This is a genomic window from Streptococcus sp. zg-86 (assembly GCF_017639855.1).
GTDB lineage: Bacteria > Bacillota > Bacilli > Lactobacillales > Streptococcaceae > Streptococcus > Streptococcus zhangguiae.
The window spans coordinates 690,167-747,837 of sequence record NZ_CP072115.1 but is presented as its reverse complement, the minus strand read 5'-3'; the positions used below and the strand labels follow the sequence as shown (position 1 = coordinate 747,837).

Annotated in this window: 56 protein-coding genes, 1 pseudogene, 1 riboswitch and 1 other annotated feature (1 of these 59 cut by a window edge); of the genes and pseudogenes, 12 read left to right on the top strand and 45 right to left on the bottom strand. The window is 40.4% G+C overall.

What is annotated here, in order from left to right:
• Together J5M87_RS03745 and J5M87_RS03740 are read right to left on the bottom strand one after the other, a co-directional pair.
• A protein-coding gene (locus J5M87_RS03745) for a peptidase U32 family protein (RefSeq protein WP_154609043.1) crosses the window boundary here: on the bottom strand, nucleotides 1-791 show its 5' portion. 499 nt of this gene lie to the left of the window's left edge; the window shows 791 of its 1,290 coding nt (coding positions 1-791); it begins with the start codon at nucleotides 789-791; its stop codon lies off the left edge, out of view.
• Nucleotides 792-799: 8 nt separating this feature from the next.
• A complete protein-coding gene (locus J5M87_RS03740; RefSeq protein ID WP_154609044.1) occupies nucleotides 800-1,729 on the bottom strand; it encodes a peptidase U32 family protein in 930 nt (309 codons plus the stop codon).
• 155 nt (nucleotides 1,730-1,884) lie between these two features.
• Here J5M87_RS03740 and J5M87_RS03735 point away from each other — a divergent pair, with 155 nt between their 5' ends.
• Nucleotides 1,885-2,205 (top strand): DUF3270 family protein, encoded by a 321-nt coding sequence (locus tag J5M87_RS03735; protein WP_154609045.1) that lies wholly within the window; start codon nucleotides 1,885-1,887, stop codon nucleotides 2,203-2,205.
• Nucleotides 2,206-2,461: 256 nt separating this feature from the next.
• On the opposite strand, the gene J5M87_RS03730 is transcribed toward J5M87_RS03735, so the two are convergent.
• The 9 genes from J5M87_RS03730 to J5M87_RS03690 form a co-directional block, all read right to left on the bottom strand.
• Entirely contained in the window at nucleotides 2,462-2,947 is a 486-nt protein-coding gene (locus tag J5M87_RS03730; protein ID WP_154609046.1) for a YtxH domain-containing protein, read from the bottom strand.
• A complete protein-coding gene (locus tag J5M87_RS03725) occupies nucleotides 2,940-3,344 on the bottom strand; it encodes a DUF948 domain-containing protein (RefSeq protein ID WP_280113864.1) in 405 nt (134 codons plus the stop codon). The genes J5M87_RS03730 and J5M87_RS03725 overlap by 8 nt, the downstream gene beginning before the upstream one ends.
• Nucleotides 3,345-3,362: 18 nt before the next feature.
• A complete protein-coding gene (gene lgt / locus J5M87_RS03720) occupies nucleotides 3,363-4,139 on the bottom strand; it encodes a prolipoprotein diacylglyceryl transferase (RefSeq protein WP_154609048.1) in 777 nt (258 codons plus the stop codon).
• 3 nt (nucleotides 4,140-4,142) lie between these two features.
• Entirely contained in the window at nucleotides 4,143-5,069 is a 927-nt protein-coding gene (hprK, locus tag J5M87_RS03715) for an HPr(Ser) kinase/phosphatase (RefSeq protein WP_154609060.1), read from the bottom strand.
• Nucleotides 5,070-5,298: 229 nt separating this feature from the next.
• Complete coding sequence (locus J5M87_RS03710) at nucleotides 5,299-5,568, bottom strand: PspC domain-containing protein (RefSeq protein ID WP_154609049.1); 270 nt, start codon at nucleotides 5,566-5,568, stop codon at nucleotides 5,299-5,301.
• Nucleotides 5,549-6,319, bottom strand: coding sequence for a hypothetical protein (locus tag J5M87_RS03705; protein WP_067091335.1), 771 nt, complete (start codon nucleotides 6,317-6,319; stop codon nucleotides 5,549-5,551). Before J5M87_RS03705 ends, J5M87_RS03710 begins: the two co-directional genes overlap by 20 nt.
• A 49-nt stretch (nucleotides 6,320-6,368) precedes the next feature.
• Nucleotides 6,369-6,821: a SprT family protein gene (locus J5M87_RS03700; protein ID WP_154609061.1), complete on the bottom strand. Its 453-nt coding sequence runs from the start codon at nucleotides 6,819-6,821 to the stop codon at nucleotides 6,369-6,371.
• Nucleotides 6,808-8,937, bottom strand: a complete 2,130-nt coding sequence (locus J5M87_RS03695) for a Tex family protein (RefSeq protein WP_154609050.1) — start codon at nucleotides 8,935-8,937, stop codon at nucleotides 6,808-6,810. The genes J5M87_RS03700 and J5M87_RS03695 overlap by 14 nt, the downstream gene beginning before the upstream one ends.
• Nucleotides 8,938-9,112: 175 nt before the next feature.
• Nucleotides 9,113-9,628, bottom strand: coding sequence for a QueT transporter family protein (locus J5M87_RS03690; protein WP_154609051.1), 516 nt, complete (start codon nucleotides 9,626-9,628; stop codon nucleotides 9,113-9,115).
• Nucleotides 9,626-9,740, bottom strand: a riboswitch (PreQ1 riboswitch). Its footprint overlaps the gene before it by 3 nt.
• 299 nt (nucleotides 9,741-10,039) lie before the next feature.
• On the opposite strand from J5M87_RS03690, the gene J5M87_RS03685 reads away from it, so the two are divergent.
• Nucleotides 10,040-10,486 carry a GtrA family protein gene (locus J5M87_RS03685; RefSeq protein WP_154609052.1) on the top strand — a complete coding sequence of 149 codons (447 nt, stop codon included), beginning with the start codon at nucleotides 10,040-10,042 and terminating at the stop codon, nucleotides 10,484-10,486.
• Between the two features lie 298 nt (nucleotides 10,487-10,784).
• Here the strand turns inward: J5M87_RS03685 and J5M87_RS03680 are convergent, their stop codons facing one another.
• The 16 genes and pseudogenes from J5M87_RS03680 to J5M87_RS03605 form a co-directional block, all read right to left on the bottom strand.
• A complete protein-coding gene (locus tag J5M87_RS03680) occupies nucleotides 10,785-11,714 on the bottom strand; it encodes a YihY/virulence factor BrkB family protein (protein ID WP_154609053.1) in 930 nt (309 codons plus the stop codon).
• Between the two features lie 27 nt (nucleotides 11,715-11,741).
• Entirely contained in the window at nucleotides 11,742-12,602 is an 861-nt protein-coding gene (locus J5M87_RS03675; protein WP_154609054.1) for a methionyl aminopeptidase, read from the bottom strand.
• Nucleotides 12,603-12,670: 68 nt separating this feature from the next.
• A complete protein-coding gene (locus tag J5M87_RS03670) occupies nucleotides 12,671-13,219 on the bottom strand; it encodes a GNAT family N-acetyltransferase (RefSeq protein WP_154609055.1) in 549 nt (182 codons plus the stop codon).
• Between the two features lie 106 nt (nucleotides 13,220-13,325).
• Nucleotides 13,326-14,585, bottom strand: a complete 1,260-nt coding sequence (locus tag J5M87_RS03665) for a UDP-N-acetylglucosamine 1-carboxyvinyltransferase (RefSeq protein WP_154632450.1) — start codon at nucleotides 14,583-14,585, stop codon at nucleotides 13,326-13,328.
• Nucleotides 14,586-14,818: 233 nt separating this feature from the next.
• A complete protein-coding gene (gene metK, locus J5M87_RS03660) occupies nucleotides 14,819-16,012 on the bottom strand; it encodes a methionine adenosyltransferase (protein ID WP_154609057.1) in 1,194 nt (397 codons plus the stop codon).
• Between the two features lie 1,181 nt (nucleotides 16,013-17,193).
• The gene (locus tag J5M87_RS03655) at nucleotides 17,194-18,507 is read right to left on the bottom strand and encodes an O-acetylhomoserine aminocarboxypropyltransferase/cysteine synthase family protein (protein WP_154609058.1); all 1,314 of its coding nucleotides are present in this window, start codon (nucleotides 18,505-18,507) and stop codon (nucleotides 17,194-17,196) included.
• Nucleotides 18,508-18,530: 23 nt separating this feature from the next.
• Nucleotides 18,531-19,271, bottom strand: coding sequence for a cyclase family protein (locus J5M87_RS03650; RefSeq protein WP_154609059.1), 741 nt, complete (start codon nucleotides 19,269-19,271; stop codon nucleotides 18,531-18,533).
• Nucleotides 19,272-19,984: 713 nt separating this feature from the next.
• A pseudogene (locus J5M87_RS03645) lies at nucleotides 19,985-21,545 on the bottom strand (IS1182 family transposase); the annotation flags it as partial.
• A 694-nt stretch (nucleotides 21,546-22,239) separates the two neighbouring features.
• Nucleotides 22,240-22,671, bottom strand: a complete 432-nt coding sequence (locus tag J5M87_RS03640; RefSeq protein WP_154609137.1) for a hypothetical protein — start codon at nucleotides 22,669-22,671, stop codon at nucleotides 22,240-22,242.
• 697 nt (nucleotides 22,672-23,368) lie between these two features.
• A complete protein-coding gene (locus J5M87_RS03635; protein WP_154632456.1) occupies nucleotides 23,369-23,683 on the bottom strand; it encodes a MazG-like family protein in 315 nt (104 codons plus the stop codon).
• Between the two features lie 627 nt (nucleotides 23,684-24,310).
• On the bottom strand, nucleotides 24,311-25,681 hold the full coding sequence (gene rlmD / locus J5M87_RS03630) for a 23S rRNA (uracil(1939)-C(5))-methyltransferase RlmD (RefSeq protein ID WP_154609086.1): 1,371 nt from the start codon (nucleotides 25,679-25,681) through the stop codon (nucleotides 24,311-24,313).
• Nucleotides 25,682-26,304: 623 nt separating this feature from the next.
• Nucleotides 26,305-27,630: an LCP family protein gene (locus J5M87_RS03625; protein ID WP_154609087.1), complete on the bottom strand. Its 1,326-nt coding sequence runs from the start codon at nucleotides 27,628-27,630 to the stop codon at nucleotides 26,305-26,307.
• Nucleotides 27,631-27,642: 12 nt separating this feature from the next.
• The gene (pheA, locus tag J5M87_RS03620) at nucleotides 27,643-28,470 is read right to left on the bottom strand and encodes a prephenate dehydratase (RefSeq protein ID WP_154609088.1); all 828 of its coding nucleotides are present in this window, start codon (nucleotides 28,468-28,470) and stop codon (nucleotides 27,643-27,645) included.
• Nucleotides 28,461-28,952 carry a shikimate kinase gene (locus tag J5M87_RS03615; protein ID WP_154609089.1) on the bottom strand — a complete coding sequence of 164 codons (492 nt, stop codon included), beginning with the start codon at nucleotides 28,950-28,952 and terminating at the stop codon, nucleotides 28,461-28,463. Before J5M87_RS03615 ends, pheA begins: the two co-directional genes overlap by 10 nt.
• Nucleotides 28,953-28,956: 4 nt before the next feature.
• Nucleotides 28,957-30,240 (bottom strand): 3-phosphoshikimate 1-carboxyvinyltransferase, encoded by a 1,284-nt coding sequence (aroA, locus tag J5M87_RS03610; protein WP_154609090.1) that lies wholly within the window; start codon nucleotides 30,238-30,240, stop codon nucleotides 28,957-28,959.
• A 402-nt stretch (nucleotides 30,241-30,642) separates the two neighbouring features.
• On the bottom strand, nucleotides 30,643-31,569 hold the full coding sequence (locus J5M87_RS03605; RefSeq protein WP_154609091.1) for an L-lactate dehydrogenase: 927 nt from the start codon (nucleotides 31,567-31,569) through the stop codon (nucleotides 30,643-30,645).
• A 266-nt stretch (nucleotides 31,570-31,835) separates the two neighbouring features.
• Here J5M87_RS03605 and J5M87_RS03600 point away from each other — a divergent pair, with 266 nt between their 5' ends.
• From J5M87_RS03600 to aroB, 4 genes are read left to right on the top strand one after another with little or no spacing between them, the layout of a single operon-like run.
• Nucleotides 31,836-32,885 (top strand): 3-deoxy-7-phosphoheptulonate synthase, encoded by a 1,050-nt coding sequence (locus J5M87_RS03600; protein ID WP_154609092.1) that lies wholly within the window; start codon nucleotides 31,836-31,838, stop codon nucleotides 32,883-32,885.
• 34 nt (nucleotides 32,886-32,919) lie between these two features.
• The gene (locus tag J5M87_RS03595) at nucleotides 32,920-33,957 is read left to right on the top strand and encodes a 3-deoxy-7-phosphoheptulonate synthase (protein ID WP_154609093.1); all 1,038 of its coding nucleotides are present in this window, start codon (nucleotides 32,920-32,922) and stop codon (nucleotides 33,955-33,957) included.
• 45 nt (nucleotides 33,958-34,002) lie between these two features.
• Complete coding sequence (locus J5M87_RS03590) at nucleotides 34,003-34,869, top strand: shikimate dehydrogenase (protein WP_154609094.1); 867 nt, start codon at nucleotides 34,003-34,005, stop codon at nucleotides 34,867-34,869.
• Between the two features lie 15 nt (nucleotides 34,870-34,884).
• Nucleotides 34,885-35,952 carry a 3-dehydroquinate synthase gene (gene aroB / locus J5M87_RS03585; RefSeq protein WP_154609095.1) on the top strand — a complete coding sequence of 356 codons (1,068 nt, stop codon included), beginning with the start codon at nucleotides 34,885-34,887 and terminating at the stop codon, nucleotides 35,950-35,952.
• Nucleotides 35,953-36,484: 532 nt separating this feature from the next.
• Here aroB and J5M87_RS03580 read toward each other — a convergent pair.
• The 9 genes from J5M87_RS03580 to J5M87_RS03540 all read right to left on the bottom strand — a co-directional run bounded on the left by J5M87_RS03580 (nucleotide 36,485) and on the right by J5M87_RS03540 (nucleotide 45,354).
• Nucleotides 36,485-37,285, bottom strand: coding sequence for an ABC transporter ATP-binding protein (locus tag J5M87_RS03580; protein ID WP_154609096.1), 801 nt, complete (start codon nucleotides 37,283-37,285; stop codon nucleotides 36,485-36,487).
• An 11-nt stretch (nucleotides 37,286-37,296) separates the two neighbouring features.
• Complete coding sequence (locus tag J5M87_RS03575) at nucleotides 37,297-38,193, bottom strand: ABC transporter permease (protein WP_067091234.1); 897 nt, start codon at nucleotides 38,191-38,193, stop codon at nucleotides 37,297-37,299.
• A gap of 58 nt (nucleotides 38,194-38,251) precedes the next feature.
• Nucleotides 38,252-39,220, bottom strand: a complete 969-nt coding sequence (locus J5M87_RS03570) for an ABC transporter substrate-binding protein (protein ID WP_154609097.1) — start codon at nucleotides 39,218-39,220, stop codon at nucleotides 38,252-38,254.
• Between the two features lie 20 nt (nucleotides 39,221-39,240).
• A complete protein-coding gene (locus tag J5M87_RS03565; protein WP_154609098.1) occupies nucleotides 39,241-40,212 on the bottom strand; it encodes an ABC transporter substrate-binding protein in 972 nt (323 codons plus the stop codon).
• Nucleotides 40,213-40,893: 681 nt separating this feature from the next.
• Complete coding sequence (locus J5M87_RS03560) at nucleotides 40,894-41,232, bottom strand: YlbF/YmcA family competence regulator (protein ID WP_154609099.1); 339 nt, start codon at nucleotides 41,230-41,232, stop codon at nucleotides 40,894-40,896.
• Between the two features lie 9 nt (nucleotides 41,233-41,241).
• Nucleotides 41,242-42,345, bottom strand: a complete 1,104-nt coding sequence (locus J5M87_RS03555) for a prephenate dehydrogenase (protein WP_154609100.1) — start codon at nucleotides 42,343-42,345, stop codon at nucleotides 41,242-41,244.
• A 7-nt stretch (nucleotides 42,346-42,352) separates the two neighbouring features.
• Entirely contained in the window at nucleotides 42,353-43,519 is a 1,167-nt protein-coding gene (gene aroC / locus J5M87_RS03550; RefSeq protein ID WP_154609101.1) for a chorismate synthase, read from the bottom strand.
• Nucleotides 43,520-44,194 carry a type I 3-dehydroquinate dehydratase gene (gene aroD, locus J5M87_RS03545; protein WP_154609102.1) on the bottom strand — a complete coding sequence of 225 codons (675 nt, stop codon included), beginning with the start codon at nucleotides 44,192-44,194 and terminating at the stop codon, nucleotides 43,520-43,522.
• A complete protein-coding gene (locus J5M87_RS03540; RefSeq protein ID WP_154609103.1) occupies nucleotides 44,191-45,354 on the bottom strand; it encodes a class I SAM-dependent rRNA methyltransferase in 1,164 nt (387 codons plus the stop codon). Before J5M87_RS03540 ends, aroD begins: the two co-directional genes overlap by 4 nt.
• A gap of 125 nt (nucleotides 45,355-45,479) precedes the next feature.
• On the opposite strand from J5M87_RS03540, the gene J5M87_RS03535 reads away from it, so the two are divergent.
• On the top strand, nucleotides 45,480-47,657 hold the full coding sequence (locus J5M87_RS03535; RefSeq protein ID WP_160463313.1) for an LTA synthase family protein: 2,178 nt from the start codon (nucleotides 45,480-45,482) through the stop codon (nucleotides 47,655-47,657).
• Nucleotides 47,658-48,178: 521 nt separating this feature from the next.
• On the opposite strand, the gene J5M87_RS03530 is transcribed toward J5M87_RS03535, so the two are convergent.
• Nucleotides 48,179-48,826: an HAD family hydrolase gene (locus tag J5M87_RS03530; protein ID WP_154609104.1), complete on the bottom strand. Its 648-nt coding sequence runs from the start codon at nucleotides 48,824-48,826 to the stop codon at nucleotides 48,179-48,181.
• Nucleotides 48,827-48,872: 46 nt separating this feature from the next.
• On the opposite strand from J5M87_RS03530, the gene J5M87_RS03525 reads away from it, so the two are divergent.
• From J5M87_RS03525 to tnpC, 4 genes are read left to right on the top strand one after another with little or no spacing between them, the layout of a single operon-like run.
• Nucleotides 48,873-49,058: a hypothetical protein gene (locus J5M87_RS03525; protein ID WP_154608075.1), complete on the top strand. Its 186-nt coding sequence runs from the start codon at nucleotides 48,873-48,875 to the stop codon at nucleotides 49,056-49,058.
• A complete protein-coding gene (gene tnpB / locus J5M87_RS03520; RefSeq protein WP_154632458.1) occupies nucleotides 49,039-49,389 on the top strand; it encodes an IS66 family insertion sequence element accessory protein TnpB in 351 nt (116 codons plus the stop codon). Before J5M87_RS03525 ends, tnpB begins: the two co-directional genes overlap by 20 nt.
• A gap of 49 nt (nucleotides 49,390-49,438) precedes the next feature.
• A complete protein-coding gene (locus tag J5M87_RS03515; protein ID WP_154632457.1) occupies nucleotides 49,439-49,645 on the top strand; it encodes an IS66 family transposase in 207 nt (68 codons plus the stop codon).
• Nucleotides 49,617-50,951, top strand: coding sequence for an IS66 family transposase (tnpC, locus tag J5M87_RS03510; RefSeq protein ID WP_208769384.1), 1,335 nt, complete (start codon nucleotides 49,617-49,619; stop codon nucleotides 50,949-50,951). The genes J5M87_RS03515 and tnpC overlap by 29 nt, the downstream gene beginning before the upstream one ends.
• 150 nt (nucleotides 50,952-51,101) lie before the next feature.
• Here the strand turns inward: tnpC and rplT are convergent, their stop codons facing one another.
• From rplT to J5M87_RS03485, 5 genes are all read right to left on the bottom strand, one after another.
• On the bottom strand, nucleotides 51,102-51,461 hold the full coding sequence (rplT, locus tag J5M87_RS03505) for a 50S ribosomal protein L20 (RefSeq protein ID WP_000124834.1): 360 nt from the start codon (nucleotides 51,459-51,461) through the stop codon (nucleotides 51,102-51,104).
• A 43-nt stretch (nucleotides 51,462-51,504) separates the two neighbouring features.
• A complete protein-coding gene (gene rpmI / locus J5M87_RS03500) occupies nucleotides 51,505-51,705 on the bottom strand; it encodes a 50S ribosomal protein L35 (protein ID WP_003025048.1) in 201 nt (66 codons plus the stop codon).
• A gap of 26 nt (nucleotides 51,706-51,731) precedes the next feature.
• Nucleotides 51,732-52,262 (bottom strand): translation initiation factor IF-3, encoded by a 531-nt coding sequence (gene infC / locus J5M87_RS03495; RefSeq protein WP_067089320.1) that lies wholly within the window; start codon nucleotides 52,260-52,262, stop codon nucleotides 51,732-51,734.
• Nucleotides 52,263-52,277: 15 nt separating this feature from the next.
• Nucleotides 52,278-52,407 (bottom strand) — a sequence feature (ribosomal protein L20 leader region).
• Between the two features lie 17 nt (nucleotides 52,408-52,424).
• The gene (cmk, locus tag J5M87_RS03490; protein WP_154608765.1) at nucleotides 52,425-53,111 is read right to left on the bottom strand and encodes a (d)CMP kinase; all 687 of its coding nucleotides are present in this window, start codon (nucleotides 53,109-53,111) and stop codon (nucleotides 52,425-52,427) included.
• 8 nt (nucleotides 53,112-53,119) lie between these two features.
• Entirely contained in the window at nucleotides 53,120-53,617 is a 498-nt protein-coding gene (locus tag J5M87_RS03485; RefSeq protein WP_154608764.1) for an SAG1386/EF1546 family surface-associated protein, read from the bottom strand.
• Between the two features lie 50 nt (nucleotides 53,618-53,667).
• On the opposite strand from J5M87_RS03485, the gene J5M87_RS03480 reads away from it, so the two are divergent.
• Nucleotides 53,668-53,865 (top strand): ferredoxin, encoded by a 198-nt coding sequence (locus J5M87_RS03480; RefSeq protein ID WP_154608763.1) that lies wholly within the window; start codon nucleotides 53,668-53,670, stop codon nucleotides 53,863-53,865.
• Here the strand turns inward: J5M87_RS03480 and J5M87_RS03475 are convergent, their stop codons facing one another.
• The 3 genes from J5M87_RS03475 to J5M87_RS03465 all read right to left on the bottom strand — a co-directional run bounded on the left by J5M87_RS03475 (nucleotide 53,866) and on the right by J5M87_RS03465 (nucleotide 57,607).
• The gene (locus J5M87_RS03475; RefSeq protein ID WP_154608762.1) at nucleotides 53,866-54,342 is read right to left on the bottom strand and encodes an EbsA family protein; all 477 of its coding nucleotides are present in this window, start codon (nucleotides 54,340-54,342) and stop codon (nucleotides 53,866-53,868) included.
• Nucleotides 54,343-54,594: 252 nt separating this feature from the next.
• Nucleotides 54,595-55,896, bottom strand: coding sequence for a hypothetical protein (locus tag J5M87_RS03470; protein ID WP_154608761.1), 1,302 nt, complete (start codon nucleotides 55,894-55,896; stop codon nucleotides 54,595-54,597).
• Nucleotides 55,897-55,963: 67 nt separating this feature from the next.
• Entirely contained in the window at nucleotides 55,964-57,607 is a 1,644-nt protein-coding gene (locus tag J5M87_RS03465; RefSeq protein ID WP_154608760.1) for an LTA synthase family protein, read from the bottom strand.
• Nucleotides 57,608-57,671 lie beyond the last annotated feature (64 nt).

Sequence of the window (57,671 nt, the reverse complement as noted above, 5' to 3'; positions counted from 1 at the left end):
GAAACATAGTGAACAGACTTCATGCGACCTTCAATTTTCAGACTGTCCACTCCGTTTTCAATCATATCTGGAATATGGTCAATCATGCACATATCAACAGCTGACATGGAGAATTCTTCAGGAACCTGTCCCTTGATACTACGACGTTCTTCCCCAAATGGTAAATCGTAGAGATTGTATTTCCAACGGCAGGATTGCGAACACCCACCACGGTTGGCATCCCTATTACTCATATGATTGGATAAAACGCAACGTCCTGAATAAGAAATACACATGGCACCGTGGACAAAAGCCTCAATCTCAACACTAGTACGCTTACGGATTTCCGCTAATTCTGCCATGGTTACTTCACGTGCCAAAACAACCCGTGTCAAGCCCAATTCTTTCCAAAATTCAAAGGTCTCATAGTTTGTTGAAGAAGCCTGAGTTGACAGGTGAATCTCAAGTCCCGGCGCTTCTGTCGCACAAATGACAATCAAGGCAGGATCTGACACAATGACTGCATCGAGTCCCAAGTCCCGCAATTCACGGAACCAAGCTCCAGCTCCTACTTCATTTCCTTCATGTGTCACCATATTTGCTGCTACATAAACCTTTGCGCCACGAGCATGAGCATAGTCAATTCCTTCCTTCATTTCTTCCATGGAGAAATTTCCAGCACGGCTTCGCAAGCCATAGGCCTGACCACCAACAAAAACAGCATCTGCTCCGTAATCAACGGCCACTTTCAATTTTTCTAAGGTTCCAGCAGGTGACAAGACCTCTGGACGTTTTAGCTTTCTCTGTGTCATATCGTTTCCTATTTTACCTTATCTCTATCGTATTCGTAAAAACCTGTATCCAATCCTCGTTCTTTAGGGTGCAACTTCCGAACCTGTTCATCTAATAAGAATGCCTTATCGTAGGTCAATTCTCCAGCCTCTGCCAAGTTTCTTGCTTCAACAAACAGCTTTGCAATTTCAACAAAGTTTTGTCCAGGGCAGTAAATTCCATCCAACTTCCAATGCAGGTAATCATGCTCAACTAGTTCCGTCAGCTTCGTCATCATGTCAATATCATTGTTGATAAAAATATGCGTACCATGCTTGTCTTCATAAATGGAATAATGGCTATCTGGATTACTCGGTTCTGCTAAAAACAGGCCTCGCTGACGTGACAAATCCGTCTCATCTGCCTTTGTAAAATTGTAATAATTTTGCAAGAGGGTTCGCTTAGAATGGTGAATCACCGATGCACCATACACCAAGATTTCTGCAGGAATTTCTAGGTTTTTAGCAATATCAAATAATTCTTCAGACGGAATTTCTCTAGCAAGTACCGCACCTACTGCCCCATGATTTTTCCAGAAGTTAATCTGACGACTAGAGGTGACAAAAACAGATGTATCGTAAATCAGCTTAAAATGGTAGCCATCACGTTTATTGATGTAAAAGATACCCGTATCACCTACAACTAGGTAGTCCACCTGAATTTCTTTCATCAATTCCATAAAGGGCTTGATTTGATCCATCATATCCTGGTGCATGAGGGCATTGGCTGCAATTGTTAATTCCTTACCAGCTTCATGTGTCAAGCGAGCAATTTCTCGCAATTCATCATAGGTAAAGGAATGCGGAATCCGAAGCGCATGATCTTCTTCTCCTACATAAATACGGTCTACTCCCGCTGCTAATAGTTGTTTAACTTGTTCAATACTTTCAGCAGTTGCTGTAATAACAATTTTTCCCATAATGTTCATTATATCACAAACTAATTGATTGTTGAGTATTTCCTGTGATTTTAATCTTCAGACTTTTCTCATTTTTTTGTAATGAAAATGTAATATTACTGTTACAGAAAGCTAGCATTGTTATGATAAGCTATAAAAGCATAAAAGGAGACGATATGGCACTTAGAGACTATCGGCCTGATTCCTACCACTATGACGAGACAATCCCGAAAGAGAAACGACAGGCCACTTATCAAGCATATCAAGCAACAAATCCTGCTAAAGAACGTTTAAAAGAATTTTTCTTCTTTTTAAATATCGCTATTTTTAGTATCATTACAGTAATTGCTGCTTATATCTATCTTTCAAACCACGTTCCTATTTTTTTGGCCTTTCTATTAGCCATTGTAACAGGACTAATCGGATTAAAACTCGTCCAATTCTTCATTAAGAAAAAATTTTACTCATCAAAAAACAGAACTAAGATAAGGAAATAATCTTAGTTCTGTTTTTTTGGCATCAGTTTCTTTTCGTTCCTATTTTTTCCACATACTCTATCAAAATCAAGATATTAAAGAATTGGAATATAACCCTCTAAATAGCAACAAATTGAAAGAGAAATAATGATTTAACTCTTAAACAGCTTATTTTCATGCTGTTTTTAAGAGTTTTTCTATTGAATGAAAAAAGATTGAAGAAGATGATCCAAAATAAATCTTTTCTTCAATCTCAAATCCGTATCAGCGGATTTTTTTATTCTTCTTCTAGGTTTGGTAAGTCAATCTCAATGTCTTCTGTTGTGACTGCCAATTCCTCTTCTAGCTCTTCTGCACTAGGAAGGGTTTGGGTCTTTTCTTTAATAGACTCAACCAAGTCAGCTGTTGTCAGATTTTGTTCTGCAATTTTTTCCTTGATTTGCTCAAACTTTTCAAGAGATTGCGCCTTCACCAATTGCGCTTTTTCTTTTCCAGACTGAACTAAGTCATCGACTGTTAACTCACCTGAAGTCAATTGGTCTCTGACTGTTTCGTATTTGTCAACTGCTTGCTGACCCAAATCTTGGGCTTTTTGAATCCATTCTGCATTGATTTCTTCATGGTTCTCCTGGTAATCCTTCGTGAAATCAAGGACTTTTTTCTTAACTACTTGACCTGTCTTTGTTGCAAGAAAGGCTGCTGCAGCTGCACCACCTGCTGCACCTAAAAGGATACTTGTGAAAATGCTAGATTTTTTAACCATGTTGTTTTGCTCCTTTCTTCCCTAAAATAGAAGATAATTTACTAACTGCTGCTAAGGCTCCTCCTGCCTTTACCGTATGTTGGCCTGCGGTGCGGGCTTTTGCTGTTAGACCACGCGCAGAGGTATTGAGGTCTGATACTGACTCTGACAAGTCAGCAACTGCTACAAAGAGTGGATCCAAAGTAGCAACTTTTCCGTTTACATCTGCAACCAGAACATTTGTTTTAGCCAACAATTCATTGGTTTGGTAAAGGGTTACATTAACATCACTCGTTAACACATTCAAAGTGTGTTGAGCTTCATCAACCACATTGGATACTTTTTTCAACAAGAGGATAACATATACTGCAACAGCTGCAAGGGCAATTGCGATAATAAAAACAGATAATTCAATCAGCATAGAAATCTCCTTTTCTTAGATCTGATAATAAGGAATGTCTTTTCGACGACGATAGAAAAATAAGATTAGTGCTAACAGCACGAATAAGGCAGAAAGCCACTGTGAAACACGTAAGCCAAGGAACATTAGACTGTCCGTTCTCATCCCTTCAATGACAAAACGACCGACACCGTACCACACTAGGTAAAATAGGGTAATTTCACCCTGCTTGAGGAGTTTTTTTCGTCTCCGCAATACACAGATTAGAACGAAACCAAACAGATTCCAAAGTGATTCATATAAGAAAGTTGGCGTTCGATAACTTCCGTCAATATACATTTGCTTACGAATAAACTCTGGCAGATAATCAAGATTGCTAACACTTGCACCATAGGCCTCTTGATTGAAAAAATTTCCCCAGCGACCAATAGCCTGTGCAATCATCACAGACGGTGCTACCACATCCAGAAAATCCCAGATTTCAATGAAGCGATGGCGTGTAAAGAAGATTAGAACGAGAAATCCCGTCAACAGACCACCATAAATGGCAATGCCTCCCTCCCAAATGGCAAAAATAGAAAGAAGATTGTCCTTATATAAATCCCAAGAAAAGGCTACATAATAAATCCTCGCACCAAGAATTGCAAGCGGAAAGGCTATTAAGATAAAATCTACAATATCATCTGACAGAATTTTTTTACGAGGTGCTTCCTTAGACGCAAGAAAGACTGCAAGAATCAAACCTGTGATGATACACAAGGCATACCAACGAATTTCGAGCGGACCAAATTTTACTGCAACTGGATCAATCATCGGCTACTCCTTATTGCTTTCAATGAGGCTACCTAGTCGTTTTTCAAATTCCTTAGTCGCATCAAAGCCCATTTGTTTGGAACGATAGTTCATAGCTGCTGCTTCAATTACGACCGAGATATTACGTCCTGTCTTAACTGGGATTCGAATCTGAGGAATCGTAATTCCTGCAATCTCAATCGAATCACCACTATTTCCCAAGCGGTCAAAGACCTTACCTGTGTCATAATTTTCAAGGTAAATGGCAAGTTGAACTTCTGATGATTCCTTAACAGCACTTGCACCGTACAGACTCATAATATCAATAATACCAACACCTCGGATTTCCAGTAAGTGCCGCAAAATCTCAGCTGGTTCTCCCCAGAGAGTGACATCATCCTTGGCATAAACATCTACTCGATCATCTGCGACGATACGGTGACCACGTTTAACCAATTCAAGACCAGTCTCACTTTTCCCAATTCCAGAATCTCCTTGAATCAGAACACCCATGCCATAGATATCCATGAGAACACCATGGACACTGGTCCGTTTTGCAAGGCGTGAATCTAAGTAAGAAGATAATTCCCCTGCCAAACGACTTGTAGCAGACTGGCTTTGGAAAATAGCAATCCCTTTTTCCTCAGCTGCTTGAAACATTTCTTCTGGAATTTCCAAGCCACGCGCTACAATCACCACTGGAGTCTCAGGCTGAAACATTCTCCGTAAAACTTGATAACGGTTATGAGAAGTCATGGCCATCAAATAGGACCATTCTTTCATCCCCATTAGCTGAATGCGCTCTGGCGCATAATAGTCAAAATAGCCTGTCATCTCAAGACCAGGACGAGTAATATCAGATGTGGTAATCTCTTTTTCCAGTAAGATTTCCGTACTATATGCGCTACTCACACGCACATTGTCAATCAAATCTTTGACAAAAACTGCCATATCATACCTCTCATACTTTTTTAAAATCAACATCCGAATCACTTCCATCCTTTAATAAGGCTAGTGAGCAATGTCCGATTGTGATTTTTGAAGCGTGTCATTTCTTTATAAATTATTATACCACAAGATAGGAGGAGAATACAAAAAGGGAGTGAGACAGCAGTCGTGATTTCCGAGAAATCGACTTTCCTCACTCCTTTCATAATACAGCTACTGGATGATCTTACTCCTACCACTTGTGTTTCTGAATTTTTTCAGCATCCTTTATTTTTCTAGGTCCTGTACCATAGCGGTCTGCATAAACATCTTCCTTAAAGGGAAGTAAAACAGCTGCTAGAATATAGACTGCAATGGCTAACAAGCCCAAACGTCCAACTAAACAGATGATGAAAAAGACAATCCGAGTAATGCTAAGATCTAATCGAAAACGATCTGCTATACCTGCTAAAACACCTGTTATCAGTTTATTCGTTCGTTGCTTATAAAATCCGAATGGCATGTTGCACTCCTTTTACACTAATTGGGCTATTGACTGTCTTGATATGAAGATACAGGAGGCAATCTCCTTTCTTCTCGCAAAAATAAGGACTTGGTTTCTTTTTTCGATTAACAACTAATTGCCCTGTTGAACTTTCCACCTTTCCACGTAAGCCTTGCTGTTTTGGCACTTGCAGATAAACTGGAGCTTGGACGAGTTGGAGGAAGAGGTGCTGAGACATGAGATTCATTGCAGTAATACGAATATCCTGTTGTTTTTTATCCGTAGAACTATGAATGGAAATATCTTCAAAAGGAAGATAGTCTAGTCTCGCATCTGCTCTTCCCAAATCTAAATTCAAAATGGACATCCACTGCTCCGGTAGAGAAACGGTCAAGTGGCAAGGAAGATTAGAAGCAAAATGCAAGCCTTGGTTTTCAACATAAATCTGAGGCAAAAAGGCTTGGTTGGTTTGTTGAGGGTAAACAAGGTAAATCTGAACCTGATCCGACTTGTTTTTGACAAAAGAAACCTTTCCTTCTGACATACTGATAAAAAGGGATTCAATGTCTGCAAAGGCATACTCTTGTTTCAATTTAGATGAGGAAAAAATTTTCAAACGCGGGAGTGTAAAACTCAACCGTGGTTTTTCTTCCTCTACGAGAAAGTCTGGTTCTTCATCAAATTCTAAAAAGCAGGCACGCGCTTCTTCTTTGGTCAAAATCCCCTTCTCATATAGTTCAATCAATCGTTTTTGCGGTTCTTGTGCCATTTCCTCACCTCGATTCTCTTCTATTATACCATAGACTAATTAAAAGAAATCAGCCCAAGGACTGATTTCTTTCATCAACTACTGTCAGGAAGCCACGGCACTTACCGCAACGATAGTTTGCTGTGTTCACGCGTCGCTTTCGTGGGTAGACTTGACCACACTGCTGGCAGCGGTAGAGATAGGGAGTTTGCGCGGGAGATGCTAGTTGCGGTGCATAGCGTACTCCGTCTACTGCCTGTAACAATTCCTTGAAATCCCTGTCCTTGTGGCGATAGCCTTTTTGCTCAAAATACAGATGATAATGGCAGAGTTCGTGGCGGACAATCTTACGAAACAAGTCCTTGTCTGCTTCATAGTAGCGAGGATTGAAGTCCAAATGTCCGTCCTTGGGAAAAAACCGTCCACCTGTTGTTTTCAAACGACGATTCCAATGGGCTTGATGTCGGAATTCTTTTCCAAAATCCTCACGTGACACCTGCTGAATATACTCAGTGAGATTCATGAGGTGGCACCAAGCTGAGATTGACTTTTTCACGAACCGTATCCAATTTGTAGACCCAAACCGTTACCAAATCTCCAACAGAGACTACTTGACTCGGATGTTTAATAAAGTTTTTACTCATATTTGAAATATGAATCAAACCATCTTCATGGATACCAATATCAACAAAGGCCCCAAAGTCAACCACATTCCGAACAACACCTTCTAGCTTTTGTCCAATTTCTAAATCTTTAAAATCCAGAACATCTTGACGCAATACAGGTGCTACAAAATCATCGCGTAAATCTCGACCAGGTTTGAGTAAGTCTGCTAGAATATCCTTCAAAGTTTCCTTACCCAGACCCAATTCTTCTGCCATTTCTCTTAGCTGTACTGCTTTTAATTTCTCCTGCGCCATTTCATCTAATTGCTCAATATCTAATAAGTCAAAGAGTTTTTGAACCGCTGGATAGGACTCTGGGTGCACTCCTGTATTGTCCAAGAAATTGCTCGCCTCAGGAATTCGTAAGAAACCAGCTGCCTGCTCAAAGGCCTTGTCACCTAGACGTGGGACCTTCTTCAATTCAGCTCGTGAGGTCAAAGCTCCATTTTCTTCACGGTATTTGACAATATTTTCAGAAATCGTCTTGTTGAGACCTGCCACATGAGCTAGGAGGGCAGGACTTGCAGTATTGATGTTGACACCGACCTGATTGACTACCGTGTCCACTACGAAATCAAGGCTCTCAGATAATTTTTTCTGATTAACATCGTGCTGGTATTGGCCAACACCGATTGATTTGGGATCGATTTTGACCAACTCTGCAAGTGGATCTTGCAAGCGACGAGCAATCGAGATTGCCGAGCGTTTTTCAACCGTCAAATCAGGAAATTCATGCCGTGCCAATTCAGAAGCAGAATAAACTGATGCCCCGCTTTCATTAACAATCACATAGCGAACAGCTGGAAATTGTTGCAAGACTTCTGCGACAAAACTTTCAGACTCACGACTAGCTGTTCCATTTCCAATGGCAATGATTTCAATACCATATTGGCCAATCAGACCTGCCAGTTCTTCTTTTGCCTGTGCAATCTGTGCCTGTGAAGCTGGCTTCACAGGATAAATGACCTGTGTTGTCAAGAGTTTTCCGGTCTGATCCACCACTGCTAGCTTAGCACCTGTACGAAAGGCTGGGTCAAAGCCCAATACCATTTTTCCTTTTAATGGTGGCATCAATAGTAGATTACGAAGGTTCTCTGAAAAGAGGAGAATCGCTCCTTCTTCTGCTGTTTCAGTCAATTCAGTCCGAATACGACGCTCCATGGCTGGTAAGATTTTCTTCTTAACTGCCTGGCTGATTGCTTCTGTAATGTAGCTATTTTTCTGAGGGAAACGAACTTCAAAGAACCGCAGAATTTTCTCAAGATTATGCTCAAAGGAGACCTTTAAGGCACCTAATTTTTCGCCACGATTGAGGGCTAAGGTCCGATAACCTTGCATATTCGCAACTGTTTCAGAAAACTCGTAATACATCTGAAAGACTTGCTTTTCATCCGCTTCTTGATCTTTTAATTGCGATTGTAAAATAGAATGGTGCAAGACTTCATGGTAGGTCCAAGCTCGTAATTTCACATCCTCTGAAATAGCCTCTACCAAAATATCTACCGCACCAGCTAGACAATCTTCTGCTGTTTCAAATCCTTGGCAGATAAAAGTTGCTGCCTGTGTTTCCAAATCTGCAACATTTTGTAAAATAAGGCGTGCCAGAGGAAAAAGACCTGCTTCTCGTGCAATCGTTGCCTTTGTTCTGCGCTTTTCCTTGTATGGCAAGTAGAGCTCTTCCACATCAGCTAATTTTTCAGCTTCTTCAATCGCCTGACGCAGTCCATCCGTCAATTTCCCTTGCTCTTCAATCTTAGACAAAACGGTGGCTTTTCGCTCTGCCAAAGCTGTTAAAGATTTATCCAAGTCAATAATGGACTTAATCACAACCTCATCTAAATTCCCTGTCATTTCCTTACGATAACGAGCGATAAAGGGAATAGTATTGCCTTCCGCTGTCAAGGTCAAAACTGTTTCAATTTGCTTTATGTTAACACCCAAATCCTGGGCGATTTTCAAATATTTTTCTTCCATAAGATTCATTATATCATGGATATCGGAAAGAAAAAAGACAGCGAGGTAGAAGTCAGGTAAGAAAATAGCATTTTTATCATTTCAGTCTCTCACTTCTACAGTGGAAATTTATTTGCTTATAGTATGAAAAAAGTCTGGGCAATTGCCCAGACTCGGTGTCCTTCCTTATCTGACCTTATCGCGTAAAATCAATTCTCTGAGCTAAACGGTCAATGACCAGAGAACCAACAATTAGAGAGGCAAATTCTCCTACAGCAGTTGTAAACCATGTTGCTAAGAAAGGTGTGCTTGCTAGAAAATACAATTCAAGAGCAATGGTAAACATGGATAAAGAAAAGAAAATGGAGAAGTAGAAGAAAGCCTTATTGATTATCCCATTGAAGAGATACTCTGTTTGGTATTTTTTAAAGAAATAAACTCCTAGAGCCACAAAGAGGAGGGTCGATCCTCCACCGACAAAAACATCAATCACTCCGAAGCCTATAAAATTCGAAATCATACAGCCAATCGTAACAGCAATGAGGTATTTACGATTATAAAAAGCTAGAAAATTCAGCATTTCCGACAAACGGAACTGATAGGCTCCGTAGGAAATCGCATTGAGAGGTGGCGTTACTGTTAACACCACGTAAATCGCCGCAACCAAGGCAATGTGTGCCATGTCACGAACTGTCCATTTTGTTTTATTCATATAAATCTCCTTTGGCGGCTAAACCGCGTATAATATGCTTGGCTAAAGGAAGGAAGTACCAAGGGTTGTGTAAGATGAGAGGGCGTTGAAAAACCGAATGTACTCAAGAGCATCCATATCCGTAATGCGAGCAAATCTCACAACGGCTACAGCAAAAGTAGGGGATTGGCCGACGAATCCGTGATTCGAGGACAAGACGCCCCTAAAGAGAGCCAAATCTGTAGGCAGCTAAAGCTGCAACACCCTTGTCTCTATTTTGTAAGGCTTTTAGCACGAGCTCGATTCACAAGATGTGAAGCCGTGGAAAAAACCGAATGTAGTCAAGAGTAGCCGTTTTTTCGACCAAGAACTTCTCATTTTCACAACATTTCTAGTATAGCATAATCAAGGATAATATGGTAGACTTAAAGTATGAAAAAGTATATTAAAGCATTTTTTGAGAATGAAATTCTGTCCTATTTGTTTTTTGGAGTAGCCACCACTCTTGTCTATATCCTTACGAGGACCAGTCTTTTCTTCCTAATTCCTCAAACTCTCCTTGTTGTCTTTATTGCCAACTGTGTCGCCATTTTATTTGCCTTTATCACAAATGATCAAATCGTCTTTCAGCAAGAATGGACGTGCTGGCCAGCACGGCTCGTCAAATTTATCTCTGCACGCCTTACGACCTTGTTACTCGACCTTGTCTTGGCCTACCTTCTAGTAGATGCCTTTCCACAGCTGATTGGTCAATTCGTCCATCAAGATCCTACACGTATCAATGCTATTGCTACCCTCATCTCACAGGTTCTCGTCATTGTCCTGAACTATATCCTAAGTAAAGTATTTGTCTTTCAGAATACGAAAAAAAGCTCCTAAGTTAGGAGTTTCAGCTTGAAGAAAAAGTCTTTTTATTGCCACCATCCTTATGTGCTTTCGGACATCAGCGACTTCCTTCGGAATTCCATGATTCATCTTCGAGTCTAAGGTCTCGAAGATGCCGAGTAACAGAAAACCTTCATTTAATAACGTTTTCTGTCACTTTTAGCACGGCGGTGGCGGCGGTATTGTGCTCGCTACGCTCGCAAATTTTCTAACCTTGAAACTACAGAAAATGAAATATCATTGTAATGTTTTTCTGAATTATGAGGTTTGTCTACATTCTGAAGCTCCTAACTTAGAAGTTTCTTTTTTTACGATTTTTAACAATGAAGGACTTGATGCGATGAAAAAGTGACAGCACATCTCCTGCTCTCGGATCAAATTCTTCCATCTGCAAACTCTGAACCGTTGCATTCAAAACCGCTCCAATAATGAGAATATTAGCCAAAAAAATGAACCATAGCATCAATACAAGAATCACGACAGACGATACTAAGCGAAAATCCAAGAGACGGTTGGTATAGGAATCAATATAAATGCCAAACAATTGTCCAACCGTTGCCATCACTGCTAGAACAAACAGGGAGCCAGGTAAGACATAGCGAATTTTTCGAATTCGAACATTAGGTAGGAAAAAATAGAGCATGACCAAAGCAAGAAAAAGTGCGATATAAGCAACTAGCTGACTCTGATTGAGGAAATGATTAAACAGAGGGTCAAAATGAAATTTGGTCGACAGCAATTGCAACAAGGTCTTACCAAACGCTAGCATCATCATACTAAAAATAATAATCGCTTGAAGACCAATTCCTAAAAAAATGCCAACTGCTCGGCTAATAATAAAATCCCGATGTTGATCAACATTATAGGCCTTGTTCACGGCTTTTTGGAGAGCTACCATACTCTTTGACAAAGTCCATAGGGTCGTAGCAATAGCAATTCCTAACCAAGACGAGGAAGGTTTCGTTAGAATACTCACAACCATCTCCGCTGCTGTCGGGTAAATTTGTTCTGGAAAAAAGTCTGCTAGAAAAGCTAAAATTTGCTCTACATCAATCTGTAAATAGGGCAGGAGATTGGCCAAGGTCAACAAAATCGGAAAAATCGAGATAATCAGGTAATAGGCAACGGCCACTCCTGTCAAATCGACTTCCGCTGCTTGATAAAAGGACAAAAAGGAGGTCCCAAATGACTTACAGTTGCTCCATAGCTTCTTTCTGTTCATTCTTCCTCCTTCTTTTCCTACTCAAAATTAGTAGCTTCCTTCTTCTCCTTGACTGGTTAAAATCACAGGACCGTCTTTGGTAATCACAAATTGGTGTTCATATTGGCAAGATAATCCACCATCTAATGTCTTATGAGCCCAACCGGTCTGTTCATCCGTATCAATTTCCCAGGTACCCGTATTAATCATCGGTTCAATCGTCAAAACCATTCCCTCACGTAGACGAAGACCACGTCCTGCACGTCCATAGTGGGGCACCATTGGCTCTTCATGCATGGTTGGTCCTACACCATGACCGACCAAGTCACGCACGACACCATAGCCTTTACTCTCGGCGTATTCTTGAATCGCAGCACCAATATCGCCAATACGGTTGCCGACAACTGCTTGCTCAATTCCTCGGTAAAGACACTCTTTTGTCACATCCATTAAGTCTTTAACTTCTTGGCTCACTTCTCCTACTGCATAAGCCCAGCAAGAATCCGCTAAACCACCAGCATATGGCTCGGTATAGGTTTTCATCAGAGCAACATTGTTAAAGTTCAATTTAGACACATCCACAATACTCTTATCAAGTGGCTCACTTAAGACCATGTCAACCTTCAGTAAATCACCTTCTTTTAACTTGTAATGACGTGGAAAAGCATGAGCTACCTCATCATTCAAACCACAACAAGTCGCATAAGGGTAATCCATCAAATGCCCATCCACTCCAATTTGAAGCGGCAAAACATTTTCTTCCTTACACCGTCTGCGGACATACTCTTCCACTTCCCACATGTCAAGCCCTGGTTTAATCAGATCACGCAAGCCAATATGAATACTAGCAAGAATATCACCTGCCCGGTCCATTGCCTCAATTTCTCTTTGTGATTTTATGGTAATCATTTCATTCCTCATCTATTATTTTTTCTTACTATCAGATTGACGATTCTAATAGTCATTCTTAACGAAATCTATATCTTATCCCTTGCAAGTAGTTGAAAAGCCAGATACTCCCGCATTCTATGACTGTATCGATCGCTACCCTTATACTGGCGCACTTTCTGAAAACCAGCCTTTTCTGCCACACGCTGACTGGCTGTATTTTCTATATGGGTAATGACAGATATCTTCTGAAAAACCATATGGTGAATGGCTAGGTAAGCCAGTGTCTGAAGAACTTCTGTCATCAATCCCTGTCCCCAGAAAGACTGCCTTAGAAAATACCCTATTTCAGCTTCCTTCTTTTTCTCCTCAATGTTTTCAAAGCGAATGCAGCCAATCATCTGTCCAGTTTCTTTCTCTTCGATTGCCCAAATTCCTAAGGGCGATTTTAGAAAAGTATGGACAAGCAGATTGGTTGTCTCTGCTAAGTTCATAGCACTTGGCATGAGATATTCTGTATTTAAGGGATTCGAAAGAATCGCATGCAAATCCTCTCTATCTTCATAAGAAAAAGGGCGGAGAAGCAGACGGTCTGTTTCAAAGTAGGCATATCTTGCAAGAGGTTCCCAAATCGTCATCTTTTCTTCCTTATCAAAAAATGAGTGAGTCCCAATCGGTCAGTTCCTTCTCGATTTCCCTCACTCACTCTTGTAGAGTGGCCATTTAGCCAAGTTAATCAACAGCCTATTCTTCCACTAATTGAATATCTGCACCTAAATCTTGTAGTTTTTCAATAATATTGGAATATCCTCGAAGGATAAACTCAATATTGGTAATTTCAGTACGACCTTCAGCCATCAATCCTGCAATGACCATCGCAGCACCTGCTCGTAAATCCGTTGCTTTAACACGTGTACCATTCAGCTTGTTTGGCCCTTGGTAGCTGATGCGACTTCCTAAAACACGAATATCTGCTCCCATATTAGCCAATTCTTGCACATGACCAACACGTTTCTCATAAATGGTGTCCGTAATCGTTCCTGTCCCTTCTGCCTTAAGCAATAAGGGGGTAAGGGGTTGTTGCAAGTCTGTTGCAAATCCTGGATAAGGAGAGGTTTTGACACTAACAGCCTTTAGCCTATCTTGTTTTTCAACAAAAACACTATCTTCTGATACTGTCATCCGAACACCCATCGCCTCTAACTTAGCAATGAATGCCTCTAAATGTTCGTAGAGAACATTGTCAATCTGAATTCCTTCACCAATCGCCGCCGCAAGGGCAATATAGGTTCCTGCTTCAATCCGATCAGGAATCACTTGGTGACGCGTACCATGCAGTTCTGTAACACCTTCAATCGTAATCACTTCAGTACCCGCTCCACGAACATGGGCACCCATATTATTTAAAAGCGTTGCCACATCAATAATTTCTGGTTCACGGGCTGCATTTTCAATCACCGTACGACCCTCTGCCTTAACAGCTGCTAACATAGTATTAATCGTAGCACCAACACTGACTGTATCCATGAAGATATGTGCTCCTTGGATTCGTTTCCCATTGGTAGAAAGATTCATATTCAGTCCTTCGTAGGTCATGGTTGCACCCATTGCTTCAAAAGCCTTTAAATGCAAGTCAATCGGACGCGGTCCTAAGTCACAACCTCCTGGTAGCCCCACAATGGCTTGACCAAAACGACCAAGCAAAGAACCATAAAAATAATAGGAAGCACGCAAACTATTGATTTTACCAAAGGGCATGGGCATATCCTGAACACCACGAGGGTCAATTTCCAAGGAATCCCCACTACGCTTGACACTCGCTCCCATCGTCTCCATGATGTCAATGAGACTGTCAACATCTGAAATCTCTGGAACACCATCCAAGGTCACAATACCATCTGCTAAAATAATTGCTGGAATCAGAGCCACAACTGAATTTTTCGCTCCGCTGATGGTTACACTTCCTTTCAATGGACGACCACCATTAATCACAATTCTTCTCATACTATTCAAATCTCTTTCTCAAATTCGCCAAAAAGGCATACAGTTCATTGTATCATATATCGAACTAAATAGCTAGTTTAACAATTGAAGATTCATCAAATAACCAATCTACTGACCTTCAGGCTGTATAATCAAAACCATCTCCACCCCCTCCATTTCAAGCTTTTCTGAATCAAAAAAGAGTGGCATCAGTCGGCTACTACCTCAACGTAACCGTACACCACTCCTCTTTTTTAATCTTCTACTATTTGCTTCAGCACTTCAACCTTATCCAAGCGTTCCCATGGTAGGTCAATGTCTGTCCGTCCCATGTGACCGTATGCTGCCGTCTGGCGATAAATTGGTCGTTTCAAATCTAGCATCTGGATAATACCTGCTGGACGAAGGTCAAACAATTCTCGAACAGCTGCTTCAATACGATTTTCAGCAACGGTACTGGTTCCAAAGGTATCAATCCGTACCGAAACAGGATGAGCCACTCCAATCGCATAGGCTAGCTGAACTTCTGCTTTCTTGGCCAAACCTGCTGCTACGATATTTTTAGCAATGTAGCGGGCAGCATAAGAGGCTGAACGATCGACTTTTGTCGCATCTTTTCCAGAAAAAGCACCACCACCATGACGTGCATAACCACCATAAGTATCTACGATAATCTTGCGGCCTGTCAAGCCAGAATCTCCTTGCGGACCACCAATGACAAATCGACCTGTCGGATTGATAAAATACTTGGTCTCCTCATCCAAATAACGGGCTGGAATAACTGCTTGAATCACCTGCTCGATGATGTCTTTGCGAATCGTTTCCTGACTCACTTCTGGGTCATGCTGGGTTGAAATAACGACTGTATCCACACGAACCGGTTGATCGTCTTCGTCATATTCCACGGTCACCTGACTCTTGGCATCTGGACGCAGATAGGAAATCGTACCTGATTTACGTAAATCTGCTAATTTCTTCACCAATTGATGACTAAGCGAAATAGGCAACGGCATCAATTCTGGCGTTTCATCTACAGCAAAACCAAACATCAATCCTTGATCCCCAGCTCCAATCTGATCCAACGGATCCTGATCATCATTGCCACGAACTTCCAAGGCTTCATTGACCCCTTGAGCAATATCAGGTGATTGCTCAACCAACGACGGATGTACACCTACTGTTTCAGCTGAAAAACCATACTCCGTATTGGTATAGCCAATCTCTGCAATAGTATCTCGTACGACACGGTTAATATCGACATAAGCAGTCGTTGAAATTTCTCCAAACACATGGACAGACCCTGTATAAACAGCTGTTTCAGCTGCTACATGAGCCTCGCTATCCTGCTCTAAAATCGCATCTAAAATCGCATCGGAAATCTGATCCGCAATCTTATCCGGATGCCCCTCAGATACCGATTCAGAAGTGAAAAGTTTACGTTCTGACATCTTCATGTCCCCCTTTAAATAAAAATGATCCTAGAAAAACAACTACTAGCTGACCAATTCCCTACAACCGCTCGACACCCTACCTCTCAATCGACTGACTCATCAACAGTAGTAAGTTGGCTAAGCAGGTCGCCTAATAGCGACTGCTGTACAATGACATATGACTTTACTACTATAATCAAGTTATGACGGTTTCCCAAGAGAACGAGATTTTCGCTTGTGGAAATCTAGTAACGCGCTTTCAAAGGTCTAGTAGACCTTTGAAGCTTGGAGATAGAACGAACACAGTTCGTAGCCCTACTAGCATAGTGACAACCGTAGAAAAAAGTGCGACATAGGAGCCGTTTTTCTTAGTTCAGTTACGAAGATTGGGAAAGGGATTCGTTACTAAGACCTTTCCCAGTCTAGTAAGTTGGCTAAGCAGGTCGCCTAATAGCGACTGCTATACAATGACGCGTAGCTTTGCTACCGACATTGTTGCCAAGTTAAAAGTTACAAAGCACCGATTGTTTTCTTTTTGGGTAAACAATCGCCTTTTCGGGACTCATAACCTCTCTAGTATACCATGTTTCGAAAGAAAATTCATATTTTTTAAAAGGAATTTTGAGATAAAAAAAGAGAAGAACAATCGAGGTTCTACTATTTCTGTAAAGAGTACTTATCGTTCTTTCAAGATGGAGTTTGTGTATAGAGAGACATGTGACATGTTTGACTATCCTCCCCCTCCAAGTCAAGAACTATGTCCATTTGTAAAATCACAAAGGCATTCATGTCAGTCTGAGTTATCAAATACCTATGACTCTTGGACTTATCTCTCACTAAAAACTTCTAAATTCTGTCTAGATTAGTGTAACCGATTCACTTTAGCATAGTGTAGCTATGAATTTTTTGCTATCTACAAGAAACGCTACTTCTGAGCTTTCTTTACTGATATCACTTTCGAATACTGTACGCATGATGTTACTTCTTTGTCTTGAATAATTCCCTGCTTTCGTATCTCATTTTCAATACGCAATACCGCATGTCCCGCATACCTTGAACAGATTGCAAGAAAAAAAGATGCCTTGCCAGTTCTCATCAGGATATCTAGCATCAAAATGCTATCAGCTTAATACACTTGAAAAAGTAGTGAAGAAATCTCCTATCGGAAATCTCCTCACTACTAATATCTGTGTTCATTACTAAAAAATGCGACCCTTACTGTCTTCATTCTCAAATGCTTTATCCAAGGCAATCTGTAAATCTTCAATTAAATCCTTAACGTTCTCTAAGCCGATAGATAATCGAATCTGGCTTGGATTGATACCACAAGCGAGTAAGTCTTCTTCAGACATCTGACCATGAGTTGTTGTAGCAGGATGAACCACTAATGATTTTGCATCTGCAACATTCGCTAAGTTGGAGAAGATTTCCAAGTTATCAATCACCCTACGAGCCTCTACTGCACCGCCCTCAACTTCAAAGCTAAAGATAGAACTGGCTCCTAGTGGCAAATACTTCTGAGCTAAATCATAGTAGGGACTTGAAGGCAAGCTAGCATAATTCACTTTCCTTACTTTAGGGTGTTTCTCTAAATATTCAGCTACTGCCTTCGCATTTTCGACATGCCGTTCCACACGTAAGGATAGGGTTTCTAAGCCTTGTGTTAGGAGGAAGGCATTAAACGGCGAGATACTAGCTCCTGTATCACGGAGCAACTGTGTACGAACAGCTGTGATAAAAGCTGCTGCCCCGACATCTTTCGTGTAAGACAATCCATGATAAGACGGATCAGGCTCAACAAACTGTGGGAATTTACCAGACGCTTCCCAATCAAAGCGACCAGAGTCAACAATCACACCACCAATCGTCGTTCCATGACCACCGATAAACTTAGTTGCAGAGTGAACAGCGATATCCACCCCATGAGAGAAAACATTGATGAGATAGGGCGTTCCAAAGGTATTATCAACAACTAATGGAATCTGATGTTTATGAGCAATCTCAGCTAACTTCTCCAAATCTGCGACATTCCCAAGAGGATTGCCTAGGGTTTCAGCCAAAAGAAACTTTGTATTTTCCTGAATAGCTTGGTCTATAGCCTCATAATCTGCCACATCCACAAAATTTGTGGTAATACCATAACGGGGTAGAGTTTCACTAAGAAGATTAAAGGTTCCACCATAAACTGTCGTCGCAGAAACAATATGATCTCCTGCATGAGCCAGTGCTAATGCAGTGTAAGTAATAGCCGCCATACCTGAAGCCGTAGCAAGACTACCAACTCCACCTTCTAGCACAGCCATTCTCTCTTCAAAAACAGCCGTCGTAGGATTGGTAATCCGAGTATAGATATTAGCAGGTTTGCGAAGGGCAAAAATATCTTCTGCTTCCTGTGCACTATCAAAGACAAAAGAGGTCGTTTGATAAATAGGAACTGCTCGTGATTTAGTTGTAGGATCAATGACTTGTCCTGCATGAAGTTGCTTGGTTTCAAAAGAATACTCTCTAGCCATATCCATCATTCCTCTCTTTCATCCTATTCAGAAACGTAGGCTATCGCACGAACTGGCGAACCAGTCGCCTTATCCCAGTTAGGATAAGCAATCGAAATGATACTACCTGTTGCTGGGACTTGATCTAAGTTAGCCAAGACTTCAACCTGATAAATCCCTTGCTCAAGCAAATAATACTCTTGGTGAAGACTACCACCATTAGCATACGCAGCTTGACCACTATCAGTATCCAAGGTTTCATGACCAAGAGCTTTAACATGACGTTCGTGAATCAAGAACTCTAATGCTTCACGGCTCCAACCCGGAGTTTGCTGAGCTCCCTTATCATCAAGGTTTCTCATAGCAGCTTGGTCTGGCCAACGTTTATGCCAATCACTTCTAAAAGCAACAAAACTGCCTGCTGGGATTTGACCATGCACAGCTTCAAAATCAAGAACATCTTGTTTGCTAAGTTCATAGTTGGGATTCGTAGCCACTGCCTCTGATTTATCAACCACAAACAGAGGCAAGAGTAAATCTTCTAAAACAAGCTCGTCTAACCATTTACCACCCTCAACGAAGTGAATAGGGGCATCAATGTGTGTACCGTACTGACCAACAACGCTAAATTGTTGTACATGGAACCCATCCTTCAAAGTAAAAAGATCCTTCTTCTCTAATGCTGGCAAGGCAGGGAAATGAGGACTATTCTCATTAATTTGATGGGTTAGATTGACCAATTTAGCCTCTTTAAAAATCTGATAAGCATTCTGTAAACTTGTCATAGTCTGACCTCCTTTTGTTTCCTTCATTTTAGACGAAATTAAAGCTACTGACAAATACAAATTTTCTATCCTATGTGATAGGTAAAGACTATTAAATTTTTTCTATCAAAAAATAAAAAATTTTTATCCAGATTGAAGAAAAATTCTTTTTATTGCCACCATCCTCATGTGCTTTCGGACATCAGCGTCTTCTGTCTCACTCCCACTTTTAGCACGGCGGAGGTGCCGGTATTGTGCTCGCTACGCTCGCAAATTTTCTAACCTTAAAACTACAGAAAATGAATTATCATTGTACTGTTTTTCTGAATTGTGAGGTTTGTCTACATTCTGATTTTTATCATTCTTTTTTGCTGTTCGACTATATCAATCAGAACAAATAATTTCCAAAAAAGAGCCATCCCCATGAACAGTGCTATAAACTTTTCATCTCCTGAACTTTCTTTCTATTGCATTGCTATCATCGTCTTTTTCCTCCTAGCTATGAGGAAACAACTACATTTCCCTAAGGTTTACGGAAATAAATCACCTCATCATCATGCTATCAAACCTACACACTCATCAAAAATTCTTGCTCTGATACTTACCCACCATACGACAAAAAGAGGCTGGGCAAAAACTAGCCAGTAAATAAAAAACACAGATAGCTTCAAGCTGATTTTGATGAAATCCAGCCGAACTATTTGTGTTTTTATTTTTATCTCTATTATCTTGGACTAATTTCTTAGCCAATTTCGTGAGATTCATGCTCATTAGGAGGAATCCTATCTCAGTTTCAACCACTTTTTGACCTCTGACATGCACTCTGCGCACGCCAAAAACACCCTTCATCCTACCAAATACAGGTTCGACATCCACCTTGCGTTTGGCATAAATGCGGGCTCCCTCTTTACTTGTCAATTCCTCTTTGACTAAGTTCTTGAAATAGTTCCACGTAGGATTATACTGAATTTGTTTGAGGTTTCCTTTCTCTGTCCGTGCTAATTGGTCTAACTCTTCACTAGCTTGTACAGGATCAGCTTCGTAAATCTTACTATCTTTCTCAAATCCATACTTTTCCGTTCTTCGTGAATAATTCTTAAACGAGTAGACAACTCCAGCTGGTTTTATCCACTGGTCAGAATCTTCTAGGTAAGTCCAGTTTTCAGGATTGGCATCACTCTTCTTGTAGCTTTTCTTCTGCTCTTTCTGATATGTTCCGTAGGGAATTAGAGGCGTTTTCTCCAGATCATCAACGATAAAGCTGTAATTTTCTTCACTACCATAACCTGCATCCGCGACAATGTGTTGAAAGAGTTCTAAGGTTTGGATGGATTGAAGAAAAGGTTTGAGTGTACGAGTGTCAGTTGGATTCGGATACAATCCGTAAGCTAAGGCAAACTGGCTATTTGTACCAAGTTGAAGGTTGTAAGCAGGTTTGAGCTGACCATTCCTCATATGATCCTCTTTCATCCTCATAAACGTCGCATCAGGATCTGTTTTAGAATAGGAATTTCGCTCTTGTAAAATCTGTTTATCTCGTTCGTACTTTTGTTTCCGAACAAGAAAATCCTCTTTCAACTTTCTCTTAAGTTTCTTAATTCTTCTTCGTTTCTGTCTGTTGGTCGATCCACCTTTAATGACTTTAGGCTCTTGTGAGATAGCATTTTCCAACTCATCTAGTACTTGTTCGGTCTCTTGTAGGAGTTGGTTTAGTCCCTCGCTAGTGAGACATTCTTCCTTGGACAAGGCAGTATTCACCCCTTCTTGGACTAGCTTGTCATAGAGGGCAGAAATGTTTCCATTCAAGGCATCTTCATAGCGCTCAACGGCCTTTTTCCACGTGAAGGAGTACTTGTTGGCATCAGCTTCTACCTTAGTCCCGTCAATGAAGAGAGCTTTATCTTCAATCAATCCATTCTCTCTGAGGAGGAGAGTGAAGTAGATGAAAGCAGTTTTGATAAGCTGGTTGGCGTGTGTAGAGGCCCGAAAACTATTTATGGTTCGATAACAGACGTAGGTATCCTGACTCAGCCATTTCATAGGAATGACTTCCTCATTCATTTGGAGGATTTTTCTACCAGAGAAAACTTGGCGAGCATAGGCGAATAGGGTCATTTTGAGCAACATAGCTGGATGAAAGGCAGGACGACCTGTGTGGGAAGTTTCTTCTAGGAGAACGGATTGAGGAATAGTATCCACAAACTGACTAATCAGACGTGCCTCATGCGTAGCAGGTAAGTCCCAAGCAATATTTAATTCCAAACTAAGCTGATTTGTGTTATACTGTTTATACATTTTCATGCCTTTCTAGTTGTTTTGTGGTTATTATAATTATAAAGCATGAAATGGAAAACGAGCAACTCCTAATTGGAATTGCTCGTTTTTTATATATGAGCAGCTAGTTTTTGCCCAGCCTCGTTTTACTATCCCTTTCGTTCAAAGGTTTCTAGGATTTTACGAGCAGAGCTACATACCCAGCGGTTCGCTTCCTCCACTCGCTACGTCGCCATGCTCCTAGCTCTTGGATAGCTATCGCATGGGCGGAAGTAAATGCTATTCGTCATCGCTTCGCTCCTTGACTAGCAAACTTACCGCCTCAACGTGTGCTGATAGGTGAGGACTATATTATGGAACGGAAAAAGTTTTTTGATTTTGTTTCAATGCTATAATATTAATACATTTTAAGGTCGTAGATTTACAAATTACTAATAAAGTAAAGATTTATTTTTCTGACAGAATTCATTGTATAATTTGATAATAATCCTATCAATTACTATCAACACATAAAACCACACAAAATAATTAGAATCGCCAAATTCTGCATTTTCTAAGTTATGCAATTTAGGCAAATTTCTCTGATATGATATCGTATTATGTGCCAAACGGTTTCTATGTTTATATAATTTACCATAAACTTTTTGGCCTTCACTTTCCAATAAATTATAACCTACTCCCTTTCTAGCAATACCTTTGTAGCCAATTTTATCCTTTATATTACCCTTAAATTCATTATAGGTGTACCATTCCAATATTGAAGGTTACTCTCATTAAAAATACTACACACACTGTCTTTTGCTTGATTAACTATTTCCTTTCTTTCACTTTCAGAAAACTCATCCCTATCTAGCAAAATCATTAATTTTTGATAAATAGATTTTTTAGACTCATATGTGGAAAAACCTTGTGTGGCATATTCTCTTAAAAAATCTCTCCTAAACTCAAAATCTTCAGTAGCCATCTCCCAAACAATACACTTAAATTTTTGTTCTTGAAAACCTGTCATCTGTAAAAAAATTGTCTTTAACAAGTAATCATTCAAGGGATAAGATTCAATTCCAGTATCTATGGAAATAATTGCAGAAAGCCCCTCCAACATAACCGCTTCAATCGAACTGTTGATAAAATCTTCATGTTTCGTCATAATACAATCTCCTTATAAATATCAATAGATTTCTCAACTCTCTCTCGTAAATATTTTAAAGCTGAAGGGTTCTTTTGATGATAACTGATATATTCAGCTTTTGAATAATCATATGTTGGAATGCTTTGCTTGTCAAGATATGGGGCTTTATAGTTTTTGATTTGCTGTTCCAGTTTGATAACTAGATTCGACCAATTATTTAAGTTAATATCCTTATTTTCAAATATTACTAAATAAATCAAACCAAAATAATACATATCACAATCAATTATGGAATCAAATGATTTCTTGTATAAAGATGAATCCTTGATAATACTTTCTTTTGGTATCAATATTGAAAAATATGAGTTTTTTAATGATTTGTCAAGATACCTTATTTTTCATTTTATTTAGTCTATAAGCATACTTTTTCAGCGAGTTCCTAAAATGCTTCTCTCCCAAACTTCTTATTACTTTTCATCTACCACTCCTAACAAATGTAAATATTTAACTTTCAGATAATGTGTTTTCATTTTGAACACTGCTTTTCTAATCATTTTCTATATTATAATGTCTTCGAAGACGAGATATTATCATTGTTTAATTGTGATTCTTATGAAAATATTTTAAAACCGCATGTAGCTAAAAATAGTTACATGCGGTTACTTCATACGTAAAGCATTTTCTAACTATCCACTATAGTTGAAAATAACCTACTTCACACTTTCTTGGCCGGAGTGGATAGTTTTGAACCATTTTCATTATAGATTCTTTTTTCATTGACTACAATTTTTTCAATGATTGCAGTTTCAAGATCTACATTGAGAATTTCAGAAATACCAAGTAAAAAAATAGCTACATCTGCTAATTCCTCTGCAATATTTGAAACATCATCCTTCAAATATGCCTGAAATAATTCATTAACCTCTCCATATAAACATAGTAACTCAAATTTGATATCTGTAGTATTAAAGCCTTTCATTTTTTTATTTTCTAAAATCTTCTTTTGGCAATCTTTTAATGACGTAATCATATTATACAATCCTTTCAACTTTTATAAATTTATTATACTATATTTTGTCCTCTTTGGAAACTTTATGTGCTACCTCTATAAAACCTACGTTTCGTTGTGATAGGTATCCACTTATATCCCTAGTTGTTTGTTCGTCAATCATTGAATTAACCTCATCCAATAACAAAAATTTAGAAGACAATAGCACCCCTCGAGCAAGTGCTACTCTTTGCTTTTCTCTACCAGATATATTGAATATATTAACATATTTAAAAAATGTATCAAAAACAGTACTCACACTTCTCTAGACCAAACCTTTCTAGAGTTTCATTTATAAAAAAAAGGGGGTACATTTATTCCCATAAGCCCCTTGTCTATGGAAACAAACCCATACCCCCTAGGGTTTATGGGAATAAATAATTCTACCACCAAGCTTTCAATCCCACCACTTCAACTTCAACTCTCACTCTGATACTTACCCACCATACGACAAAAAGCCTTATCTCTAAGGCTTTTTACTATCCCTTTCGTTCAAAGGTTTCTAGGATTTTACGAGCAGAGCAACACACCTAGCGGTTCGCTGTGTCCAATCGCTACGTCGCCATGCTCCTAGCTCTTGGACAGCTATCGCATGGGCGGAAGTAAATGCTATTCGTCATCGCTTCGCTCCTTGACTAGCAAACTTACCGCCTCAACATGATGCGTCTGCGGAAATAAATCAACGGGCTGAATTCTGCTGAGTTTGTAGCCTAGCTCTTCATAGTGTTTGACATCACGCGCAAGGGTTGCGACATTACAGGAAACGTAGACAATCTTGTCTGGGTTCATCTGGCAACTCGCCTTGATAAAACTCTCGGTGAGGCCTTTCCTTGGTGGATCAACAAGAATGACAGTCGCTTGAATACCTTCTTGCACCCACTTAGCCATGGCTTTTTCAGCGGTATCACAAACATAGTGAGCGTTTGAAATGCCATTTAGGTTTGCATTGCGCTGACTATTTTCTACTGCTTGCGGTACAACTTCTACTCCGTAGACCTTTTTAACATGCTTGGCAAAAGACAAGCCAATCGTTCCAATTCCAGAATAAGCATCAACTACGGTATCATCTTGTGTAACATCTGCAAAATCAATAGCAGTTTGGTAAAGCTGCTCTGCCATTTCAGTATTAACTTGATAAAAGGAAGGAGCTGAGATTTCAAAGTAATTTCCCAGCATCTGATCTGTGATACAATCCTTACCATACAAGAGGCGGAATTCAGGACCAAAAATCACATTGGTATCCCGATCATTGATATTTTGCATGATAGAGCTCACCTGTGGGAATTGATCTACCAAGAGCTCAATCAGTTGTTCTATGCGGAAAATCTTTGGTCGAGTTGTCACAAAAATCACCATGATTTCTCCAGAATAATGACCACGACGAACAATGACATTGCGCATCAGACCTGTTTTTTCTTGTTCGTCATAGGGTTTGATGTCAAATCTGCGTAGCAAATCACGTACAACTAGAATCACTTGGTCAATCTCTGGATGTTGGATATAAAAATCCTCAATCGGCATCAAATCATGGGAATTTTTACGGAAAAAACCTGTTTCCAATTGACCATTCACACGGCGAACGGGTACTTGTGCCTTATTTCGATAAGCAAAGGGTTGCCCCATGCCAAGCGTTAAAGGAACTTCTATATCCTTTATACCAGCAATCTTATACAAACTATCTTTTACTTGCTTGGTTTTAAACTTTAACTGAGCTTCATAGGTCAAATGCCCCAAATCTGCAATCCCAGATCTGAGATAAGCCACATCAATAGCCTCATTCCTGTCTGCTGAAGTCGTCAACCGCTCTTCTACTTTTCCATAGCCAATTTTTTTATTGACCTTAAGCACGCGCATCTGAATTTTTTCACCAGGTAAGGCATTCTCGACAAAAAAGACCAATCCGTCAAGTTTGGCAACTCCTAGCCCCTCATGGCTCAAATCCACAATATCTGCTTCTATTACATCATTTTTCTTAATCATCTATCTTCTTTCTATTCCACATTCTGCTCTTCTCATTGTTTCCTTTTTCAAGATTGTATAGTGAATGGAATAAAGGTTAGGACATCGTTATACTCTATAAAAATCAAAATCTGACTAGGCAACGAAATCGTAGCTAGAACTGAAGTTCAGCAAGGTGAGTTAACGACGTCAGACTTAGATTTTTGACGAGTATAAGTCGCTTTGCTTCAATAGTCCAGTAGACTGTTGAAAGTTGGAAATAGGGATTATGGAGTAATCCTCAATTAACGCCAGTTCTATCTGCAGCTCCTTGCATTGTCCTATTCCTTCATAAGATACGAGGGCGTTAAGCAACTCCTAGACAAAATAGGAAATCGAAGCAGGTTGGCTTGTAACCAACGAGATTTATCCCTAAAGGGAGTCTCAACTGTAACCAGCTAAAGCTGGAACATCTGCGTCCCCACTAAAGGGAGCCTCAGCTGTAACCAACTAAAGTTGGAACATCTGCGTCTCTTTTTTACACAGCTCTTAGTCCGTGTTCCGTTCTCAATCCACCATATATTTTACTACTTCTTAACGAGAAACGAAAAGGTCAGAACAATTATTCCGACCTTTAGTATAGCATATTTTTTACAAATAGAGAATTATCTTAAGCCTAGTTCACTTAAGCGATTCTGGTATTTTCCAAAATCAATTTTCAAGCCCAAACCGCCATAAACATCGTACTCGTCCACCCAGTCTCCCAGCGCTGGAATAGTCGTTTGTTCAATCCCATTTCGCGCATCAAGCGCCGCAAAAAGTCCATTGGTAAGAATAAAAGTTTGAGGAATATTGGTAGAAGTCAAGGCATAGACTTTTCCAAGTGCCTCTGCTCCTGTGAATAACTTAGTTGGGTCTTTCACCTGAGTCATGATAGCTGCTAAGACTTGCTGTTGGCGTTTGGTTCTACCGTAATCTCCCTCATCATCTTTACGGAAGCGGGCATAATTCAATAAGGTTCTACCATCCATCTGCTGCAGACCAACCGCAATGGTTTGATTTGGCACAATACCATTCTCCATTCTCAAATCGTCTGGCACATCTACTGACGAAACGGGTTGCCCAGCAATCGTAGCGAATTTGGCATCAATGGTCACTCCTTTAGGAAATAGAGTATCAATCGCTGTGGCAAAGGTTGAAAAATCAACCAAGGCATAGTATTGCACATCAATATCAAAATTTTCTTTCAATACTTCACGAACATTTTCTGCACCTTGATTCCCATTTTGCTCTCCAAAGGTATAGGCAACGTTTAACTTATAATCCGCACCATCAATATCAATCAAGGTATCACGCATAAAACTCACGAGCTTTGCTTTTTTATCCCTATTATTGATATTTAATACCATAATCGAGTCTGTTCGTGTCATATCAGAAGAATCTCCAACCCGACCATCTGTTCCTAAGATTAGAATGTTGACACCCTTACTAGAAGTCTGTCCATGAAAGGGTTCTGCAACTGGTTTTTGGTCCACAGAATTCATTCCTTTCACAAACATGAAGCCAAGTCCAAGCAAAACTGCTAGAATGATAAAAGCCAAAAAGAGCAAGAAGCGTTTAATCCGTCCTTTTTTCTTTTTACGGACCTTTTTCTTCTCAGGAATTTGAATGGAATGAAGGCTGGGTTTTCCTTTTTTATGCCGAGGATATTGAGGCAATAACACCTCTTCTTCTACCATATCTTCGATGTCAGTCAACTCTGTCCAATCATCATCATTATGATAAGAAGGAAAATCCTCTAGCTCTTCTACTTCATCAACTGTCGGAATAAAAGGTTTTCTACGCGATAAAAGCGGACGACCTGTTTCAGCTTTATACTGCAAATAGGCCAATTCATTTCGTTCTTTGTCATTCAAATAATGAATATTTTTTTGTAAATAATCTAATCGTAATTCCTCATGATGTGTGAGGTTACTATCCTGTTTTGTCATGGTATTTTCCTTTTACTGTGCCTGATAAATAAAATAGTCTCCTAAAATTTTATATGTAATCCCTAGGCTCTCCAACTCATTTAAAGCATAACCTAGTAAATCTGGCTGAGTATGGGCCACATCAAGGATAAAAAAGTATTCTCCCAAAGCTGTTTTCAGAGGTCGACTTTCAATCTTGGTTAAATCAATGCACCGCCAAGCAAAGACTGACATAGCCTTATAGAGGGCACCTGGAAGATTGTCTGGCAGTGTCAGAGCAAGCGAACATTTTCTCATTCCTTGCACAAGCGGAAGGGTCACAGTCCTATGACCTAGAATCCAAAAACGTGTGAAATTTTGACTCATTTCCTGAATGTCTTGAGCGACAATGTGAAGGCCATATTCCTTAGCTGCTGCCTGTGGAGCAATGGCTGCATAAGGCTGGTCTTTCTGCCTTGCGACAAACCGCGCTGCATAGGCTGTACTAGCTGTTGCTTCTAACCGTGCCTGCGGATAATGTTCCTCAATGTATTTTTTTCCCTGTGCGAGAGCTTGCGGATGCGAGTAAATCACTTGAATATCTTTCGAGGGTTCAGTTACCATTAACTGCTGAAAAATCGGTTGAACCACCTCTGCTACTGCCTGTAAGTCCGCCTGATGAAAGAGATAATCTATCGTCTCATGGACACTACCTTCAATCGAATTTTCCACTGGAATAACTGAATAGTCAACCTCACCTTGCTCAACAGCTTTCATCACTTCTGTAATGGTATCATAGAACACTAATTCGTCTACAGGAAAAGCCTGCTGGGCTACCTGATGTGTAAAGGATCCTCTCGGACCTAAAAATGCTACATACATTCGATTATCCTTGCTATCTCTTCTGGGCTACGATTTTCTGTGCGGATGATTAAATCAGCCAAACCTTCATACAATTTCATCCGGTTTTGATACATATCATAGAAGTCCTCTTTTGAATGCTTCAAAAAAAGTGGGCGCTGAGAGAGGGTATCCTGCTTGATTCGATGATACAAAACCTCAAAAGAAGCAGTCAACAGAACATTGTATTTTTGATTTTGACGGAGTAAATCCCGATTTTTTTCCGAGATGACCACGCCACCACCCGTAGAAATGACACAATCTTCTTCTACTTGTAAGAGTTCTTCTAAGGTTTCGGATTCGATTTTGCGAAAAGCTACTTCTCCTTCTCTTGCAAAAAAGTCTGCAATTGGCATGCCAATCTTTTCTTCAATCATTCTATCCATATCATAAAAAGGGCGCTGAATGTGCTTGGAAACGGTTGTCTTTCCCACTCCCATAAATCCTAATAATACAATCGTCATCCTACTATTCCTCTAATAATTTCTGCAAATCATCAAAGAAACTTGGGTAGCTCGTGTTGATGGCTTCCGCTCGCTCCAAATAGACTTCTCCGTCTTGCACCAATAGGCTAGCAATGGCTGTCATCATCCCAATGCGGTGGTCACCAAAAGTATTGATGGTAGCTCCATGAAGCTGTGTTTTCCCCTTAATAATCATGCCGTCATCTGTCGGTGTAATCGCTGCCCCCATGCTATTTAAGGCATCTGCCACCACCTGAATGCGGTCTGTTTCCTTAACCTTGAGTTCTTCGGCATCACGGATAATGGTTGTTCCATTTGCCTGTGTCGCTAAAAGAGCAATGATGGGCAATTCATCAATCAAGCGTGGAATGATTTCTCCAGCAATTTCTGTACCTTGTAAATCTGATGTTTCTACTGTAATGGTAGCTGATTTAGCTCGCTCATCTACTTGGCTCAGACTAATCTTTCCACCCATAGCCTCAATCACATCCAAAATCCCTGTTCTAGTATCGGCTATTCCAACATTTTCTAAGATAATCTTTGCATTGGGCACAATAAGCCCAGCGACCAGCCAAAAGGCGGCACTTGAAATATCACCTGGCACCTGAATCTCTTGAGCTGTAAAGGTCTGACCACCTGTGACGCGGATTTCCTTACCCGATACCTCAATGTCACCACCAAATTGACGAATCATATCTTCTGTGTGATTTCTTGTCCGTTCTTTTTCAATAATAACAGACTCTCCTTCTGCTTGTAAGGCGGCAAAAAGCAGGGCTGATTTTACCTGTGCAGAAGCAATTGGCAAGTGATACTGGATAGGTCGAAGATTTTTCTTACCTTTTATTGTCAGTGGTGGCAAATCTCGTTTTGTCTGACCACTCATCTCGACACCCATTTGTCGAAGGGGAATGCTCACCCGGTCCATAGGGCGTTTGGATAAACTATCATCGCCAAACATTTCTGCTTCAAAAGGCTGACCTGCTAAAACACCTGAAATCAAGCGAATGGATGTCCCTGAATTTCCCATATCAAGGGGCTTTTGGGGAGCTTTTAGACCATGAAAACCTACACCATGAATTTCAACGACATCTCCCTTATCTTCAATCTCTACGCCCAAATCACGAAAGACTTGCATAGTGGAGAGAACATCTTCCCCCCGTAAGATTCCATAAACCTTGGTCACACCCTCTGCTAAACTTCCAAACATAATCGAGCGATGACTAATTGACTTATCACCAGGTACACGCAGTTTTCCAGTTAATTGACTTGCCTTTGTCTGTAATTGCATGATTGATCCCTTTCTTGTTTGTCTCATTATACCATAAAATCATAAATGACTTTCCTCTATGAAAACATATTCATGTTACAGCTTGAAGAAAAAGTCTTTTTATTGCCACCATCCTCATGTGCTTTCGGACATCAGCGACTTCCTTCGGAGTAAAATAATCCAGTGGATTATTTTAGCCCGAGCCCAGAAACAAAGGAGCGAGGATAATCGATTTCAACGAAATCACGACTTCTGTCTCACTCCCACTTTTAGCACGGCGGAGGTGCGGTATTGTGCTCGCTACGCTCGCAAATTTTCTAACCTTAAAACTACAGAAAATGAAATATCATTGTAATGTTTTTCTGAATTGTGAGGTTTGTCTACATTCTGAAACATATTCCTGTTACACTTTAGTGACAATGACTAGTCCTGTCTACCCAGACTAGCCACAACTTTTTCCTGAATAAAACGAGCAGATGCTGCTAACTTTTCTTCCTCTTCTGCTGTCAACTGCAACTGAATGCGCTCAATAATACCGGACCGTCCAACAATGGCTGGGTAGCTCAAATAAGTCTGTAAAGGCTCATAGTAGTGAGAAACTGGTAACTCTTCATGGGCGTCTGATACGATGGCCAAAACAAGGCGAATCGTGCTACTTGCAATGCCATAGGAGGTAAATTTCTTGCTATAAAAAACGGTATGCCCACCCATAATGGCTGTTTTTTCCAATTCCGCTCGCTCCGTATCACTAAGGAAATCACAGACAGCCTGTCCTTTTATCTTCACCTGGCTCCAAGCCGTGAATTGGGAATTTCCATGTTCTCCTAAATTGTAGCCCTGCACACTTCTTGGATCGAGTGAAAAATGTTGGCCAACTGCTCGCTTCATTCTAGCTGTATCTAACAAGGTTCCAGTTCCAATCACACGGTCCTTTGGTAGACCAGTATATTCTTGATAGAGACTCGTTACTACATCTACAGGATTGGAAATAACGACTAGAATTCCCTTAAAACCAACCGCTTTTAATTGCTGAGCTACTGCGGGAACTTCTTTTGCTGTAAAGGGAAGCTCGGCAAAGCGATCTGCCTGAGGATTGTCCTGCAAGGTGATATTCCCCAAGGCTGAAATCACGACATCCGCATCTGCCAAAGCCTGATAATCATTGACAAGGATAGTAGCATGATAAGGAAGATTTGCGGCTGCATCTGCAAAATCCATGGCTTCTGCAGCCACCTTTGCCTCATCCGTATCGATAAAAACATAATCATCAAATGCCCCTTGCGCAATTAAGCCATGTGCGACTGCAGCCCCAACATGTCCAAGTCCAATAATTCCTACTTTTCGTGCCATGTCCTCTTCCTCCTTTTGTAACCGTTATACTCTGTTTAGTCAGTATTCTACCATATTTAAGGAAGATTTTCATGATTTTATCGTCTAGTAGCTACCTTTACTTGTTACAATCTAGCAGGTTCTATCCTTTCTATCCAAAGAAGTTATCCTGATTATTTTTCGTTACAGATAGCCAATGACAACATCTGAATTTTCTGAAATCTTTCTTTAAAAATCATCGTAAACATGTTATAATAGGAATAATTTTGAGATGAAGAGGAATGATTATGGTATTCAATTTAGTAAGCGAAACAATTAACATTGAGGAAATGCGTAGTTTTTCAAAATTAACAGGCAAGGCTCTAGCCCAGAAGGAAAAAAAGGACCAAGAATTAGAAGCCATTATCAAGGGAGAAGATGACCGCATCCTCCTTGTGATTGGTCCGTGCTCCTCTGACAACGAAGAAGCTGTTTTAGAATATGCACACCGGCTAGCAGCCTTACAAGAGCAGGTGAAGGATCGGATTTTCATGGTTATGCGGGTTTATACTGCTAAACCTCGCACTAATGGAGAAGGTTACAAGGGATTGGTTCACCAACCAGATGCGAAAGGTAAGCCAAATCTCATCAATGGGATTCGAGCTGTACGTAATCTCCACTATCGGGTCATCACAGAAACCGGACTGACAACCGCAGATGAGATGCTCTATCCCGAAAATTTACCCTTGGTTGATGACCTCGTTTCCTATGTTGCAATCGGAGCTCGCTCTGTAGAAGACCAGCAACATCGTTTCGTCGCCTCTGGTATTGATGTTCCAACAGGCATGAAGAACCCTACCTCGGGCAATCTCACGGTTCTCTTTAATGGAATCTATGCAGCCCAAGGAAAACAACATTTTCTATTCAATGGTGCCGAGGTCAATACCTCAGGAAATCCCTTGGCTCACGCTATCCTACGGGGAGCTGTGAACGAGTCTGGCAAGAATACTCCCAACTACTACTATGATAATCTACTAGATACCATTGACCGCTATCACCAAATGAAGTTGGAAAATCCTTTTATCATCATTGATACCAACCATGATAACTCTGGTAAAAAACATTTAGAACAAATTCGCATCGTCCGCCAAACATTGATTAACCGTGATTGGAATGAGGCAATTCACCGTTCTGTACGTGGCTTCATGATTGAATCCTACCTAGAAGACGGCCGGCAAGACGAGCCTAAAATCTTCGGTAAATCCATTACCGATCCCTGTCTAGGCTGGGAAAAGACAGAACAATTGGTACAAGAAATCTACAATACACTAGGAAAAGAGAAAGGGACAGCATTATAGAAATCCTCTATCCATTCGCTGTTATATAAATAATATGGGAATTCATCAAAAAAGTGAAAAAATTGATTTAGCAACGGTTAAAGCCTTGTCGAAACTTTCTGGAGAATTTTTAGCCAAAAAAATGGAACGTGATCACGAACTCCACCAGATTATAACAGGACAAGACGACCGCCTCCTCCTCATTATCGGACCTTGTTCGTCAGATAATGAAGAAGCTGTCCTCGATTATGCTCATCGCCTTGCCCAACTGCAAGAAGAAGTCAAGGATAAAATCTTCATCGTCATGCGGGTCTATACTGCAAAACCGCGAACCAATGGAGAAGGTTATAAAGGACTGGTACACCAACCAGATACTTCTAAATTACCAGACTTAATCAATGGTATTGCGGCGGTGCGCAACCTCCACTATCGGGTCATCACAGAAACAGGCTTGACAACCGCAGATGAGATGCTCTATTCAGCCAACTATCCTCTTGTAGATGATTTGGTATCCTACCACGCTATTGGCGCACGTTCGGTAGAAGACCAGGAACACCGCTTTGTCGCTTCTGGAATTGATGCACCTGTTGGCATGAAAAATCCAACTTCTGGCAATCTGACCGTCATGTTCAATGCAGTATATGCGGCTCAAAATCAACAAAACTTTATCTACCGTGATGCTGAAGTCGATACTGACGGAAATCCTCTAGCACACATCATCTTACGTGGAGCTAACAATGAACTGGGGATTAATCTACCAAACTACTACTACGATAACCTTCTGCATACCATTAAGCAATACCAACAATTTGGCTTAAAAAATCCCTTTATCGTCATTGATACCAATCATGATAATTCAGGGAAAAACTACTTGGAACAAATTCGCATCGTCCGCCAAACCCTCATTAACCGAGCTTGGAATCAATCCATTCGTCAATACGTTCGCGGTTTTATGATTGAGTCATACCTAGAAGATGGACGACAAGATACTCCTGATATTTATGGAAAATCCATTACAGACCCTTGTTTGGGATGGGAAAAAACTGAAAGCTTGATTCGTGAAATCTACCAAACAGAATCCCAAGCACTCTAACGATTCCCCCTTATTCATCAAATCTTGTACGAAAAGAGGTGTTTTATGCTTATTGATGGTTACACGCGCTTGGCTGCTGTTGTCGCAACTCCCATTCGCCATTCTATCTCACCCTTTATTCACAATCAGGCTTTTCAACAAACTGGGGTAAATGGGGTTTATGTCGCATGGGATATTCCAGAAAGTGAATTGGCAGTAACAATCGACAACATTAAACGCTACAACATGTTTGGCATCAACATCTCTATGCCCTATAAACAAGCTGTTTTGCCCTACATGGATGAACTAACTGATTCTGCTCGTTTGATTGGTGCAGTCAATACTGTCATTCATCGAGATGGCAAACTGATTGGACATAATACAGACGGTATCGGATTTTTCAGAAGTTTGTCCAATCTAACTGCTTTTCATGTCGAGCAAAAAACTCTTACTATTCTAGGGGCAGGTGGAGCTGGTTTAGCTATTATCGCACAAGCCGCCCTAAATGGAGCCAAGCAAATCAATATTTTTAAACGCTCATCTTCCTTAAATCAAACCAAAGAAAAGGCAGCAGAACTAATGGCCCTTACTGGGGTAGAAATTACTGTCTTTCCAATCGAAGAGACAGAGCTGTTACAGGAAAAAATTCTCCAATCTGATTTACTAATCAATGCTACAAATGTGGGAATGGATGGCTCAACAATGATTATTCCACAAGATTGTATCCTACCATCATCCATCATTGTTGCTGACATCATTTATCAGCCCTTTGAAACACCTCTCCTAGCCTTTGCCCGTAGTAAGGGTGTCCGAACAATCAATGGTCTGGGAATGTTGTTATTTCAAGCAGCCGAAGCCTTTGAAGCTTGGACAGGAGAGACCATGCCAACAGATACAATTTGGAAAGCCTTAGAAGAAATAGTTCATGGATAGAAAGCTGGTGAAGTTATGCAACTAATCGTCAATATTCCGCATCATCCTTACACACTCTTAATTGAAAGAGGGAGCCTTGCCAAAGCAGGGGAGTGGGTCAGTCAAGTCTGGCCAACACAAAAAATCACAATTATAACGGATAACCATGTGGGAGCCCTATACGCTGATATTGTCAAGACCAGTTTGGAAGTGGCTGGATTTGAAGTGCTTGTTTTTGAATTTTTGGAAGGGGAAGCCCGTAAAAACTTAGAAACTGTTCAGCTAGCCTATGAATTTCTAGTGTCAAATGGTATGACTCGTAGCGATGGCATTATTGCCCTAGGAGGTGGCGTAGTTGGGGATCTAGCCGGTTTTGTAGCCGCTACTTACATGAGGGGAATTCATTTCCTTCAAATTCCAACTAGCCTAACAGCGCAAGTTGATTCTTCTATAGGGGGGAAAACAGGAGTCAATACTCCCTATGCCAAAAATATGGTTGGAGCATTTTATCAACCTGATGGCGTGCTCATCGATCCTGACACCCTACAAACATTAGGTGAACGTGAATTAATCGAAGGCATGGGCGAAGTCATCAAATACGGTCTAATTGCAGATGTAGAATTGTGGCAGGAATTAGATGAAATGGACGGTTCTGTTGCAAGTATCCTAGAGCATGCAGAAAGTCTTATCTACCATTCTTGTAATGTAAAGCGGAAAATTGTTGTGGAAGATGAATTCGATAATGGCGTGCGACTTTATTTAAACTTTGGCCATACCATTGGTCACGCTATTGAAGCAACGGCAGGCTATGGCGAAGTTATGCATGGGGAAGCTGTCGCTATTGGCATGGTGCAACTAGCACACGTTGCCGAACAAAAAGGCCTTATGCCAGCAGGTATCACCCAGCAAATTCGTTCCATGTGTCAGAAATTTGAACTGCCCGTTTCCCATGAACCGTGGAATCCTTCTAAACTCTACGCTGCTTTAACACATGATAAAAAAGCACGCGGTCAATCCATCAAAACAATCATTGTACCAGAAATCGGAACCGCAGCCATTCATCAAATTCCTATTGAAGAAATGAAAGAATACCTAGACAAGTAATCACAGACCATTAAATCATCCCTTGTTCACTCTTTGACTGAACAAGGGATGAATCTTTTATAGACTGAAAAAGGAAGCTTGGAAGCTAGGGAAGCATTTTTCACTAAAAAATGACAAACTTAAAACATAGGAAGTCTTTTTTCAACGAAGAATACAAGACTTAAAACTTAGGAAGCCATTTCCCATTGAAGAAAGCCAGACTGGAAACACAGGGAGAATTTTTTCAATAAAAATTGCTAGACTTGGAAACTAGGAAAGCATTTTTCATGAAAGAAGGCCAGACTCAGGACACAGGGAACGATTTTTTCACTAAAGATTACCAGACTGGAAACATAGGAAACTATTTTTTCAACAATAATTGCTAGACTTGGAAACTAGAATGCAGATTTTCTATGAAAAATAACAAACTAGAATATAGGAAAAAGAATAGACTGACACATTCTGTCACTACTTCTCTTCTGGTATGAGTACCAATTAACTAAGAATGCAAAAAAGCCCCTTGACGGGCTTTTTTTACATTTCAAGTGATGGCTTAGAGCATCATTTCGTCATCTGTCAGTTTTTGACCGCTATTTTTGTGGAACAAATCCATTAAATCTTGGACTGTCAGATTTGCTTTTTCTTCACCTTGGACATCAACCACAATGCGACCTTGGTGAAGCATAACAAGACGATTACCATACTCGATAGCATTTTCCATATTATGGGTAATCATCAAGGCTGTCAAGCGGTCTTTTTCAACAATTTTTTTGGTTAATTTCATGACCATATCACTAGTCTTAGGATCAAGAGCCGCTGTATGCTCATCCAACAGTAAGACTTTTGGTTTGACCAAGGAAGCCATAAGCAAGGTCAGAGCTTGGCGCTGACCGCCTGATAAAAATTGGGTATCTACCTTCATTCGATTTTCAAGTCCCAAGTCCAACTCTTTCAGTGCTTCTTTAAAAATCTTACGCTCGCTGTCTTTTACTCCCCAGCTCAAACCACGAGAAAGACCACGGCGATAAGCAACTGCCATATTTTCTTCAATGGTCAAGCGAGAAGCGGTTCCCATTTTCGGATCTTGAAAAACACGACTGATGTCACGCGCACGTTTCGCAGCTGGAATATGCTTGATTGACTTTCCGTCTAATAAAATGTCTCCTGAATCAACGGTCAAAGCACCTGCAAGACTGTTCATCAAGGTTGATTTTCCTGCACCATTTCCGCCAATAATGGAGATAAAATCCCCTTCTTTGACATCCAAATTCATCCCACGTAGCACATGATTTTCATTGATTGTGCCTGCTTCGAAGGTCTTATGAATATCTTGAATGGATAAAATCGTTTTCATGTTTTTTCCTCCTAAGCTGATTTTTCAGATAGATTTGGCTTACGAATCTGTAATTTTTTCTGCAATTCTGGTACAAAAAGGACAAAGGCGAGAAGCGTTGCTGAGAACAATTTCACCAAGTCAGCATCCATACCAGGAATTTCAAGAATCGCTAAGATAATCAACCGGTAGATAACCGAGCCAAGTACCACAGAGGCCAACCGCCAACCAATGCGCAAATTACGTAAAATTACTTCCGCAATAATCACGGAGGCAAGACCGATTACAATCGTTCCAGTACCCGAATTCAAGTCTGCATAGCCATTATTTTGTGTCAAGAGAGCGCCACAGAGTGCAATCAGCCCATTTGACAACATGTAGCCATAAATCTTCATCTTATCAACGTTAATCCCATTGGCTTCACTCATTGGAATGTTATCCCCTGTTGAACGAAGAGCAAGACCAACTTGGGTATTTAAAAGCAAGGTCAATAAGGCAATCACAACCAGAACGAAAATCGCACCGATGATGAGAACGGCATAGGTTTTCGTTAAGCCCATTTTCTGTAACTGAGTAACCAAGGTCTGTTGGCGCAACAAGGCTACATTGGCTTTGCCAAGAATTTTCAAGTTAATCGAATACAAACCTGTTAGCGTGACAATCCCTGTTAAAAGAGCAGGAATTTTCAGCTTGGTATGCAATAAACCTGAAATAAGCCCTGCCAGCATCCCGCCGATAAAAGCAAGGAAGGTAGCCAGTAAAGGATTGACCCCATTGACAATCCCTGTTGCACAGACTGCTGCTCCCAAAGGATAGGCTCCTTCAGCTGTCAAATCAGCAATATCTAAAATACGAAATGTTAAATAAACTCCAATCGCCATAATTGACCACAATAGGCCCTGCGATACACTTGATAATATCAAATCCACAATGTTCTCCTTTATTTAGGAAGTCAGAAAACCAACTCCGCTTCCCTCTTCGTCCCTTTTATTTTGATACCGAGAGTCCTGCTAGGTCAATGCCCAATTTTTTAGCCATTTCCTCATTGACGTGTAGGCTAACCGTTTCTGGATATTCTACAGCTGTCTTGGCAGGATCTGCTCCCTCGATAATCTTTATTGCCATTTTAGCGGTCTGACGACCCAAGGCTTCATAGTTTGTTCCATAGGTAAGTAAACCACCTTCATCGACCATATCGGTTGAACCACCCACAACTGGAACCTTATACTGAAGGGATAATTCTCCAATCATGGTCATGGTTGACGCAACGGTATTGTCTGTTGGAATAAAGACTGCATCGACCGCCTTCATCAGGCTTGTCGCTGCATCTTGGACTTCATTGGTATTTGAAATACCTTTAACCACTACCTTATAGCCAGCTTTTTCAAGCAAGGGCTTGGCTGCTTCTACCTGAACTTCTGAATTACGTTCGCTCGTTGTATATAAGATACCAACCGTTTTTGCATGGGGAACAGCCTTTCCAAGCAAATCAATCTGCTGATTAATCGGCGCTTGGTCGCTCGTTCCTGTCAGCATGCCTCCTGGCTCTTCCATTGAACTGACCAAATCAGCTGATAAGGGATCCGTTACAGCAGTAAACAGAACAGATGTATCCGTTGAAGCCGTTGCTAAACTCTGAGCAGCTGGCGTTGCAATAGCTAAAATCAGATCATTATCACCAATTAGTTGCTCAGAAATCGTTTGGAGGTTAGCTTGATCCCCTTGGGCATTTTGGTAATCAAGGGTGATTTTTTCTCCTTCTTTGTAACCATTTTCTTCTAATTCCGCTATAAATCCTTTACGGGCAGCCGATAAAGAATCATGCTCCATGTATTGTAAAATACCGACTTTTACTGTATCTGTATTCTGACTACCTGAAGATGAACAGCCAGCTAAAGCTAGAGCACTCAGGGCAACCACTGACAGGTTGCGCACATATTTTCCTATTTTGTCCATAGACTATCTCTCCATTGTCATTATTTTCCTAATTTCTTAATCATTTCTGGATCAATTCCTACTGCTTTAGCCATTTCTTCATTAACAGCGACAGCCGCAGTTTCAGGTGTTTTGACTGCTAGATCAGCAGCCTTCTCTCCTTTCAAGATTCGTGCAGCTAATTCACCAGCCTGTACGCCAATTGCGTGGTAGTCAACGCCGTATGTAAAGAGAGTTGCTTCTAGCACGGCCTCATCACTTCCCATTGCAGGTACTTTTGCTTTTAATAAGATATCCCCAATAGTAGAAGCTGTTGAAGCTACCGTATTATCTGTTGGTAGGTAAATGGCTTCAACCTGACCAGCTAGTGATGTCACAGCTTGTTGCACATCATTAGTTGATGTCACTGTCTTAATCACTACTTTTTTGCCTTTTTCTTCTAATAATTTCTTCGCTTCTTTGGCTTGAACTTCTGAATTCACTTCACTTGAGTTATAGAAAATTCCAAAAGTCTTAGCGTTTGGCACAACCTTGATCAACATCTCAATTTGACCCGCAACATCTGTCGCATCAATCGAACCTGTCATGCTACCTCCTGGAGCTTTTAGGGAATCAACCAAACCAGCTTCTATCGGATCAGTTACCGCTGTAAAGACTGATGGTGTCTCACTATCGGCACTCAAGAGGGCTTGAGCTGCTGGGGTTGCAATCGCAAAGTTGACATCGTTTTTCCCTGCTAGTTGCTCCACCATTGTTTGTAGGTTAGCTTGATCTCCTTGGGCATTTTGGTAATCAACCGTCAGATTCTTTCCTTCTGCATAACCAGCCTTATCAAGTGCTTCCAGAAAACCTTTACGAGCAGACGAAAGAGCTTCATGTTCTGCGTATTGGATAACGCCTACTTTGACATTGTCGCCGTCTGACGATGCTGATTTTTCTCCTGTACTACAAGCCGCAAGTGCTACTGTCGAAAGAAAAGCTACTGAACCAACTAAAAATCGTTTAAAACCCATGATAAATCTCCTTTTATAAATAAATAGAATGCTGTTCTACTCTATATAGAACATATCCTCTTAGAAGTGAGTCAAGGTGCCCATTCTATTGCTAGCTTCGTCCAGTCCCTTGGGCGTCCCCTATGGACTGAATGAATCGCCTTCTATATAGTGTTACTCGTCAAAAATCAACTCTTGATGTCCTTCCCTCACCTTGCTGAACTTACCTTCTAGCTTCGGGTGCCGTATCTCATCAGATGGTGATATTTAGAGAGTAAGAAATAGTGGCATCGAATACAAAAACAGAACCGCTTAGATACATCTAAACGGTCCCTCAATTCAACTGTAAAATGAAAACAGACTGATTGGACGTGCCAGCTAGATGTATCTCATCTATGTAGGCATCGTCAAAACTACCACAGCCACATAGATACAAACGTAACGTTCCCGTGTTTGTATCCATGTTACCATGTCTACAAACACTATCTAAAATAGCTGTAGAAATATGTATGATTGGTTGATGTTGTTTGACAACTCAATAACATATTGTAGTTCTCCATTTCTCATTTCTATTAGGTTATAAAAATAATAAAATATTTCAAACCATTTGTCAAGAATTTTTATGCAAAAATTTTCAGATTATTGCAACTTTTTGATTTATATGACAATTCATTAGGAAAAAGCGGACTAATCCGCTCTTCCTTACAATAATTCATTCAAGGGTTTGAAAATAATTTTTTCCAAATCTGCAATGTAGACAGAAAGTTGTTGTTGTTTGGTAAAATAATCTGTCAGTAAGCTATTGGCTTGAATTTTCTGATTAAAGTCTTGTAATGTTTGCTGCAAATCACTGCCTGGCATTTGTCCAGACTGTAGTTGCTGTTGAACTTCTCGTTGGAAAGCGACATACTTTTCTAAGATGTCCTTAGCTTCCTTGTTTTCTTCAATAGCAGCCTTGCTTGCTTCTGCTGCCTTATATTCTGGAAGTTGGCGAATGCTGCGTTCCAATTCATTTGCAATATCATAGATATTTTGTGCCATAATTGTCTCCTAATCTACGAACACTTGATAGCTGGTCTGCTCATGGATAATCTGCTCAGCCCGCTCCAAATCTTCTTTATTTTTAAATGTAATCTGTAAAATACCATGAATATCCGCCCGATTATCCTCGTTAATCCGGATATTCACAACCGAAATACCACGTAATTTTTCTAAGACTGTCAAAATAGCATCTTCTTGGTCAGGAATATTGATAAAGAGATCATAGAAACTATCAACTCCAGCCCGCTTATGGATTTCCATTTCCTTCCGAATCCGCCGACCTTGGTCAAAAAATTGCCAGATAGCTTCTTTATCGCCTGTTGCAATCATCTCTTGAACCGTCTTTAAACGCTCGCCAAACTCCGCTAAACGCTCGATGATACTTTCTTTATTGGTTAGCAGAATACTTGTCCACATACCTGGTTCGCTCTCTGCAATCCGCGTCATATCTCGAAAACCACCCGCTGCAAACTGTTGGGTAAAGGGATGCTCCTCTTGATATTCCCCTGCTTGGTGCATCAAACTTGAAGCCAACACATGGGGGAAATGTGAAATTTGACTGGTCACACGGTCATGCTCTGCCGCATCGATTTCGACAAAGCGGGCATGCAAACCTGAGAGAATATCCTTCAAGCGTGGAATCGCATCTGCCTGTGTCAAAGCGCTCGGTGTTAAAATATAATAGGCATTTTCAAACAAGTTCACATCAGCTGCCATCGCTCCCGACTTATGACTTCCTGCCATGGGATGTCCCCCAATAAAATTAACCTGCCGGTCTGATAGATAGGTTTCCGCAGCCGCTACAATCGCTTCTTTCGTCGAACCTGCATCGGTTACCAAAACCGTTTCTTTTAGGGGCAGTTGAGCTAATTCCTTGATAAACTGAATGGTCTGTTGAATTGGAACGCAGAGGAAAATCACATCTGCCTCTTCAACAAATTGACCAAAATCATCACTTGCTTCGTCAACAATTCCCTGTTCTAAAGCAATGGTTCGTGACTGTTCACCGCGGTTATAGCCCACAATACGAGCATCAGGATGACTCCGACGAATGCCTAAGGCAAGTGAGCTGCCAATCAAACCCAAGCCTACAATATAAATCGTTCTTGTCATTGCTTTCTTAAAATTCTTTCACAAAAGTCCGGTGTTGCTCCACCGCTTCTTTCAATTCATCCATGTTATCAGATGAAAATTTCTCAAGGATTTCTGTCGCTAAAACAGTTGCTACAACTGCTTCCATCACCACACCCGCTGCCGGTAAGGCTGTCGGATCAGAGCGTTCGACTGTTGCTTTGTAGGGTTCATGCGTATCAATATCAACTGACATCAATGGTTTATATAAGGTCGGAATGGGCTTCATCACACCACGCACCACAATCGGTTGACCGTTAGTCATTCCGCCTTCAAAACCACCTAGATTATTACTAGACCGTGTATAACCTGTCTCTTTAGACCATACAATTTCATCCATTACCTGACTGCCTTGCAGATAACCCGCTTGAAAACCAAGACCAAATTCGACTCCTTTAAAGGCATTGATGGAGACAACAGCTTGGGCAATTTTTGCATCCAACTTCCGATCCCATTGGACATAGGAACCAAGGCCTACCGGAACACCGCCCACAATCGTCTCAACGATTCCCCCAATCGTATCACCGTCACGCTTGACTTGGTCAATATAGTACTTGATTTCTTCTTCCCGTTCCGGATTAACAATTGATACCTCTGATTGGCTAGCACGCATCCGAATTTCTTCGACTGTCAGTCCTTCAGGGACATCGATCTCTTTTCCACCAAAGACAACCACATGGTTAGCAATATCGATAGCCAATTCTGCAAGCAAGCGTTTTGCAACAGCACCAACTGCAACTCTCATCGTTGTCTCACGTGCACTCGAACGTTCCAAGGAATTACGTAAATCATCAAAACGATACTTGATACCACCTACCAAATCAGCATGACCTGGTCGTGGGTGTTTAATTCTGCGCTTGCTCTTCAGACGGTCCTCAATATCTTCAACCGTCATAATGTCCAGCCACTTCTGATGATCATTATTGATGACATGAAGTGTGATAGGCGCTCCTGTGGTCTTTCCATGCCGTACACCAGATGTAATCTCAACCTGATCTGTTTCAATCTGCATTCTTGCCCCGCGACCGTATCCACCTTGACGGCGCTTCAAATCTGCATTGATATCTGCTGCTGTTAAAGACAAGCCTGCTGGTACACCCTCAATAATCGCAGTCAAACGTGGGCCATGCGACTCACCTGCTGTTAAATAACGCATCTATTCCTCCAATACTGTCAATATTTTCTGTAAATTCGATAATGAAATCTGTCCTGGAGCACTCGCCTCTTCCAAGCTAGCAAAGGTCCAACAAGAACCCGTGATACTTCCAGCTATCCGTGACAACATCCCCAATTTCCCCATAGACATAGTAGCATAGGCTTGTTCTGCGTTAAGCGTTTTAAAGCCACGTGTATAGTTCATCACATCCAATACATCCTGCTCTGTGTGTGCCATAACGGCCATTTTAACAACAGCAGGAGATAGACTGGTCAATTCAGACATGATTTCCATATAGTTTTCAGGGGTCTCCACAAAATTATGATAGCTCAATACCAGATTTGGAAAGGCCAACATCTCCTCAAAGACTTCCTTATGAGAGTAATACTCAAAGTCAATATACTCAGGCTGATAAAGACTGGCAATTTCTTTTAGTAATTGAATATACTCCGCATCAGAAAGCTCAATATGGCCGCCCTCACGACTAGTTCTGAGCGTAAAAATCACTTCACGTCCAACAAATTTTTCAAAAACAGCTGGGGCTACTCTCAAAATCTCTTCCTTTGGAAGATAATCAGCCCGCCACTCAATCAAGTCTGCTGCTTCGAGTCTATTCACATCAATATTTTCGACATCCTCAATGCTGCGAGGCATAATTGGAACTACTATTTTCATTTTTCTACCTGTATCGTAAAGACCTTGAGGTAATTACTACTTTCATCATTTTTGTTTATCACAAAATCGCTCGGTAGGCGATAGGTTTGGAGATAGCGGTGCTTGCGCCCCATAAATCCCTTTTCAATTTCTTTTTTAAATTTTTCAAGCCCTACATTCGACGCATTAGTGGAAGCGATAATCTGTCCGCCAGGATTGAGAATTTCAAGCGATTGAGCAATCAGCTTATGGTAATCCTTAGCAACCGAGAAGGTCTGCTTTTTATTGCGTGCAAAACTAGGCGGATCAAGGACAATGACATCATAAGATAAGCCTTTTCGTTTGGCGTATTTAAAGTATTCAAAGACATCCATCACAATGAAACGATGATTCTCTAATAATAAGCCATTCGCCTGAAAATGGGCTTCTGATAATTCTCTCGAACGCTTGGCCAAGTCCACAGAAGTTGTTTCGTTTGCACCACCCATTGCTGCCGCTACTGAAAAAGCTGCCGTATAAGAAAACATATTTAAGAGATTCTTACCAGCTGCAAATCCATCAACTAGCAATCCTCTCACCTCATGCTGATCTAGGAAAATACCTGTCATCAAGCCATTATTCAAAAAGACTTGATAGGCAACACCATTTTCAAAAATAGTAAATTCCTCAGGTGCTTCCTGACCATACAGGTGGGCTGACTCATAGTCCAAGCCTTTGAAGCGAATCTTTTCATAAGCCCCTAAAACATCTGGATAGATTGTCTGAAAGGCTGCCACAATCTGGTCTTTTATGGAATAAATATATTCATTATACCACGAAAAGACCGCATAATCATTATAACGGTCAATCGTCATACCGCCAAAACCGTCACCGTCTTGTTGAAACAAGCGATAGGCAGTTGTTAGGCTCGAATCTTCAAAAGATTTCCTTTTCTTTCGTGCCTCAAACAGCAAGCGCTCGAAAAAAATCTGATTTACACTTTCTTTCTGTTTTGAAATAAGCCAGCCAATTCCCTTATTTTGTGAGGAAAGGTAGGCTTGCCCCAAAAACTGACCAGCTTGACTCTGTAGGTAAACCATTGTATTGGTCATTGTTACTTCAGGAAAATCCTGTGTATCTAATACACAGATCCCTTGTTTTATTTTTCGTTCTACGATCGGACTTACTGTCAATTCTATCATATCTTGATTATAACAAATTTTGAATTATATCTCAAAAAAACTTCTCTAATGAAGGGTTATTTTAAAAATATGGTATAATGGACTAAGATTTTATGAAATAGACTATTGAAAGAAAGGAAGCTCTTGTGAACAAAAATCGCTATCTCTTATCAAAAATCTTCCGTTCTAGAATCGGCTTTATCCTCATTCTTGTAACGATTTACTGGATAAAGACACTTCTGGCCTATCTCATTGATTTCGATTTGGATACAAAAGGGTTCTACCAGAATTTTATCCTGTTTATCAATCCACTTCCTATCGGCCTCTTATTTCTCGGTTTAGCCCTTTATGTTAAGCCGACTAAATGGTTTTACCGATCAGTCTTGCTGCTCTATACTCTACTATTTCTATGGCTATTTTCAAATACTCTCTATTTTAGAGAATTCTCTGACTATATTTCAATCTCTACCATGCTAGCTAGTTCAAGCGTGGCAGGTGGTTTATTACAAACCACGATTAAATCATTGAGAATATGGGACTTGCTGTATATCTTAGATTTTATCGGCTTTGCCTATTTTTCCTTCAAGAAAAAAATTCCGATTGATTCCAAACCCTTCAACCATCGGGCTAGTTTTGCAGTGACTGCCCTATCTATCTTGTTTTTTTCCATCAATCTCTTTCTAGCTGAAATTGATCGTCCGGAACTGCTATCACGTGGTTTTTCAAACACCTATATTGTGCGAGCGCTCGGTCTGCCTTCCTTTTTGGGATACAATGCCTATCAAACCTACCATGCACACAAGGATCGTTCAGAAGCCTCTGCAGATGATTTAGTTCCCGTTCAAGACTATGTTCACCAACACTATGTAGGACCGAACAAGGACTATTTTGGCATGGCAAAAGGGAAAAATGTCTTTTATATTCATTTAGAAAGTTTGCAGCAATTCATTATTGACTACAAGTTGACTGTTGACGGAACAGAGCATGAAGTCACCCCCTTTTTAAATTCACTTTATCACTCCAATGAAACCTTTGCCTTTTCTAATTTCTTCAATCAAGTAAAGGCTGGAAAGACTTCTGATGCAGAAACCATGATAGAAACCTCTCTCTTTGGATTAAATCAAGGTTCCTTTATGGTTCAGTACGGTGGTAGCAATACCCAACAAGCTGCGCCCTATATCTTAGCACAAGAAGCTGGCTATACTTCAGCCGTTTTCCATGGAAATGCAGCTAGTTTTTGGAACCGGAACAATACCTATAAACAATGGGGCTACAACTATTTCTTTGACAAATCCTATTTTACAGAAGCGACATCCGAAAACTCTTTCCAATATGGGCTAAATGATAAAGTTATGCTGGCCGATTCGATTCAATACCTTGAACGCCTCCAGCAACCCTTTTATACAAAATTCATCACGGTTTCGAACCATTATCCTTATACCACAAGCCTCTCAGGCGACGAGATTGGCTTCCCACTTGCAGATACCAAAGACGAAACAATCAATGGCTATTTTGCTACAGCAAATTATCTCGATGCTTCGGTCAAGGCCTTCTTTGATTATCTAAAAGCAACGGGACTCTACAAAAATTCAATTATCGTCCTCTACGGAGATCACTATGGAATTTCCAATTCACGAAATCCTAGTCTTGCTCCACTTCTAGGAGCAAATTCTGAAACCTGGTCAGACTATGACAATGCTATGCTTCAACGAGTCCCTTATATGATTGTGATTCCAGGAATGACAAAAGGGCGGATCATTGATACCTTTGGTGGAGAAATTGATGCTCTACCGACCCTAGAACATCTGCTAGGCATTGATTCCAAAAAATACCTTCACGTTGGGCAAGATTTACTCTCACCAGACAATCAACAAATTGTGGCTTTGAGAACTCCTGGAAACTTTATTACGCCAGAATACACTAGTTATGCTGGAAAACTTTACCACACACAAACAGGGGAAGAAATCACAAACCCTGATGAAGATACGCTGAAGAAATTAGAAGTCATTCGAACAAGTGTTAAAAATCAATTAGCCGCAAGCGATGCCATTCAAACTGGTGACCTTGTGCGCTTCTTAGACAATGGGCTTCCTACAGTCAATCCAAAAAACTACTCCTATCTTGATTCCTTAAAAGCCCTAGAGGCTATCGAAGCTGAATTAGGAAACGAATCAACTAGTCTCTACAGTAAAAATGGTGAGAAATCTACCGTTGACCTATTCCAAGCACCAAGTTATCGTAACCTACATGAATCAAATCCTGCTTCAACGAGTCCCAATAGCTCAACTTCTAGTAGTTCATCTTCAAGTGAGAAAAAAGAATAAGGGAATAACATTCGATAACGATGATAACATAGAAACCCGTTATCCTCATTCCGTTCTTACTCCGCTCAGCTATCAATAAATGATGCACCTGTTGTTAGAAAATGTAACTAGGCTGGACAGAAAGTCTTCAAATAGTGTAAAAACGCATAAAATCAGTTTTTAGAAACCTTGATTTTATGCGTTTTTTACGAGTTTTTCTCACTTAAAATTTCGTTTTTGCCAGTTTTGTTTTTTGCCTATTTATTTCACATTTTACTGTAATTTCTATTTAAAATAAGCATAGAAAATACTCTCTAGTTGAGATTATTATTCTACTGCTGATCAGATACAGAAAATATAGTGAATTGAGAAAGGAATAGGACAAGGCAAAGAGCTGCAGATAAAACTGGCGTTAATTGAGACTTACTCCATAATCCCTATTTCTAACCTTCAACAGTCCACTGGACTATTGAAGCAAAGCGACTGAACGATGTCCTAACCTTTATTCAATTCACTATACTACCCCGTTTAGGACAGGCATCCTAAAATAAGGAGCAAAGGTCGCTCAACTGCTGAATCGTGATATCACTTTCTAGTCTTGTATTTGGACAGTCACGTGGTCCGATTCCTTGTAAAATATGTACCGTTCGCATTCCTACTGCCTTTGCGGGCAGAATATCATTGTCCATGCGATCTCCGATATAAATAGCATCTTCAGCTCTACAATTCGCATCCGCTAACGCAACATCAAAAATCGCTCGATTAGGCTTTTTATAACCAATCTCTTCTGAACAGATAATTCTATCAAAGAAATGGCGAATCCCAAATACTTCCAATCGCTCCTCTAAGCCTCGTCCTTGATTAGCAATAATCCCCAAGTGATAGAACTGGCTAAGATAGTTCAAAGTCGGAATGACATCTGGATAGAGTATCTCATCCACATGCTTCCATCTAGGACGTAGACTGGCTGGCAAACCATACCAAGACCAGGCACTTCTGATAGGGGCTTCTCCAAGTGCTGCTATCTCTTTCATTTTTTCTAAAAATTCTGCCGCAGACACCTGCTTTCCATGACTACGTAGAACCAGTGCACACTCATTTGCAAATCGCCGATAAGAGACTGTTTCATCTATCAAAGTCGACCCTACATCGTAAGCGCTCCATAACGAGGTATCTAGTAATCCTCTCACTCCTCCAGTATACTGTTAGTAGAAAACAGAATTGGAGGCTATTGTGATGTCACAACCTATTGTTCCTTTGGAAACGCCCCAATCTCGTCGTTTTGATAAGAAAAACAAAAACGAGATGGTGCTGAAAATGCGTATTGGAAGAGTTGAACTAAGCTTGTTCCAATCTCTTCATCAAGAAACACTGGAAACTATTTTAGATAAGGTATTGCTCTATGGCGATTCATCTCAGTGATCTAGGCAAGGTCTATCTTGTCTGCGGGAAAACGGATATGAGACAAGGTATTGACTCGCTCGCTTATCTTATTAAACGTCAATTTGAATTAGATCCCTTTTCTGGTCAAGTTTTTCTCTTCTGTGGTGGCCGCAAAGATCGTTTCAAGGCCCTTTATTGGGATGGTCAAGGATTTTGGCTACTCTATAAGCGTTTCGAGAACGGGAAACTGACCTGGCCGAGTAATGAAAACGAGGTCAAAGCCCTGACACCTGAACAAGTAGACTGGCTGATGAAGGGATTTTCGATAAGCCCTAAAATAAACCCTACAAACAGTCGTGATTTCTATTGAAATCATGGCTTTCTTTTCGGTATAATAAAGAAAACTGGAGGGTGAGACTATGGAAGAGTTATTAGCCATTATTAAACAACAAGCAGCTGTTAACCAACAACTCACAAATGAACTTGCTCTCCTTCGTGAACAAGTAGCTTATCTGACACAAAAGCTCTATGGCAAGTCATCAGAAAAGGTTGTGTATCAACCTGGTCAGCTAAGTCTCTTCGAAGAAGAACCACTTCCTGAAGAAGACGCTAACTTGCCCAGGTGACACAGAAACGATTACCTATAAACGTAAGAAAACCAAGGGAATTCGTCAGGCTATTTTTAGTCAATTCACTCCAGAGATGGTTCATCATGAACTAAAAGGCGAAGACTGCACTTGTCCAGACTGTCACGGTCAGTTGAAAGAGATTGGTTCAACCGTCCAACGTCAAGAATTAATCTTTATTCCTGCGCAATTGAAGCGGATTGATCATGTCCAACATGCTTACAAATGTCAGGCGTGTAGCGAGAAGAATCTCAGTGATAAGATTGTCAAAGCTCCCGTCCCTAAAGCCCCTTTAGCACATAGCTTTGGGTCAGCCTCCATCATCGCTCATACGATTCATCAGAAATTCAATCTCAAGGTACCGAACTACCGCCAAGAAGAGGATTGGAATAAACTTGGCTTGCCTATCACACGGAAAGAAATCGCTAATTGGCACATCAAGTCTAGTCAGTATTATTTCGAGCCGATTTATGATCTTCTGCACGAGAAATTACTAGAACAGCCCATTCTCCATGCGGATGAGACTTCTTATAAGGTCTTGGAAAATGATAGCCAGTTGACCTTTTACTGGACCTTCTTGTCTGGGAAGCATGAAGAACAGGGAATCACTCTTTATCATCACGATAAAGGGCGGAGTGGCTTGGTTGTGAAGGAGTTTCTTGGAGATTACACAGGCTATGTACATTGTGATATGTGGTCGGCATATAGGCAGTTAGACAAAGCTCAGCTAGTTGGTTGTTGGGCTCATGTCAGAAGAAAGTTCTTCGAGGCGACGCCTAAGAAGGCAGACAAGACCTCTTTAGGAGCTAAGGGATTAAGGTATTGCGACCGCTTATTTGCTTTGGAGAATGACTGGGTTGACCTCTCTACTGAAGAGCGACTACATAAACGCCAGGCAGAGTTAGCTCCCTTGATGGATGAGTTCTTCGACTGGTGTCGTGAGCAGGCTGTTTTATCAGGTTCTAAATTGGGCATGGCCTTAGAGTATAGCCTCAAATACGAAACCACCTTCCGAACGATTCTCTCGGACGGCAATCTAGTCTTGTCCAACAACATAGCAGAGAGGGCTATGAAGACCTTGGTTATGGGGCGTAAGAACTGGCTTTTTTCTCAGAGCTTTGACGGCGCTAAGGCGACAGCCATCATCATGAGCTTACTAGAAACAGCTAAGCGTCATGATCTCAACACTGAGAAATACATGACTTATCTTCTAGAACATCTTCCTAGTGAGGAAAGCCTCGCAAATAAGAACGTTCTAGAGGCTTATTTACCGTGGGCGGAAAGTATTCAAAACAACTGTAAATAGAAAACATTCCAGAGTCCGTCCAGACTTTGGAATGTTTTTCAATATACCTCGTTATGGAGCGCTTACCCTACATCAAAAAATATCCAGCGGATCATCTGTCTTCCTCCTATTTCCGCAAAAAAAAGATGAGATTCCTCCCATCTTTTTTCATTATTTACCGAGTTTAGCTTTTGCTGCATCTGCAAGTGCTGTGAAAGCAGCTGCGTCATTTACAGCAAGGTCAGCCAACATTTTACGGTTTACTTCAATTTCAGCCAATTTCAAACCATGCATCAATTGTGAGTATGACAAACCGTTCATACGAGCTGCCGCATTGATACGAGTAATCCACAATTTGCGGAAATCACGTTTTTTCTGACGACGGTCACGGTATGCATAGTAGTAAGAGTTCATTACTTGTTCTTTTGCAGTACGGAACAAGATGTGTTTTGCACCATAGTAACCTTTAGCTAATTTTAAAATACGTTTACGGCGTTTGCGTGATACAACGCCACCTTTAACACGTGCCATTTAATTTTCCTCCGAATAATTCTCTAATTTCTAGTAGTTCGACTTATTTAAGTCCTGTAAGCATTGCTTTGATACGTTTGAAGTCACCTGAATGTACCATTGCTGCTTTACGAAGGTGACGACGTTGTTTTTTAGTTTTTCCGTGGAAACGGTGTGAAGTATAAGCGCGGAAGCGTTTCAATCCACCAGAACCTGTACGTTTGAAACGTTTAGCTGATGCGCGGTGAGTTTTTTGTTTTGGCATTTTAATTCTCCTTTTGCTTAGTAAGCCTATTTTTTCTCTGAAGCTGGTGCAAGTTGCATGAACATCTGACGTCCATCCATCTTAGCTCTTTGCTCAATAATCGCAATGTCTTGCGTTGCTTCAGCAAACTCTGCCAAGACTTTCGCTCCAACTTCCTTGTGAGTAATCATCCGTCCTTTAAAACGAATCGATACTTTCACTTTATTTCCTTTTTCAAGGAATTTACGGGCATTACGAAGTTTCGTATCAAAGTCTCCCTTATCAATGGTCGGACTGAGACGTACTTCCTTGACCGTCACAACGCTTTGTTTTTTGCGTTGCTCTTTTTGTTTTTTCTGATACTCAAATTTGAACTTACCATAGTCCATAATTTTCGCAACAGGTGGTTTAGCTTGCGGTTGAATCAACACTAAATCAACGTTAGCACTATCAGCTATCGCTTGGGCTTCGTTGAGTTGTTTAATTCCTAACTGTTCACCCTCGAGACCGATAAGACGAACTTCACGCACACGAATTTCATCATTGATGAACAAATCTTGCTTTGCTATGGCTTTCACCTCATTTTATTTTTTTCGAGAAAAACGAAACGGACTTGCTAACACAAGTCCATCACTACATCATTATCTTTCCGAAGAAAACTTAACACGTAGAGCCAGACAACGTTAGTCGCAAGGCGAGAAGCTCTCACTTCTGCTTTTCTCAATGTTAGTAGTATACCATTAGTTACTCTGCTTGTCAAGGATTTCTTTCGCTTTTTCTGAAATAAATTCAACCACACCCTCAATCGACACCCCTGTCGTATCAAATGTAATGGCATCATCTGCCGCTTTCAGAGGTGAAACAGCTCTCGTGCTATCTTTATAATCTCGAAGAGCAATCTCTTCTTTCAAGCGTTCTAGGTCAGTTGGAATACCTTTTTCCTGATTTTCCCTAAAGCGGCGTAAGGCTCTTTCTTCGACTGAAGCGACTAAGAAAACTTTTAATTCTGCTTCTGGAAGAACAACGGTTCCAATATCACGACCATCCATCACAATACCACCTTGTACGGCAATCTTGCGTTGCAAATCAACCAATTTCTCACGAATTGGGGCAAGGGCAGACACCCATGAGACATTATTCGTCACTTGATGTTCACGAATCGCATGAGTAATGTCAACATCTCCAACAAATACCAACTGCTCTCCCTCCTTGTTTCGCCCAAAGGCAATCGGATGTTCCTCCAACAAAGAAAGAATTTCTGCTGTATCATCTTGGGTCAATTGGTGACGGAGAGCTAGATAGGTTACCGCACGGTACATGGCTCCTGTATCCAAATAAGTATAATCAAAGGCTTTTGCAATAATCTTTGCAACGGTACTTTTTCCACTAGAAGCTGGGCCATCAATGGCAATTTGAATTGATTTCATAATTCCTCTTACTTAATTTTTACAAGATCACCTGGGTTTGCCCACCAAGTCCCACCAGGACCTGTCATTTTATCTGGATTCAAGCGTTCCAGTTCTTCAATTGAAATACCTGCACGTGCTGCAATCGATCCTGCCCCTTCACCTGCCTGAACAGTAATTGTCTCACCAGTAGCTGCTGCAGTCGATGATTCTTGGGTTGTAGCTGAACTACTTTGTGATTCACTGGTAGACGAAGCTACTTGGCTACTTTCAGAAGTTGCTGCAACAGACTGTCCAGTACTTTGCTCTGCAGATTGGCTTGTATTATAAAATTCATGATTGGCATCTGTTTCACTACCACCATGAGATAAATAAACCATTGCAATTGTTGTAATAATCACGATAAATAGAAACAAAATCGCTAAGACTGTCAGTACCCTCGTACCTGAATTGCCTTTACTTGTTCTACTTTTTCTACTTTTTTCAGTAGAATCATAAATTTCCTCATTCCACGGTTCTTGTGACATGACTAAACTTTCTCCTTGTTTTTTTTATAAAATCTCATTACAATAATAATATGAAAATCAAACTTTATCCAGAAAAATGTATTGCTTGTGGACTTTGTCAAACCATTTCGGACGTTTTTGACTATGATGATGACGGTATTGTCTTGTTTGCTGACCATCATCAAGAAACAACGATTGAACTTGCTAATCGAAACGACGCACTTCTTGCAGCCAAATCCTGTCCTACAAAAGCTATCTCTGCTGACTAACTAATCTTTATTCGCATAGTATTCTTCAAAATAGTCTTGCGTAATCAAATGATCGGTTAAGACGATTTCCCCTTGAAAACGGGGATTCAGAGCCAGAGCATTGATAAAATACTTCTTAGGCCATTTACGTATATAGTAAATTTTTCCCTCAGGAAATTCTTGCGAAAAGAGCTTGATAAACAGATAGGTCACCTCTATTTTGGAAATGGTTGCGATCTGAATTTTCTTTGTGGCAAATGGATTCGCCGAGGCAATTTTTAAATGGTCTTCCTCAATCACAAAATACCGATGCCAGCCTATTCCAAACATGACAATAACTAGGACAAATAGCTGAATAATCGTATCCGATATACGTAGTCTTTCTAAGATTAGCGATAAGGCCAGAAAAGCAGGAGTAATAGCTAAGGACCAATAAATAATCGACCAGGATAATTCTGGCTGCCAGTGGTATCGAATCCGACCAAATATCTTAATCATTTCACTCCTCCTCCTACTATTTTAGCATAAAGTCAAAAAAAATTCATTTGAGACTTACTAAATATCAAAATTTGCTATCCTTAGGTATTTTGTCTGCTTTATCAAACTAAAAAAACAGCCAAGACAGCTCATCTATTTCTAATAAGCTAGACGTCATCTCAGGTAATGGATCGTTTTCTCATATAACAAAAAAGATTGAAGAGTCAACAATATGTTCTCCTCAATCTTTTTTATACATCATTCAACTAGATTTTAATAGAATTGAACTAGACCAGAAGCTTTGTCATAATAACCTTGTGTATCCCAATCCGTACCAAGAGGTAGACCTGTCAATGAACCGGAAAACTCGATTGTTCCTGGCATCAGACGTGCCGCTGCTGCGGTATTTGGAACCAGCTGATTATCCATTTTCGTCATGATACCATTGTCACGGTTAAATTGTGGCGTTCCTGTCCAAGTTTTAGTCGGAATGTATTGGCTACCTGCCTTCAATTTAATATTACTAAATCGAGCGTTGACAGAGTCTCCTGATCTACGAGCAGCCCCTTCAACACGGAGATAGATATCTTGGCGATTTGCTAACACAGGATTGCGACCACGAATAACTTCTGCACCATTTACGTAACCGACATACGAACCGTCCTCTTGTAATGTCAACATAAGATGGTAGGTCGTATTCAAGTTTGCGAAATAATTAGCACGGTGATAGTGTTGCTCACCTGGATTATTGCTACCAATATTTTCAATTAGAAAGGCTGTTTGTCCAGAATACGGTGCTACTGCACCAAGATCATATTGCAATCCAAAACTAATTCCTGAAGTTGGTGTAACCATAACCAGTTTGGCATGATAACCAGTTCCACTACCACTTAGGGTAACATCCGCTTCAATCGTTAATTTCGAAGGTGTATTTTCAATTGTCTGGTGGCCAGTTGGCAAAACTGTCGGCAAAGGCTTTTCCTTTGTCTCTTCATCCTTATTCACAACTGCTACATCTTTAGTAGGTTTTGTATTGTTCGCCTGCATAGCCTCATGGTACTGAGTTTTAATAGGAATACCAACACGGAGGGCATTTAATTTAATACCTTCTTGGCTCCAGCCATGACTCGGTAAAACCTTATATTCGTTTGTATCTGTCGTTAAATGATGAAGGCCTCTTAAATTTTTATTATATACACGATAAATGCTAGCAGAACCTCCAGAATAAAAGACTGGCTGACCATTGTTATCCATTTTCCAACCATGCTTGGTTGTCAAGACAGTAACTTCATTTTGATCAGTTGTATACAAATGATTTTGAAGGCTAGGATTATACAAGCGATAAACTGGTACACCCTCTCCACTATCTGGAGCATACCAAGCCTCTCCTTCGTATCCCCAACCATGTGAGCTAAACAACACATCTTTTTCATTTTTATCTGTGGTATATAAATGTTCACCATTGTCTTTGTTATATAATCGGTAAACAGTTGTTTCTGCTTCTGCCTTTACAGAATAGAAACTCAAACCGACTGCACAAAGAAGAGCAAATAATAAGTATTTTTTCTTTTTCATTTAAACTTCCTCCCTAAATTAAAGATAGCAAAGATTTTCGGTTTTGTCAATATATATTAGTAAAATATCACGGTTTCATCGGTGGCTGCGTTTTTGCAGCAAAATATTTTTGGAGTTGGGCCTCAATAATCTCTTTAGAGGCTTCTGATAAAGGCTCAACCCTATTTTGATCCGTTGATAATAAGAAACTATTGTCAAAAAAGACTGTGTCAAATGAATTGTTGTTTTCTTTTGGGAAAAATAGACTCGTTCCTAAGAAATAATTTTCCCGATTGATATCCATATAATCTAAAATAGTTGGAGCCATATCAATGGAATTTCGTCCCTTCACATCTACTGTTCGAGCCATTATTCCGTCATGATACATAAAGAAAGGTACTATGTCCACATCTGGATTGGCCCTAGCATATCCTGGGAATACACTAATAAATTCTGCGTCCTGATAGGTTGCATGATCTACTGCAAATACGAGTACCGTATTTTGGGCTAGCCCACTCTCTTTAAACTTTTCTATAAATTTTTTAAACTGCACATCGAAATTATAAAAACGATTTAATAGTGGACTATGACCATCACCATACTTTTCATGTGGTGAATTTAAGGTAATATGCGTTCCAAAAGTATACATGGCTGTAAAGAATGGTTTGTCTTCCTTAGCCTGCTGCTCAATAGTGTCATAGAGAATCTCAAATGCTTCTTTATCAGAAACCGTTCCATTATGTCCTGAGTAGGATTTACTAGGATCTGAGATTAGATTTTGGAAATTCAAAGATTCTAGGTAAGTCGTAAATTGGGTGTTGCTTGGCTCAACATTGATAAAAGATGTTTGATAGCCTTCATTAGCTAGTACATCTTGTATGGAAATCAGCGTATTATTATCATAGTTGTCTAATTGATATCCTGAATAGAGCTGTCCGATGATACCCCGATAGGTCGCAAAGGTATGATTATAATAATTGCTGAAATTCAAGGATTCTTTTTGTACTTTAGCCACTGTAGGCATAATCGCTCGACTATCATCAATAATATTTTGAGACAACCCCTCTACAAAAAGTAAAACAACATTTGGTTTTTCTTTTATATTTTCTGGTCTTTGAATAGCAGAATCCACATGTTCTCTATAAAATTCAGATGTAATATTTGGTTGGTTGGCAATTTCCTCCAATTGACGTTGATAAGCCTTTGCATCCTGTCTTAGCTGATAAATCGCAAAAAACGGAGAATACATACTTCCATGCATCAAGGTTAAAATTAATTCGCTTAAAAGAGAAATAGATAATAACTTATTAGTACTCACATACGGCACTTTGAATCGTTTGATTGGCATTAGCGAAAACATCACTAACGCAATCACCCCTGAAAGATAGAGCTTCAATTTTCCACCTATGGCTTCAATTGACTCCAAATTTGTTAACATAACCAAGGTTACATAGCTACCACCAAAAATCATCATCAGCATTTGGGCATTTAACAGCAATAGGGCAAGACTATTGATAATGAATGCCAGCCACTTATTAATCCGTAGCAAGTAATTCGAAAAGAGCGCTATTGAGATTAACTCTAATAAGCTAATCATCACGTAAAAATGATTTTGATGAATACGGTGAGAATAGAGGATGAGCATCGTTGTAAAGGAATATTTTAAAATAGTAAATATCAGTAGTCGCTTATCCCACAACTCATTCACTCTCTTTTTTAATAGTTGCAACATACCCTGTCCTCTACTCTAAGATTTTTCATTATGTACATTTACGTTTCGTCCTGTTCTTTTGATA

Coding starts and splice junctions, on each gene's coding strand:
- J5M87_RS03740 (WP_154609044.1), bottom strand. CDS start 1,729: ATGGGAAAAATTGTTATTACAGCAACTGCTGAAAGTATTGAACAAGTT.
- J5M87_RS03735 (WP_154609045.1), top strand. CDS start 1,885: ATGGCACTTAGAGACTATCGGCCTGATTCCTACCACTATGACGAGACA.
- J5M87_RS03730 (WP_154609046.1), bottom strand. CDS start 2,947: ATGGTTAAAAAATCTAGCATTTTCACAAGTATCCTTTTAGGTGCAGCA.
- lgt (WP_154609048.1), bottom strand. CDS start 4,139: ATGATTGATCCAGTTGCAGTAAAATTTGGTCCGCTCGAAATTCGTTGG.
- hprK (WP_154609060.1), bottom strand. CDS start 5,069: ATGGCAGTTTTTGTCAAAGATTTGATTGACAATGTGCGTGTGAGTAGC.
- J5M87_RS03710 (WP_154609049.1), bottom strand. CDS start 5,568: ATGCCATTCGGATTTTATAAGCAACGAACGAATAAACTGATAACAGGT.
- J5M87_RS03705 (WP_067091335.1), bottom strand. CDS start 6,319: ATGGCACAAGAACCGCAAAAACGATTGATTGAACTATATGAGAAGGGG.
- J5M87_RS03700 (WP_154609061.1), bottom strand. CDS start 6,821: ATGAATCTCACTGAGTATATTCAGCAGGTGTCACGTGAGGATTTTGGA.
- J5M87_RS03695 (WP_154609050.1), bottom strand. CDS start 8,937: ATGGAAGAAAAATATTTGAAAATCGCCCAGGATTTGGGTGTTAACATA.
- J5M87_RS03690 (WP_154609051.1), bottom strand. CDS start 9,628: ATGAATAAAACAAAATGGACAGTTCGTGACATGGCACACATTGCCTTG.
- J5M87_RS03685 (WP_154609052.1), top strand. CDS start 10,040: ATGAAAAAGTATATTAAAGCATTTTTTGAGAATGAAATTCTGTCCTAT.
- J5M87_RS03680 (WP_154609053.1), bottom strand. CDS start 11,714: ATGAACAGAAAGAAGCTATGGAGCAACTGTAAGTCATTTGGGACCTCC.
- J5M87_RS03675 (WP_154609054.1), bottom strand. CDS start 12,602: ATGATTACCATAAAATCACAAAGAGAAATTGAGGCAATGGACCGGGCA.
- J5M87_RS03670 (WP_154609055.1), bottom strand. CDS start 13,219: ATGACGATTTGGGAACCTCTTGCAAGATATGCCTACTTTGAAACAGAC.
- J5M87_RS03665 (WP_154632450.1), bottom strand. CDS start 14,585: ATGAGAAGAATTGTGATTAATGGTGGTCGTCCATTGAAAGGAAGTGTA.
- metK (WP_154609057.1), bottom strand. CDS start 16,012: ATGTCAGAACGTAAACTTTTCACTTCTGAATCGGTATCTGAGGGGCAT.
- J5M87_RS03655 (WP_154609058.1), bottom strand. CDS start 18,507: ATGGCTAGAGAGTATTCTTTTGAAACCAAGCAACTTCATGCAGGACAA.
- J5M87_RS03650 (WP_154609059.1), bottom strand. CDS start 19,271: ATGACAAGTTTACAGAATGCTTATCAGATTTTTAAAGAGGCTAAATTG.
- J5M87_RS03640 (WP_154609137.1), bottom strand. CDS start 22,671: ATGACGAAACATGAAGATTTTATCAACAGTTCGATTGAAGCGGTTATG.
- J5M87_RS03635 (WP_154632456.1), bottom strand. CDS start 23,683: ATGATTACGTCATTAAAAGATTGCCAAAAGAAGATTTTAGAAAATAAA.
- rlmD (WP_154609086.1), bottom strand. CDS start 25,681: ATGATTAAGAAAAATGATGTAATAGAAGCAGATATTGTGGATTTGAGC.
- J5M87_RS03625 (WP_154609087.1), bottom strand. CDS start 27,630: ATGACAAAACAGGATAGTAACCTCACACATCATGAGGAATTACGATTA.
- pheA (WP_154609088.1), bottom strand. CDS start 28,470: ATGTATGTAGCATTTTTAGGTCCGAGAGGATCCTTTACACATCAGGTA.
- J5M87_RS03615 (WP_154609089.1), bottom strand. CDS start 28,952: ATGACGATTGTATTATTAGGATTTATGGGAGTGGGAAAGACAACCGTT.
- aroA (WP_154609090.1), bottom strand. CDS start 30,240: ATGCAATTACAGACAAAGGCAAGTCAATTAACTGGAAAACTGCGTGTA.
- J5M87_RS03605 (WP_154609091.1), bottom strand. CDS start 31,569: ATGGCACGAAAAGTAGGAATTATTGGACTTGGACATGTTGGGGCTGCA.
- J5M87_RS03600 (WP_154609092.1), top strand. CDS start 31,836: ATGGTATTCAATTTAGTAAGCGAAACAATTAACATTGAGGAAATGCGT.
- J5M87_RS03595 (WP_154609093.1), top strand. CDS start 32,920: ATGGGAATTCATCAAAAAAGTGAAAAAATTGATTTAGCAACGGTTAAA.
- J5M87_RS03590 (WP_154609094.1), top strand. CDS start 34,003: ATGCTTATTGATGGTTACACGCGCTTGGCTGCTGTTGTCGCAACTCCC.
- aroB (WP_154609095.1), top strand. CDS start 34,885: ATGCAACTAATCGTCAATATTCCGCATCATCCTTACACACTCTTAATT.
- J5M87_RS03580 (WP_154609096.1), bottom strand. CDS start 37,285: ATGAAAACGATTTTATCCATTCAAGATATTCATAAGACCTTCGAAGCA.
- J5M87_RS03570 (WP_154609097.1), bottom strand. CDS start 39,220: ATGGACAAAATAGGAAAATATGTGCGCAACCTGTCAGTGGTTGCCCTG.
- J5M87_RS03565 (WP_154609098.1), bottom strand. CDS start 40,212: ATGGGTTTTAAACGATTTTTAGTTGGTTCAGTAGCTTTTCTTTCGACA.
- J5M87_RS03560 (WP_154609099.1), bottom strand. CDS start 41,232: ATGGCACAAAATATCTATGATATTGCAAATGAATTGGAACGCAGCATT.
- J5M87_RS03555 (WP_154609100.1), bottom strand. CDS start 42,345: ATGACAAGAACGATTTATATTGTAGGCTTGGGTTTGATTGGCAGCTCA.
- aroC (WP_154609101.1), bottom strand. CDS start 43,519: ATGCGTTATTTAACAGCAGGTGAGTCGCATGGCCCACGTTTGACTGCG.
- aroD (WP_154609102.1), bottom strand. CDS start 44,194: ATGAAAATAGTAGTTCCAATTATGCCTCGCAGCATTGAGGATGTCGAA.
- J5M87_RS03540 (WP_154609103.1), bottom strand. CDS start 45,354: ATGATAGAATTGACAGTAAGTCCGATCGTAGAACGAAAAATAAAACAA.
- J5M87_RS03525 (WP_154608075.1), top strand. CDS start 48,873: ATGTCACAACCTATTGTTCCTTTGGAAACGCCCCAATCTCGTCGTTTT.
- tnpB (WP_154632458.1), top strand. CDS start 49,039: ATGGCGATTCATCTCAGTGATCTAGGCAAGGTCTATCTTGTCTGCGGG.
- J5M87_RS03515 (WP_154632457.1), top strand. CDS start 49,439: ATGGAAGAGTTATTAGCCATTATTAAACAACAAGCAGCTGTTAACCAA.
- rplT (WP_000124834.1), bottom strand. CDS start 51,461: ATGGCACGTGTTAAAGGTGGCGTTGTATCACGCAAACGCCGTAAACGT.
- rpmI (WP_003025048.1), bottom strand. CDS start 51,705: ATGCCAAAACAAAAAACTCACCGCGCATCAGCTAAACGTTTCAAACGT.
- cmk (WP_154608765.1), bottom strand. CDS start 53,111: ATGAAATCAATTCAAATTGCCATTGATGGCCCAGCTTCTAGTGGAAAA.
- J5M87_RS03485 (WP_154608764.1), bottom strand. CDS start 53,617: ATGTCACAAGAACCGTGGAATGAGGAAATTTATGATTCTACTGAAAAA.
- J5M87_RS03480 (WP_154608763.1), top strand. CDS start 53,668: ATGAAAATCAAACTTTATCCAGAAAAATGTATTGCTTGTGGACTTTGT.
- J5M87_RS03475 (WP_154608762.1), bottom strand. CDS start 54,342: ATGATTAAGATATTTGGTCGGATTCGATACCACTGGCAGCCAGAATTA.
- J5M87_RS03470 (WP_154608761.1), bottom strand. CDS start 55,896: ATGAAAAAGAAAAAATACTTATTATTTGCTCTTCTTTGTGCAGTCGGT.
- J5M87_RS03465 (WP_154608760.1), bottom strand. CDS start 57,607: ATGTTGCAACTATTAAAAAAGAGAGTGAATGAGTTGTGGGATAAGCGA.